Annotated in this window: 42 protein-coding genes and 1 pseudogene (1 of these 43 only partly in view); 16 read left to right on the top strand and 27 right to left on the bottom strand. The window is 66.7% G+C overall.

Going from position 1 to position 50,282, the window contains the following annotated elements; translation table 11 throughout:
- A partial coding sequence (locus tag Q0Q48_RS11540) for a M10 family metallopeptidase C-terminal domain-containing protein (RefSeq protein ID WP_295137601.1) occupies positions 1–1,382 on the bottom strand: 1,382 nt, incomplete at its 3' end.
- A 9-nt stretch (positions 1,383–1,391) separates the two neighbouring features.
- Positions 1,392–1,538 (bottom strand): hypothetical protein, encoded by a 147-nt coding sequence (locus Q0Q48_RS11535; protein ID WP_295137599.1) that lies wholly within the window; start codon positions 1,536–1,538, stop codon positions 1,392–1,394.
- A 246-nt stretch (positions 1,539–1,784) separates the two neighbouring features.
- Between Q0Q48_RS11535 and Q0Q48_RS11530 the strand changes: the two genes are divergently transcribed.
- Positions 1,785–2,744, top strand: coding sequence for an alpha/beta hydrolase (locus Q0Q48_RS11530; protein WP_295137597.1), 960 nt, complete (start codon positions 1,785–1,787; stop codon positions 2,742–2,744).
- A gap of 53 nt (positions 2,745–2,797) precedes the next feature.
- Here the strand turns inward: Q0Q48_RS11530 and Q0Q48_RS11525 are convergent, their stop codons facing one another.
- A complete protein-coding gene (locus tag Q0Q48_RS11525; protein WP_295137595.1) occupies positions 2,798–3,220 on the bottom strand; it encodes a hypothetical protein in 423 nt (140 codons plus the stop codon).
- A gap of 67 nt (positions 3,221–3,287) precedes the next feature.
- Between Q0Q48_RS11525 and Q0Q48_RS11520 the strand changes: the two genes are divergently transcribed.
- The 3 genes from Q0Q48_RS11520 to Q0Q48_RS11510 all read left to right on the top strand — a co-directional run bounded on the left by Q0Q48_RS11520 (position 3,288) and on the right by Q0Q48_RS11510 (position 5,500).
- A complete protein-coding gene (locus tag Q0Q48_RS11520) occupies positions 3,288–3,704 on the top strand; it encodes a MarR family transcriptional regulator (RefSeq protein WP_295137593.1) in 417 nt (138 codons plus the stop codon).
- An 87-nt stretch (positions 3,705–3,791) separates the two neighbouring features.
- Complete coding sequence (locus tag Q0Q48_RS11515; protein ID WP_295137591.1) at positions 3,792–5,081, top strand: cystathionine gamma-synthase family protein; 1,290 nt, start codon at positions 3,792–3,794, stop codon at positions 5,079–5,081.
- 68 nt (positions 5,082–5,149) lie between these two features.
- On the top strand, positions 5,150–5,500 hold the full coding sequence (locus Q0Q48_RS11510; RefSeq protein WP_295137589.1) for a hypothetical protein: 351 nt from the start codon (positions 5,150–5,152) through the stop codon (positions 5,498–5,500).
- A 112-nt stretch (positions 5,501–5,612) separates the two neighbouring features.
- Here Q0Q48_RS11510 and Q0Q48_RS11505 read toward each other — a convergent pair whose 3' ends face one another.
- Positions 5,613–6,596 carry a TerC family protein gene (locus tag Q0Q48_RS11505; RefSeq protein ID WP_295137587.1) on the bottom strand — a complete coding sequence of 328 codons (984 nt, stop codon included), beginning with the start codon at positions 6,594–6,596 and terminating at the stop codon, positions 5,613–5,615.
- Between the two features lie 132 nt (positions 6,597–6,728).
- Between Q0Q48_RS11505 and Q0Q48_RS11500 the strand changes: the two genes are divergently transcribed.
- Complete coding sequence (locus Q0Q48_RS11500; RefSeq protein WP_295137585.1) at positions 6,729–7,643, top strand: hydrogen peroxide-inducible genes activator; 915 nt, start codon at positions 6,729–6,731, stop codon at positions 7,641–7,643.
- Positions 7,644–7,768: 125 nt separating this feature from the next.
- Here the strand turns inward: Q0Q48_RS11500 and Q0Q48_RS11495 are convergent, their stop codons facing one another.
- Complete coding sequence (locus Q0Q48_RS11495; RefSeq protein WP_295137583.1) at positions 7,769–8,542, bottom strand: potassium channel family protein; 774 nt, start codon at positions 8,540–8,542, stop codon at positions 7,769–7,771.
- Positions 8,543–8,734: 192 nt separating this feature from the next.
- Here Q0Q48_RS11495 and Q0Q48_RS11490 point away from each other — a divergent pair, with 192 nt between their 5' ends.
- The gene (locus tag Q0Q48_RS11490; protein ID WP_295137581.1) at positions 8,735–9,877 is read left to right on the top strand and encodes an autotransporter outer membrane beta-barrel domain-containing protein; all 1,143 of its coding nucleotides are present in this window, start codon (positions 8,735–8,737) and stop codon (positions 9,875–9,877) included.
- A 54-nt stretch (positions 9,878–9,931) separates the two neighbouring features.
- Positions 9,932–11,428 carry a phospholipase D-like domain-containing protein gene (locus tag Q0Q48_RS11485; protein WP_295137579.1) on the top strand — a complete coding sequence of 499 codons (1,497 nt, stop codon included), beginning with the start codon at positions 9,932–9,934 and terminating at the stop codon, positions 11,426–11,428.
- Here Q0Q48_RS11485 and Q0Q48_RS11480 read toward each other — a convergent pair.
- The 3 genes from Q0Q48_RS11480 to Q0Q48_RS11470 all read right to left on the bottom strand — a co-directional run bounded on the left by Q0Q48_RS11480 (position 11,419) and on the right by Q0Q48_RS11470 (position 16,220).
- Positions 11,419–11,772, bottom strand: a complete 354-nt coding sequence (locus tag Q0Q48_RS11480; RefSeq protein ID WP_295137577.1) for a hypothetical protein — start codon at positions 11,770–11,772, stop codon at positions 11,419–11,421. The two genes, Q0Q48_RS11485 and Q0Q48_RS11480, sit on opposite strands and share 10 nt — an antisense overlap.
- A 127-nt stretch (positions 11,773–11,899) precedes the next feature.
- Entirely contained in the window at positions 11,900–15,058 is a 3,159-nt protein-coding gene (locus Q0Q48_RS11475; protein ID WP_295137575.1) for an efflux RND transporter permease subunit, read from the bottom strand.
- A 4-nt stretch (positions 15,059–15,062) separates the two neighbouring features.
- Positions 15,063–16,220: an efflux RND transporter periplasmic adaptor subunit gene (locus tag Q0Q48_RS11470; protein ID WP_295137573.1), complete on the bottom strand. Its 1,158-nt coding sequence runs from the start codon at positions 16,218–16,220 to the stop codon at positions 15,063–15,065.
- Positions 16,221–16,411: 191 nt separating this feature from the next.
- On the opposite strand from Q0Q48_RS11470, the gene Q0Q48_RS11465 reads away from it, so the two are divergent.
- Positions 16,412–17,293, top strand: coding sequence for a hypothetical protein (locus Q0Q48_RS11465; protein WP_295137571.1), 882 nt, complete (start codon positions 16,412–16,414; stop codon positions 17,291–17,293).
- Between the two features lie 16 nt (positions 17,294–17,309).
- Here the strand turns inward: Q0Q48_RS11465 and Q0Q48_RS11460 are convergent, their stop codons facing one another.
- Positions 17,310–18,746 (bottom strand): MFS transporter, encoded by a 1,437-nt coding sequence (locus tag Q0Q48_RS11460; protein ID WP_295137569.1) that lies wholly within the window; start codon positions 18,744–18,746, stop codon positions 17,310–17,312.
- Positions 18,747–18,940: 194 nt separating this feature from the next.
- Here Q0Q48_RS11460 and Q0Q48_RS11455 point away from each other — a divergent pair, with 194 nt between their 5' ends.
- Positions 18,941–20,218 carry an MFS transporter gene (locus Q0Q48_RS11455; protein ID WP_295137567.1) on the top strand — a complete coding sequence of 426 codons (1,278 nt, stop codon included), beginning with the start codon at positions 18,941–18,943 and terminating at the stop codon, positions 20,216–20,218.
- On the opposite strand, the gene Q0Q48_RS11450 is transcribed toward Q0Q48_RS11455, so the two are convergent.
- The 3 genes from Q0Q48_RS11450 to Q0Q48_RS28685 all read right to left on the bottom strand — a co-directional run bounded on the left by Q0Q48_RS11450 (position 20,215) and on the right by Q0Q48_RS28685 (position 22,591).
- Positions 20,215–21,018 carry an SDR family NAD(P)-dependent oxidoreductase gene (locus Q0Q48_RS11450; RefSeq protein ID WP_295137566.1) on the bottom strand — a complete coding sequence of 268 codons (804 nt, stop codon included), beginning with the start codon at positions 21,016–21,018 and terminating at the stop codon, positions 20,215–20,217. The two genes, Q0Q48_RS11455 and Q0Q48_RS11450, sit on opposite strands and share 4 nt — an antisense overlap.
- Positions 21,015–22,157 (bottom strand): SRPBCC family protein, encoded by a 1,143-nt coding sequence (locus tag Q0Q48_RS11445; protein WP_295137564.1) that lies wholly within the window; start codon positions 22,155–22,157, stop codon positions 21,015–21,017. Before Q0Q48_RS11445 ends, Q0Q48_RS11450 begins: the two co-directional genes overlap by 4 nt.
- A gap of 107 nt (positions 22,158–22,264) precedes the next feature.
- The gene (locus tag Q0Q48_RS28685) at positions 22,265–22,591 is read right to left on the bottom strand and encodes a GFA family protein (RefSeq protein WP_366915281.1); all 327 of its coding nucleotides are present in this window, start codon (positions 22,589–22,591) and stop codon (positions 22,265–22,267) included.
- A gap of 255 nt (positions 22,592–22,846) precedes the next feature.
- Between Q0Q48_RS28685 and Q0Q48_RS11440 the strand changes: the two genes are divergently transcribed.
- Positions 22,847–22,984 carry a hypothetical protein gene (locus tag Q0Q48_RS11440; RefSeq protein WP_295137562.1) on the top strand — a complete coding sequence of 46 codons (138 nt, stop codon included), beginning with the start codon at positions 22,847–22,849 and terminating at the stop codon, positions 22,982–22,984.
- 52 nt (positions 22,985–23,036) lie between these two features.
- Here Q0Q48_RS11440 and Q0Q48_RS11435 read toward each other — a convergent pair whose 3' ends face one another.
- Positions 23,037–23,891: a BON domain-containing protein gene (locus Q0Q48_RS11435; protein ID WP_295137560.1), complete on the bottom strand. Its 855-nt coding sequence runs from the start codon at positions 23,889–23,891 to the stop codon at positions 23,037–23,039.
- A gap of 312 nt (positions 23,892–24,203) precedes the next feature.
- Here Q0Q48_RS11435 and Q0Q48_RS11430 point away from each other — a divergent pair, with 312 nt between their 5' ends.
- Entirely contained in the window at positions 24,204–24,455 is a 252-nt protein-coding gene (locus Q0Q48_RS11430) for a DUF6496 domain-containing protein (RefSeq protein WP_295137559.1), read from the top strand.
- A 24-nt stretch (positions 24,456–24,479) separates the two neighbouring features.
- Here Q0Q48_RS11430 and Q0Q48_RS11425 read toward each other — a convergent pair.
- The 3 genes and pseudogenes from Q0Q48_RS11425 to Q0Q48_RS11415 all read right to left on the bottom strand — a co-directional run bounded on the left by Q0Q48_RS11425 (position 24,480) and on the right by Q0Q48_RS11415 (position 28,432).
- Positions 24,480–25,495, bottom strand: a pseudogene (locus Q0Q48_RS11425) (ATP-dependent DNA ligase).
- Between the two features lie 25 nt (positions 25,496–25,520).
- Positions 25,521–26,210, bottom strand: a complete 690-nt coding sequence (locus Q0Q48_RS11420; RefSeq protein WP_295137557.1) for an endonuclease/exonuclease/phosphatase family protein — start codon at positions 26,208–26,210, stop codon at positions 25,521–25,523.
- Positions 26,207–28,432 carry a VTT domain-containing protein gene (locus Q0Q48_RS11415; RefSeq protein WP_295137555.1) on the bottom strand — a complete coding sequence of 742 codons (2,226 nt, stop codon included), beginning with the start codon at positions 28,430–28,432 and terminating at the stop codon, positions 26,207–26,209. Before Q0Q48_RS11415 ends, Q0Q48_RS11420 begins: the two co-directional genes overlap by 4 nt.
- 228 nt (positions 28,433–28,660) lie before the next feature.
- On the opposite strand from Q0Q48_RS11415, the gene Q0Q48_RS11410 reads away from it, so the two are divergent.
- Complete coding sequence (locus Q0Q48_RS11410) at positions 28,661–29,449, top strand: YggS family pyridoxal phosphate-dependent enzyme (protein ID WP_295137552.1); 789 nt, start codon at positions 28,661–28,663, stop codon at positions 29,447–29,449.
- A gap of 48 nt (positions 29,450–29,497) precedes the next feature.
- Here Q0Q48_RS11410 and Q0Q48_RS11405 read toward each other — a convergent pair whose 3' ends face one another.
- The gene (locus Q0Q48_RS11405; protein WP_295137550.1) at positions 29,498–30,304 is read right to left on the bottom strand and encodes a glycoside hydrolase family 25 protein; all 807 of its coding nucleotides are present in this window, start codon (positions 30,302–30,304) and stop codon (positions 29,498–29,500) included.
- Between the two features lie 126 nt (positions 30,305–30,430).
- Between Q0Q48_RS11405 and Q0Q48_RS11400 the strand changes: the two genes are divergently transcribed.
- Entirely contained in the window at positions 30,431–31,423 is a 993-nt protein-coding gene (locus Q0Q48_RS11400; protein WP_295137548.1) for a Gfo/Idh/MocA family oxidoreductase, read from the top strand.
- On the opposite strand, the gene Q0Q48_RS11395 is transcribed toward Q0Q48_RS11400, so the two are convergent.
- Positions 31,411–31,761 (bottom strand): SET domain-containing protein, encoded by a 351-nt coding sequence (locus Q0Q48_RS11395; RefSeq protein WP_295137546.1) that lies wholly within the window; start codon positions 31,759–31,761, stop codon positions 31,411–31,413. The genes Q0Q48_RS11400 and Q0Q48_RS11395 overlap by 13 nt on opposite strands.
- A 286-nt stretch (positions 31,762–32,047) precedes the next feature.
- Between Q0Q48_RS11395 and Q0Q48_RS11390 the strand changes: the two genes are divergently transcribed.
- On the top strand, positions 32,048–33,961 hold the full coding sequence (locus Q0Q48_RS11390) for a diguanylate cyclase (RefSeq protein ID WP_295137544.1): 1,914 nt from the start codon (positions 32,048–32,050) through the stop codon (positions 33,959–33,961).
- A gap of 18 nt (positions 33,962–33,979) precedes the next feature.
- Positions 33,980–35,137: a GGDEF domain-containing protein gene (locus Q0Q48_RS11385; protein WP_295137542.1), complete on the top strand. Its 1,158-nt coding sequence runs from the start codon at positions 33,980–33,982 to the stop codon at positions 35,135–35,137.
- Between the two features lie 34 nt (positions 35,138–35,171).
- Here Q0Q48_RS11385 and Q0Q48_RS11380 read toward each other — a convergent pair whose 3' ends face one another.
- From Q0Q48_RS11380 to Q0Q48_RS11340, 9 genes are all read right to left on the bottom strand, one after another.
- Positions 35,172–36,161: an EAL domain-containing protein gene (locus tag Q0Q48_RS11380; protein ID WP_295137540.1), complete on the bottom strand. Its 990-nt coding sequence runs from the start codon at positions 36,159–36,161 to the stop codon at positions 35,172–35,174.
- A gap of 336 nt (positions 36,162–36,497) precedes the next feature.
- The gene (locus Q0Q48_RS11375) at positions 36,498–37,559 is read right to left on the bottom strand and encodes a glycosyl hydrolase family 8 (RefSeq protein WP_295137538.1); all 1,062 of its coding nucleotides are present in this window, start codon (positions 37,557–37,559) and stop codon (positions 36,498–36,500) included.
- 2 nt (positions 37,560–37,561) lie between these two features.
- On the bottom strand, positions 37,562–38,050 hold the full coding sequence (locus Q0Q48_RS11370) for a hypothetical protein (RefSeq protein WP_295137536.1): 489 nt from the start codon (positions 38,048–38,050) through the stop codon (positions 37,562–37,564).
- A 23-nt stretch (positions 38,051–38,073) separates the two neighbouring features.
- Positions 38,074–42,156 (bottom strand): cellulose biosynthesis protein BcsC, encoded by a 4,083-nt coding sequence (locus Q0Q48_RS11365; protein WP_295137534.1) that lies wholly within the window; start codon positions 42,154–42,156, stop codon positions 38,074–38,076.
- Positions 42,157–42,172: 16 nt separating this feature from the next.
- Positions 42,173–44,902: a cellulose biosynthesis cyclic di-GMP-binding regulatory protein BcsB gene (locus Q0Q48_RS11360; protein ID WP_295137532.1), complete on the bottom strand. Its 2,730-nt coding sequence runs from the start codon at positions 44,900–44,902 to the stop codon at positions 42,173–42,175.
- Positions 44,902–47,067 (bottom strand): UDP-forming cellulose synthase catalytic subunit, encoded by a 2,166-nt coding sequence (gene bcsA / locus Q0Q48_RS11355; RefSeq protein WP_295137530.1) that lies wholly within the window; start codon positions 47,065–47,067, stop codon positions 44,902–44,904. The genes Q0Q48_RS11360 and bcsA overlap by 1 nt, the downstream gene beginning before the upstream one ends.
- Complete coding sequence (locus tag Q0Q48_RS11350) at positions 47,064–47,840, bottom strand: cellulose synthase operon protein YhjQ/BcsQ (RefSeq protein ID WP_295137528.1); 777 nt, start codon at positions 47,838–47,840, stop codon at positions 47,064–47,066. The genes bcsA and Q0Q48_RS11350 overlap by 4 nt, the downstream gene beginning before the upstream one ends.
- Positions 47,840–48,280 carry a hypothetical protein gene (locus Q0Q48_RS11345; protein WP_295137526.1) on the bottom strand — a complete coding sequence of 147 codons (441 nt, stop codon included), beginning with the start codon at positions 48,278–48,280 and terminating at the stop codon, positions 47,840–47,842. The genes Q0Q48_RS11350 and Q0Q48_RS11345 overlap by 1 nt, the downstream gene beginning before the upstream one ends.
- A gap of 272 nt (positions 48,281–48,552) precedes the next feature.
- Positions 48,553–49,875, bottom strand: a complete 1,323-nt coding sequence (locus Q0Q48_RS11340; protein WP_295137524.1) for an aspartate aminotransferase family protein — start codon at positions 49,873–49,875, stop codon at positions 48,553–48,555.
- A 141-nt stretch (positions 49,876–50,016) separates the two neighbouring features.
- Between Q0Q48_RS11340 and Q0Q48_RS11335 the strand changes: the two genes are divergently transcribed.
- Positions 50,017–50,282, top strand: the 5' portion of a protein-coding gene (locus Q0Q48_RS11335) for a cupin domain-containing protein (RefSeq protein ID WP_295137522.1). It continues 283 nt past the right edge of the window; 266 of the gene's 549 nt are visible here — the first part of the coding sequence; its start codon is at positions 50,017–50,019; the stop codon falls past the right edge of the window.

Here is a 50,282-nt window from a genome sequence, read left to right as displayed (position 1 = left end):
TCGGCATCATCGCCGCCCGACAGCGCGTCGGCGCCGAGGCCCCCCACCAGCACGTCGCTGCCCGCGCCGCCCTCGAGCAGGTCGTCACCGACGCCTCCATAGAGGGTGTCGTTGCCCGCCAGGCCGAGAAGATCGTTCGCCAGGTCGTTGCCGGTCAGGACGTTGTCCAGCTCGTTGCCGGTGCCTTTGGTCGCGTCGACACCAGCAAGAATGAGATTCTCGACGTTGGCGCTCAGGGTGTAGTCGACCGACGCGTAAACTGTGTCGATACCCTCGCCCACCTGTTCGACGACCTGATCGTCCACATGGTCGACGTAATAGGTGTCGTCGCCGCCAAGGCCGGCCATGTAATCGTCGAGCTCCCGGCCATCGAGCACGTTGTTGGCCGAGTTGCCTTCGAGCGTATCCTGATTTGAGCCACCGATCGCATTCTCGATGACGACGTCTTTCGCGATCGAGTAGCCGCCGTGAACGGTGATGCCATTGCCCTGCACATAGGACCAGACGCCGGTTCCGTACGGCACCGTTGTCGACAGGTAAATCGATGCCATGAGCGACGATCCGGCATTCGAGATCGTGTCTATGCCTCCGGTGTCCCAGATACAGGACCAGTGCGTCCCCAATCCGTCGGTCGTCGGCAGGTAGTAGGTGTCGTTGCCGGACGCGTAGGTCGTGTTCGCTCCGTAGATCGTCTGAATGGCGGCGATGTCCAGCGCCATGGGACCGTACTGAAGGCCGTATTCCTCAGAGTAGAAGCCCGGGTCAAAATAGGGATACCCGTCATTGTAGGTCATCGTCGTGTAGAAGCCGACGTTCCACCCATATCCGTCGTCCCAGGGCCAGACGACTCCAGGGAACGCCGTCGCGTCCGGAGCAGATCCGCCATCGTGTGGATGGGCTAGTCCCAGCAAATGACCAATTTCGTGGACCAGGGTTACGGACGCATACGATCCCGGCGTGAACGCGTTGCCGTACCACCCCCAGTCCCAGGACGAATCCTGGGCGTTGAACAGGGTATTGAGAACCTCGGTATCGTTGTAGCCGGGGATTTGGCTCCATCCGAGGATGCCGCGTCCGCCGGCCTGCGACTGCGTTCCGGCCCAGAACAGGACATCCGCCTCGGACGCCGTCACCTTGACGAACTCGATGTTCGCCACACTCGCCCAAAGCGCCAGGGCGCTGTCGAGCCCCACGAGAGCTTCCGCCGACCAGCCGACCGTATCGGCGCCTTCATACTCTCCGTTGGCGGCGGCATAGGAAATCGTGACCTTGCCGCCATCGCCATCGATCCATCTGCCGCCCCAGACCAGGCTGTCGATATATTTGTCCGCGCCGTCGGTCGGCGTGCCGTCGATGAGAATGGTCGTGGCGGTGCCGGGCATGGGTATGTCCTACGCGACGAAAGCGAAACGGGAATGGGTGAGGTCGAGGGCCGGGGCGATGGCGAGGCGGCAGGTGGCGACCGTCGCGCGGCGGATCGGCCGGTTGCCCGGCCTGCCGCCGCAAGTCGCCCACTCAATGCACGCCGGAACCGCCACACTGCCTCCAAGACCGGACTGGCTCTTATTCAGCCTGTACTTCCGGCATTGCGTCGGCAGCGAACTGCTCCCCAACAGCGGGCCGACGTTCGACACATATCGCGCTGTAGATTTGCCTGCAATCTGTGAGTGTATCGTTGTGCCCGGTTTCGCACTTAACGAAAGCAGCGTCGTGATGTGCAGGGATGCACGTTGACAGGAATCCGCGCACGATCACGCTCGCATGGTGCATGCGGGGAGAGGCCAGTGACGACCACCGTCTATTTCGCCACCAACAGGATCGCCAACCATCCGGCGGACCGGCCGGAGAACTACACGTTCTTCATGACCGCGCCCGACAATCCGCTGCAGGTCACCTACGGCACGGCCTTCGTCGACAGCGCCGGCCTCACGGCCGACACGGTGGGCGCGATCCGCTCGCTGAACGACCTGCAGAAGGGCGGCTTCAGCCCGGCGGCATTCGACGACCTGGCCGAGGGCGGGCGCAACATCCTGGTCTTCATCCACGGCTTCGCAAACAGCTTCGAGGATGCGCTGACGCGCGCCGCCTTCAACCGCGAATGGCTGGCCGCCTCGGGCGTGAGCGATGCGGACACCGCAATCGTCACCTTCAGCTGGCCCTCGCGCGGCCAGTTGCTGACCATCCCCTTCCCGACCCTGCCCTATCGCTCGGACCAGCGGATGGCCGGCGGCTCGGGCCTGCCGCTGATGCGCTTCTTCGCCAACCTGCTGCCCATCCTCGAGAAGGCGCGGGCGAACGGACGCCGGACCTTCCTGCTGACCCACAGCATGGGCAACCTCGCACTGCAGGCGGCGGTGCAGGCCTGGTTCGACAATGGCAACGGCGATGCCGGGATGTTCGACCACATCTTCATGGCCGCGGCCGACATCGTCGACGATGCCTTCGACGCTTCCGTGACCAACAGCCTTGCACCGCTCTGCCGGCTGGGCCGCCGCATCACCTTCCTGCACAACCGCCACGACCAGGTGCTCGACAAATTGAGCGAGACGCTGAACTTCTGCCATCGCCTCGGCCAGGACGGGCCGCGCGGCGGCGGCGATGCCGTCCTGTTCCCGCCCGCCACCTACCGCCTGGTCGATTGCAGCGGCTTCACCGACTACGACACGGGCTTCGCCGGCTCGCACCAGTACTACCGCCGCTCGGCCGGCGTGCGCGCGGAGATCGCGGCGCTGATGGGGTCCTGATCAACCGCGCCGCATTTGTGGAAGATGCGGCAGACGATGGCCGCCCGCTCGATTCAGAGCCGCAGCAACTCGTCTGCCTTGCGACGAATGTGATCGAGCACCCGGCGGGCCGTCGCCTGTTCGTCTTCGCCGACGCCTTCGACGAGGCGGGATGTCGCCGCGGAGACGGCGGCACGGCCCGCAGCCAGTTCTCCCGTTCCCGAAGCCGTCAGCGAGCCATCGTCATGGACCAGACCCGCGGCGCGAAGTTGTGCGACCAGGCCATCGACTTCGCCGACCTCGACCTTGAGAGCGTCGGCGACGGCAGGCTTCCAGTTTCCGCCGGGCGGCGGCGCATCCGCTGCGCTCGCGGCATTGAGGACGACCCACGCCTGATAGGTCTTTATCCGGGTCGTCGACAGGATTCGGGCGAGCAGCGTGCGCAGGGCGTTTTCCGTTGGACCGATCACCGTTGGCAAAGGACGTGCGATCGACATGGCTCTCTCGTATAATATTGGTGTTACCAACATTATATTGGTATCACCAACAAAAAGGCAATAGGCGATGTCGCTGCCCCTGGCTTCACTCCCGACCTGGATCCTGAGTTCTGCCGCGACGCGATCGCATCAGATCCTGCACCGGCACCTGGCCGAGGCCGGAGTCGATGGATACGCGTATCGCTGCCTGGCGGCGCTGGCCAGCGCGGGCCAGTTGAGCCAATCCGAACTCGGCCATGCCGCCGCGCTCGATCCCCGCGACGTCACTCATACCGTCCGGGCCCTCGAGGACCGGGGACTCGTATCGCGCGAGAAGGATCCCGGGCACGGCCGGAGAGTCCTGGTCTCGTTGACGGATGAAGGGTCGAGAGCCGCGGACCGGCTTTCCCGCGTGATGGATGATGTTCAGGCCGAAGTATTCGGGCGCTTGAGCCGGGAGGAACGATCCACGCTTCTCAGGCTTCTGGAGCGCGTCGCCGTCTAGTATCGGAAGCGGCGTCGCCATGGCGTCTCACCCGGCGGTCCGTCATCATGCGGAGACGCCCCCCCCCCCCGAGACAGGAGACACGCCATGACCGCGCCGCGCCCGTCCCGCACCCATATCGGCAACCACAAGCTCCACCCCGAGACGCTGATGCTCTCCTACGGCTACGACCCGGCGCTGTCGGAGGGCGCGGTGAAGCCGCCGGTGTTCCTGACCTCGACCTTTGTCTTCGGCTCGGCCGAGGAGGGCCGCGACTTCTTCGACTACGTGGCCGGCCGCAAGACGCCACCCGCCGGCAGCGCCGCCGGCCTCGTCTATTCGCGCTTCAACCATCCCAACAGCGAGATCGTCGAGGACCGGCTCGCGGTCTACGAGGGCGCCGAGACCTGCGCCCTCTTCTCCTCCGGCATGTCGGCGATCTCGACGACGCTGCTCGCCTTCGCCCGGCCGGGCGACGTGGTGCTGCATTCGCAGCCGCTCTACGGCGGCACCGAAACGCTGCTCGCGAAGACCTTGTCGGGCTTCCGCATCGCCGCCATCGGCTTCGTCGACGGGGTGAGCGAGGCCGCGATCCGCACCGCCGTCGCTCAGGCGCGCTCGAAGGGGCGCATCTCCGTCATCATGGTCGAGACGCCGGCCAACCCGACCAACACGCTGGTCGACATCGCCCTGCTGCGCCGCCTCGCCGACGAGATCGGCGCGGCGCAGGGAACGCCCGCGCCGGTGCTGGTCTGCGACAACACCCTGCTGGGGCCGGTCTTCCAGCGCCCGCTCGACCACGGCGCCGACGTGTCGGTCTATTCGCTCACCAAATATGTCGGCGGCCATTCCGACCTGATCGCTGGTGCGGCGATGGGCCGGAAGGAGATCATGGCCCCGATCCGCGCCCTGCGCGGCAGCTTCGGCACCCAGCTCGACCCGCATTCCTGCTGGATGCTGGGCCGCTCGCTGGAAACGCTGGGGCTCCGGATGGAGCGCGCCAACACCAACGCCCGCCTGGTCGCCGAATGGCTCGCGGCGCATCCCAAGGTGGCGAAGCTGCACTATCTCGGCCTGCTCGCCGAGGGCTCGCCCGAGAAGGCGCTCTACGACCGCCAGTGCACCGGCGCCGGCTCGACCTTCTCCTTCGACATCAAGGGCGGTGAGAAGGACGCCTTCGCCTTCCTGAACGCGCTCAAGATCTTCAAGCTCGCGGTGAGCCTGGGCGGCACGGAATCCCTGGCCAGCCACCCCGCCGCCATGACGCATTCCGGCGTCCCGCTCGAAGTCCGCGACCGCATCGGCGTCCTCGACACGACGATCCGACTCTCGGTGGGGATCGAGCATCCGGATGATCTGATCGCGGACCTGACGCAGGCGTTGGCCGCGGCGGCCTGACGATGTGTAAACGGCGCCCCGCTCGCCCCGCCTTCGACGGGCTGCGCGCCGTTTCCGAAACCGGCCTGGTGACGTTCGACGGCGTCGACCAGGCGACCGTCGCCTGGTCCAGGGTGATGCGGGTCACAGCGCAGATGGGCCAGCAACAGTACGACATGACCCGCTGCCTCCTAATCGAGAGCGATCGGCAAAGATCGATCTTCCTGCCTGAAAGCAAAGAACTCTGGACGCCTTTTCTGACGGCGATGATGCAGCACCTGCCGGACGCCGTCCCGTTGGAAGCCTGGGGCTCGCGCCTGCTGGCCGAGCCGCAAGCGACGATCACCGTCTACGGACACCCGGACCTGCCGAAAAAATACAGCGACTACAAGGACGCCTTCGAATGGTTCCGGCAACGTCATCGCGACCGCCGGCGCTGATCACCGGGATGGCATCCATGCGGCCGCTCGCCCGCTAGTTTTCTGGTCCGGTGGCGAGTGACGGGAGCTCCGCCACGATGGAGACCAAGGGGACGAAAGCCAGCCCCCACCCTCACCGCTGCACCGCCCCCTCCCGCGTCTTCCACAGGGACCAGGCGATGCCGGCGGCGATCAGGCCGAAGGTGACGGCGAGGCTGGCGACCGGCGGGAACTTCGCGTCGCCCAGGAGGAAGTCCGAGACGAAGATCTTCGAGCCGATGAAGATCAGCACCCCGGCCAGCGCGTGCTTCAGGTAGTGGAAGCGGTCGATCATGGCCGAGAGCGCGAAGTAGAGCGCGCGCAGGCCCAGCACCGCCATGATGTTCGAGGTGTAGACCACGAACGTGTCGGTGGTGATGGCGAAGATCGCCGGCACCGAGTCGACCGCGAACACCAGGTCCGCGAGATTGATCACCACCAGGGCGAGGAACAGCGGCGTCGCGGCCAGCGCCCTGCGGCCGGTGCGCTCGTCGGCCCGGAAGACGAAGAACTTGTCGCCGTGCAGCTCCTTGGTCACCCGCATGCGTTTCGAGATCCAGCGGATGGCGGCGTTGTTGGCGAGATCCGGCTCGGAATCGGTCGTGAAGAACATTTTTATGCCCGTCACGATCAGGAAGGCGGCGAACAGGTAGAGCACCCAGTAGGCCTCGCTCACCAGCGCCGCGCCCGCCGCGATCATCAGGCCGCGCAGCACGATGACGCCGATGATGCCCCAGAGCAGCGCGCGGTACTGGTACTTCGCCGGGATGGCGAAGAAGGTGAAGATCAGGCTGATGACGAAGATGTTGTCGATCGACAGCGCCTTCTCGATGAAGAAGCCGGTGAAGTACTGCATGCCGAGCTCGTCGCCCTTCTCGACCCAGACCCAGACACCGAAGGCCAGCGCGATCGAGATGTAGAAGGCCGAGAGCTTCAGCGATTCGGCGATGCCCATCACCCGGTCCTCCTTGTGCAGGAGGCCGAGGTCGAAGGCGGTCAGTGCCGCCACCAGCGAGACGAACGCCAGCCAGAACCAGACCGGCGTGCCGAGGAAGGGCTGGACCAGAAGCTCGGTCATACCAGGGTCCAGTGGGTGGGGCGGCGCATGTTCGTTCGTCCTCTGCGGTGAGGCCGGCAAGATGCGCGACGGCGGGCGATTGCAGAAATAGATTTGACGCGCCTTAATTGATAGCCACAGACTATCATCAGCATGACCACGCTGCGCCAACTCTCCTACCTGGTGGCCCTGGCCGACTCCCGGAACTTCCGGCGGGCCGCGGATGCCGTGCATGTCGCCCAGCCCACCCTCAGCCAGCAGGTGCGGGCGCTGGAGGCGCGACTCGGCGTGACGCTTGTGGAGCGCAACGAGAGCCCGGTGCAGCTGACCCCGATCGGCCGGGACCTGGTGACGCGCGCGCGGCGCATCCTGCTCGACGTGAAGGATGCCGAGGAGATGGCGCGGCGCTCGCGCGCCGGCATTGCCGGCACCATCCGCTTCGGCGTCACGCCGACGCTCGGCCCCTACCTCATGCCGCGCATCGTGGCCTCGCTGCACCGGCGCTTTCCCGACCTGCGGCTCTACATCCGCGAGGGCATTCCCGACGAGCAGGCGCGCGAGCTGGCGCGCGGCGAGCTCGACATGGTGCTGTCGCCCCTGCCCGTCTCCGGCAGCGACCTGCACATCGAGCCGCTGTTCCGTGAGCCGCTGCACATCGTCTGCCCGCCCGAGCATCCGCTGGGCAAAGCGGCGAAGGTGCGCCGCGGCGACGTGGCGGGGATCGGGTTCCTGAGCCTCGACCGCCGCCACCATGCCCACCGCCAGGCCCGCGAGATCTGCGAGGACCTCAAGGCGACCCTGCTCGAGGACTATGAGGGCACGAGTCTCGACAGCCTGCGCCAGATGTGCGGCTCGGGCCTGGGCTTCGCGATCCTGCCGGAACTCTATCTGCGCTCGGAGGTCGGCGGCAGCGACATGGTCACCCGCCTCCCCATGACCGGCTGGAGCGCCAGCCGCTCCCTCGCTGCGGTGTGGCGCGATGGCTCGGCCTATGCCGAAAGCTACGCCACCATCGCCGAGACGATCGCGACGGAGGCTCGGAGCATTCTCGCCGGGCCGGCGCTGTAGCGTCCGTCGACCAAGGGTCCCTCACTGCGTTCGGGATGACAACGGGGCCCGGGTTGGCACGATGCGTCTATGCAGCCATCGCTGTCATCCCGAGCGCAGCGAGGGACCTTTCCTCTTCGCGGATTCTAAATGCCCTCGTTGGGGATCTGCAGGACGATGCCGCAGTGCTTGCAGTGGACCGCGTCGATGTCGTGCACGAGCAGCGCGCAGGACGGGCATTCGAAGCGGACCTTGTTGGGCCGGAAGATGGCCTGCAGCAGGCGCAGGAAGAGGCTGACGCCCACGACCATGATGATCACGGCGAGCAGCCGGCCGCCCGGCCCGGTCAGGGTGATGTCGCCGAAACCCGTCGTCGTGAGGGTGGTGATGGTGAAGTAGAGCGCGTCGATGTAGGTGGCGAGGTGAGGATTGATGTTGTGCTGGGTGACGTAGACCACCGACGTCACGATGAAGATGAAGACGCCGAGATTGACCGTGCGCTGGATGATGTCCTCGTTGCGGCGGAACCACTCCGAGTCCCGCCGCAGGTCGCGCAGCAGGTGGTAGGAGCGCAGCAGCCGCAGCGCCCGCGCGATGCGCAGGAAAGCCAGGTTCTCGACGAAGACCGGCAGCAGCAGCGACAGGATCACGATCAGGTCGGCCGCCGAGGAAATACTGATGAGATGGCGCAGCGGCCGGCGCTGCACCCAGAGCCGCACCCCGAACTCGACCGACAGCAGGATGCCGAGGGCGAGATCGAGGGCGATCATCCACGGCTGGTGCCCGCCGAACGGCGCGATGAAGAAAAGACCGATGGTGGCAAGGTCGAAGCCGACCAGCCCGTAGCGGAACCGTCGCGCTTCCGGACCGTCGCCGAAATAAAGGCCCTGGAACTTTTCCCGCATTCCCGTCGTTGCCATGCCTCCAGATACCACGGCCGCGGCTCCCCAGCATCGAGACAGCGATGGACGGACCACCGGTTCCGACCCGGACCAGACAGGGAGCGTATTTGCTTGGCGGCGGTGTCCGCCCGTGCGAGAGGACGAGCGTGAGTATGTCGATGCGGGCGACTGGCATCGACGAGCGTTCGGCTGTTCGAGAGGGCGTAACCCATGCGACGTATCGGCCTGCTGGCACTGGCCGGCGCATTCGTCCTGGGCACGAACTCCGCCCGGGCGGAAGACTTCCGACGGCCGGGCACCCTTTCACGGATCGATTCGACGTTGCAGAACGCGCTGGCCTCTCAGGGTCTGCCGCCGCGGGATGCGGCGATCGTCGCCGACGTCGTCATCGCGGCGACGATGATCACGGCCTCCATGGGCGCAGGTGGAACGACCGGCGCGGCCGGGGCGGCGGCGAGAACGGCCGCCGGCGCCGCGGTTTCGCCGACGCAGGGCTTCAGCTGCCCGGTGTTCGCGGGCGGTTCGCTCCTGCTGACCGAGGATGGCTGCCTGTGGGGCACCGTTTCCGGCCAATGGACCAGCCAGGGCGCAGGCGATGCCGCCGGCACGTCGCAGGCCGCCGTCTTTCGCATCGGTGGCCAGAAGCAGGTGGCCGAGGACTGGTTTCTGGGCGGCTTCCTGGGGATCGGTTTCTCGTCAGGTCAGGCAGGGGGCGGATACGTGTCGAGCACCGCCCAGACCTACGACGGCGCCCTCACGCTCAAGATGGTGCGCGGGCCGTGGCTTCTGGCGGCCGGGCTGGCCTTCGGCACGAGCGTCACCGGCCTGCAACGCGAGGCGGGCCAGATCACCGGCTCGACCACCTCCTATGGCGGGAGCGCGCGGCTGCGCGGCGCCTACGAGTTTCCCTTCGAGGGCTGGTACCTGCGTCCGCGCCTCGACCTCGAGCTGCGCTATTTCAACCGGCCGGCGTTCCAGGAGTCCGGCGGGTCCGGACTGGCGATGGGCTTCGGCGGCGAGAGCACGATACGCCCGGCGATCGAGCCAGCGCTGGAGGTCGGCGGCCGGATCGACTTTGCCGAAGGCACGATCCTGCGGCCCTATCTCGTGGCGGGCGCCACCGTGATTCCCGACAGCAGCTCCAGTTTCCAGACCTGGTTCGTCTCCGGTCCGCTGTCGACGCTGGGTTCGTTCCAGGCGTCGGTGAGCGGACCCAACGTGCTGGCCACACTCGAGGCCGGGCTGCAGGTCTATCGCGCCCATGGGTTCGAGGCCAAGGCGGCCTACGGACTCTCGACCGGGACATCGTACCTGAACCAGAGCGCAACGCTGCGCCTCGCCTGGCACTTCTGAACCCGCCTGCTCCTTCCTCCCTCACGCGGCTGCCCCATGCGCTACATTGACCGGATGGAAGCGCAAGAAGGCAACGACAGCGCTCTTTTCTGGCGGCGGGAGAAAGCGACGCGCGCCGGATTGATCGTCGACGCCAAGGCCTATTTCGAGGTCGGCCGCAAGGCGATGCTGAAGGCGCGCAAGCGCATCATGCTGATCGGCTGGGACTTCGACGCCCGCATCGAGCTTTCCGACGAGCGGCTGCCGGGCGAGCCGCGCACCCTGGGCGAGTTCGTGCTGTGGCTGGTGAAGCGCAATCCCGAGCTGGAAGTCTTCCTGCTGCGCTGGAACATGGGCGCGGTGCGGACCCTGTTCCGCGGCACCACGATCTTCACCCTGATGCGCTGGATGGCGCACCGCCGCATCCACACGCGCCTCGACAGTGCCGCCACGCTGGGCGCCTCGCATCATCACAAGATCGTCGTGATCGACGACTGCCTGGCCTTCTGCGGCGGCATCGACATGACCAGCAATCGCTGGGACACGCCGGAGCATCGCGACCACGACCCGCGCCGCGTCGGCCCCGACGGCAGTCCCTACGCGCCCTGGCACGACGCGACCACCATCCTCGAAGGCCCGGTCGCGGCGGCGTTGGGCGCGCTGGCGCGGCATCGCTGGCGGAAGGCCGGCGGCGCGGAACTCGCGCCGGTCGAGGACTGCGGCGATTGCTGGCCCGATGGGCTCGGCGTGCAGTTCCGTGACATCGCGGTGGCGATCTGCCGGTCGCGCCCGGCGGGCGATGGCGAAGAAGCCGTGCACGAGATCGAGGCGACGTATCTGGCGCTGATCGCCCGGGCGCGGCGCTACGTCTACGCCGAAAGCCAGTATTTCGCGTCGCGCCGTATCGCCGAGGCGATCGCGCACCGGCTGGAGGAACCCGACGGGCCGGAGATCGTCCTGATCAATCCCTTCAGCTCGCAGGGCTGGCTGGAGCCGGTCGCCATGGACACGGCGCGGGCCCGGCTCTGCGGGGCGCTGCGCCATCTCGACCGGCACCGGCGCCTGCGGATCTATCACCCGTTCACCGAACAGGGCGCGCCGATCTACGTGCACGCCAAGATGACGATCGTCGACGACGAGGTGCTGCATGTCGGCTCGTCCAACATGAACAACCGCTCGATGCGCCTCGACACGGAATGCGATGTCACGATCGATGCCGCCCATCCCGGCAACGCGGGCGCCGCGGACGAGATCCGCGCGCTGCGTGACAGCCTGCTCGCCGAACATCTGGGCGTTCCGGCAGACAAGGTCGCCGCTGCGATCGAGACGAAGGGCTCGCTGATCGGGGCCGTCGAGGCGCTGCGCGGCGACGGACGTTCGCTGCGTCCCTACGAGATCCCCGACCTCGAGGATGTCGAGAAGTGGCTGGCCGACAACCAGGTGCTCGACCCGGAGGGTCCCGATGACGTGTTCGAGGCGATGTCCAACGGCGGCCTGCTCCGCGGTCTGCGCCAGCGGCTGCGCAAGCGCGCCGGTCAGATCAGGGGCCGGCTGAGCCGGCATCAGAGCTGATAGTAGAGCCCGCCGCACAGGCCGATGACGACGAGCCCCAGGCCAAACAACCTGAAGAAGCGGGCCGACTGGTTCGCAAGCGACTGCTCGTGCTGCACGGAGAGACGCTGCTCCTTCGACAGGCCGCGCTTGGCCTCCATTTGCGCTGCAAGGAATCCCGGATTGAGGCCGTTACCCACCGGCGCATTCCCATCCAGTTCGAACTGCGTGGCGATCCAGCAAATGGCGAGGCCGATGACGGCGATACCGAAGAAAGTCGTGTAGGTGACGAAAAGAAAGACCACCGCCGACGCCAGCAGCCAGGCCGAAACTCCGATCGTGATGAGGACGGTTCTCGCGGACACGCGGCACCTCCCGGTGGAGCAGCAAGCACGGCAGCTTAACGACGGCGTCCTCGCGCGACAATCTGCTCCTGCCTTTCGGGCGAGGCCAACGTGACTCCCTGCAAGTCGCCGTGCGCGCGGTGACGTATCAGCCTTGGCGCTTCTCCGGACGCTTCAGACCGCGGAACAGCTTGCGCAGCAGTTCGGGCACGGCCCGACGCATCTTCTCGAAGGCGACGTAGAGGCCCGGGATCACGAAGATCCCGAGGCAGGAGGCGGCCAGCATGCCGCCGAACACGGCCGTGCCGACCGCGCGCTGGGTCGCCGCGCCCGCGCCCGAGGCGATCACCAGCGGCACGAGGCCCAGGATGAAGGCGAAGGAGGTCATCATCACGGCGCGGAAGCGCTGGCCGGCGGCCGAGGTGGCGGCCGTCACCGGGTCGCTGCCGCCCGCGCGCTCGTGCATGGCCACTTCGATCACCAGGATCGCGTTCTTGGCCGCCAGTGCGATCAGCACGACGATGCCGATCTGGGCGTAGATGTTGTTGGCGAGGCCGGTCAGCCACAGCGCCGCCAGCGCGCCGAACAGGCCGACGATCACTGACAGCAGCGCCGCCACCGGCAGCGCCAGGCTCTCGTAGAGGCCGACCAGGAACAGGTAGGCGAACAGCACCGCGAGAGCGAGCACGAAGCCGGTCTGGCTGCCTGCCTCCTTCTCCTGCTGTGCGGTGCCGGCCCATTGGAAGCCGTAGCCCGGCGGCAGGCTGGCGCGCGCCACCCGCTCCATCGCCGCGATCGCCTCGCCCGAGGAATAGCCGGCGGCCGGCGCGCCGTTCAGCGTGACCGAACGCAGGTTGTTGTAGCGGTTGATGGTGGCAGGCGCGGTCGTGAGTTCCAGCGTCGCCATCGCCTGCAGCGGCACCAGGGTGCCGTTGGACGAGCGCACGCGCACGCGGTTGACGTCCTCGATGGTTCGGCGGTCGGCGGCGTCGGCCTGCACGCGCACCGTCCAGGTGCGGCCGAACATGTTGAAGTTGTTGACGTTCTTGCTGCCCATCGCGGTCTGCAGGGCGGCGAAGATGTCCGGGATGGCGACGCCCAGCGTCTCGGCGCGGTCGCGGTCGAGCTCGAGCCGGATCTGCGGCGTCGAGGCGCTGTAGGTGGTGAAGACGCCGGCCAGCTCGGGCGCGCTCTGCGCCGCGTTGATGACGCCGCGCGCCACCGCCACGATCTCCTCCGGCGGGGCGCCGGTGAGGCTCTGCACCTCGAACTCGAAGCCCGACGAGTTGCCGAGCCCGGCGATCGGCGGCGGGTTGAACGCGTAGATGTTGGCTGCGGCCACCCGCTGGAACGCCTTGTTGAGCCGCTCCAGCACCGCGAAGGCCGACATCTCGTGACCGGGCCGCTCGGCATAGGGCTTCAGCGACACGATCATCATGGCGCGGTTGGGCAGGTTCAGCCCGTCGAGCAGACTGTTGCCGCTCACGGTGAAGAAGTTCTGCAGCCACGGCTGGCCCGTCAGCATGGCCTCGACCTCGGTCACCGCCTCCAGGGTGCGGCTGGTCGAGGCGGCGTCGGGCAGCTGGATCTCGGCCATGAAGGAAGACTGGTCCTCCTCGGGCAGGAAGCCGGTGGGCACGATGCGCAGCAGCCCGCCGGTCGCCAGCGCGAACAGGACGACCAGCCCGACCGCCAGCACGCTGCGTCTGATCAGCGGCGCCGCGAGCCTCAGGTAGCCATTGCGCGTGGCATCGATGCCGCGCTGGAGGCGGGCCATCAGGCCGCGCGGCGCGCCGCGACGGGTGAGCAGCAGCGCGCATAAAGCGGGCGACAGCGACAGCGCGTTGATCGCCGAGATCACCATGGCGACCGAGATGGTGAGTGCGAACTGCTGATAGAGCTTGCCGGCAATGCCCGGCATGAAGGCCGTCGGGATAAAGACCGAGAGCAGCACCAGGGTGATGGCGATGATCGGTCCCGTGACCTCGGCCATCGCCTTCTCGGTGGCCTCGGCCGGCGTGAGATGCGGCTCCTTCTCCAATGTGTGCTCGACCGCCTCGACCACGACGATGGCGTCGTCGACCACGATGCCGATGGCCAGCACCAGCGCCAGCAGCGACACAGTGTTGAGCGAGAAGCCCATCATCTGCATCACCGCGAAGGTGCCGATCAGCGCCACCGGCACGGCGATGATGGGGATCAGGGTCGCGCGGACGCTGCCGAGGAACAGGAAGACCACGACCGCGACCAGCACGAAGGCCTCGATCAGGGTCTTCACCACGCTCTTGATCGTCGCCTCGACGAACACGGTCGTGTCGTACATCACCTCGAAGGCGACATCCTCGGGCAGCCTGTCCTGCAGGTCCTTCAGCACCTGGCGCACGCCCTCGGCGGTCTCGAGCGCGTTGGCGCCGGCCAGCTGGTAGACGTTGATGCCGGCCGCCGGCTTGCCATTGTAGCGCGTGGTGACGTCGGCATTGGCCGAGCCCAGCTCGACCCGGCCGATGTCGCGGATGCGCAGCAGCGCGCCGTCGGGGTTCGCCCGCACGGTGATGTTGCCGAACTCCTCGGCCGAGGTCAGGCGGCCCTTGGCCGTGATGTTGAGCTGGAAGTCGACGCCGTCGAGCAGCGGCGCGGCGCCGACCCGGCCGACGGCGGCCTGCATGTTCTTGGCCTCGATCGCCTTCACCACGTCCTGCGAGGTGACACCGAGGCTCGACATGCGGTCGAGGTCGAGCCACACGCGCATGGCATAGTCGAGCCCGCCGAACAGGCCAGCCGAGCCGACGCCCGGCACCCTCTGCATGGCGTCGAGCACGTTGATGGTGGCGAAGTTCGACAGGAACAGCGCGTCGCGCGTGCCCTTCGGCGAATAGACGGCGACCACCTGCAGCAGCGCCGAGGACTGCTTCTTCACCAGCACGCCGTTGCGCTGTACCTCGTCGGGCAGCTGCGGCATGGCGCGGTTGATGCGGTTGTTGACGTTGACCGTGTGGTCCTGCGGATTCGAGCCGACCTTGAAATAGACGCTGAGGCTGTAGCTGCCGTCGCTGCCCGAGGTCGACTTCATCGAGATCGAGTTCTCGACGCCGTTGACGTTGCGCTCGATGATCTGCGCCACGCTCTCCTCGACCACCTGGGCCGAGGCGCCGGGATAGCTGGTCGTGACAGTGACTTCCGGCGGCACGATGTTGGGGAACTGCGCGATCGGCAGGCTGTTCAGCGCCAGCAGGCCCGCGATGACCATGATCGCGGAGACGACGAAGGCGAGCCGCGGGCGGCGGATGAAGACGGCGGCGATGCCCATGGGATCAGCGCTTCGGCTGGCCGGCGACGGCCGGCGCGGCCTGCGCCTCGACCGCCATGCCCGCACGCACCCGCTGCTGGCCCTGCACGATGACCCGGTCGCCCTCCTTGAGGCCGCCCGTCACCGCGATCATGCCGTCGCGCACGAAGTCGACGGTGATGCGGCGCTGCTCGACGACGCCCTTGCCATCGACGACATAGACGTAGCGCCCGGTCTGGTCGATCGCCATCGCCGCCTGCGGCACCACCATCACCTTTGCAGGCTCGTTGCCCTCGACGATCACCCGCACCGTCTGGCCGTCGGTCAGCAGCTCGTCGGCGTTCTCGAACACCGCGCGCGCCATCTGCCCGTCGGTGGTGGGATCGACCGCGACATCGATGAAGTCGACCTTGCCCTTCTCGGGGTAGAGCTTGCCGTCGGCCAGGCGCAGCCGCACGGCCAGCGCCTCGCCCGTGCGCAGGTCGCGGCGCACGTTCAGCAGGTCCGCCTGCGGGACCGAGAACAGGGCACGGATCTGGCGCTCGTTCACGATGGTGGCGAGCACGCCCGATTCCGGACCGACGATGTTGCCGGGCGCCACGCTGGCGCGACCGATCAGGCCGGCGATCGGCGCGGTGATCTGCGTGTAGGAGAGTTGCAGCTCGGCATCGTCGAGCTGCGCCTGGGCATCGTCGAGCGTCGCCTTGGCCTGCAGCTGCTCGGCCAGCCGCTGGTCGTAGGAGACCTGGGAGACGTTGTTGGTGCGCAGCAGCTCGGCCGCGCGCTTCAGCTGCGCGTCGGCGTTGATCAGCGCCGCCTGCGCGCCGTCGCGCAGCGCCCGCTTCTGGTTCACCGCGATGCGGTAGGGCGTGGGGTCGATGGTGAACAGGAGCTGGCCTTCCGCCACCTTGGCTCCATCGGCGAACTCCCGCTTGCCCAGCACGCCCTTCACGCGCGCCCGCAGCTCGACCTTGTCGAACACGGCGAGCCGGCCGACATATTCCGACTGCGGCGCCAGGGTCCGCACCTCGACCGGCCGCACCAGAACCACCGGCGGCGCGTTGTCTGTGGGTTTGGTCTGGGCCCCGGCCGGCAGAGCGGCGGCGAGCGCGAGAAGGAGACCCGGCACCACGCGCCGCAGGCCGAAGGAGAGGTGTGAAACACCGCGCGGCCCGTATCTCATCTCTCAACTCCAGATCTTATCGAAGCCACGTCAACCCGGCTTGGGAGGCTTCGCAATACTAGTGCCCAATGCGGACAAACTGCATGACGCCTTCAATAACCTTTGGCGATGATCCAGATCAAGCGGTGCGTCGCCACCGTTTCCGGCGTGGCTTTGCATCGGCCGGCACAAGTCGATAGGTGTCACGCGCCATGAAACCAACGGCGATCCCCACGTTCGAAGAACTGCCCGTTCCCCTGCTGCTGGGATCGACCTTTTTCAGTCCGGCTATCGAACAGGTGCGGAAGTTCGCCTATGCCGTCGAGGACGAAAGCGGCTGGCTGGTGGGCGATCCGGCGGACGCGCTCGTGCATCCGCTGTTCCTGTCGACATACATGTGGTTTCCATCCGGCTTCTACCTGCGCGCGCCCGGGGAGATCGGGCATTTCAGCCTGTTCCGGCAAAGCCACGGCCATCTGGTCGGCACGCCGTTCCTGCACGGCAAATCGGCGGCGCGCTTCCTGCGGCCGTTCCGCCTCGGCCGCCCGGTCCGGGCCGAGGTTGCGGTGACGGAGAAGTACCGGCGGCGCGGGCGTGATTTCATCGTGATGCGCGCGTCGTTCTTCGATGCCGACGGCGCAGCGCTCGCGGTCTACGACCATGGTTGCGCCATCCGCAGCGACGAGGTGCAGCGCGCGGCGGCTCCCTCTCCCGCACCCGATGCGGCATCCCCCAGCGAGCTTCCGCCCCGCCGCATCGAGATGTCGCTGGAGAAGTCGCGCCTGTTCAGTCTGCCGGCCGAGAATTACCACACCCATGACCGGCTGGCGCAGGCGATCGGCGCCCGCGTCGCGATCCCGGCGGCGATGATGTCCTTCGCCTACCTGTCCCGCTTCGCGCAGGACATTCTGGGCAACGATGCGTGGATCGCGCGCGGAAGTCTCGACGCTACCTTCCCCCGCATGCTCCAGCGCGACGACGTGCTGAGTGTCGAAGGCCACCGTCTGGACGGCGGCGCACTCGCCCTCGGCATCTACAATGCCCGCGGCGAACCCGTGGCTGTCGCTACGGCCCGCCTTCTCGACCGGCCTTGAGGAACCAAGGGCCGGGTCATAATGCCGAAGCCGTTGGCCTGGACATCAGCGATGCCACGATCGCCACGAGCGCGAAGGCCGCCAGGACGAACAGGCTGCCGGCCACCGCCTCGACGAAGGCTGGCCCCATCCGGTCGGCGCTGCCGGACAGGCCGAGACGCCACGACAGGGTCGAGGAAGCGGCCGACACGCCGATGCAGCTTCCCAGCACGCGGCCGAGATTGACCAGGCCGCCGGCCGACGCGGCATGGGCCTTCGGCGCCGCATCGATTGTGGCGTGGCTGTTGGGCGCCAGGAACAGGCCGAGCCCGGCCCCGAACAAGGCAAGTGCGACGAGGCGCACCACCAGCCTGTCGGGCCCGAAGGCGATGGCGACGAGCGCGAGGATCGCCACCAGGCACAGCGCCATCCCCGTGATGCCGATCCGCCGCGCGCCGAAGTGCGCGCCAAGCCGCGCGGCGAGCGGTGCGACAAGACCGAGCAGGATGGGAATGGTGGCGAGCTTCAGTCCGGCCACGTGGGCCCTGTTGTCGAGCCCCTTCACGAAGGCGAAGGACATCAGGAACAGCATGCCGTAGAGCAGCGCGTAGCCCATCACGACGCCCACGAAGCCCGTCGCGAAGTCGCGCGTGCGGAACAATTCGACGTCGACGACCGGCCAGCGCGTCTTCTTCTCGCGGCGCAGGAACAGCACGAGGAACAATAGCGACGCGGCCGCGCTGCCCAGCATCGCGGGTGAAGCCAGCGGCCAGACGGAGACCTGCGTAAGGGCAAGCACGCCCAATCCGACCGCCGGCACCAGCAGCACCGCGCCCGCGAGGTCGAAGGTCTCGTCCCGCTTGATGTCCTCCGCTCGAGACCGTGGCAGCACCAGCCAACCCAGCACGAAGGCCAGCAGACCGAAGGGCACCGCCGCCCAGAAGATCCAGCGCCAGCCCAACAGCTCGAGCAGGAAGCCGCCGACGATCGGTCCTGTGCTGACGCCCACGGCCTGCGCCGTGGTGAACCAGCCGATCGCGTGGGGGCGCCTTTCCTGCGGCACTGCGGTCACCAGGATGGTCATGCTGTTGGCCCCGAGCAGGCCGCCACCGACGCCCTGCAGCGCCCGCAGCACTACGAGCTGCTCCAGCGTCTCGGCCCAGCCGCAGAGCAGCGAGGCCAGGGTGAACAGGGCGAACCCCAGGAGATAGGGCAGCTTGCGGCCCATCATCTCCGAGACCCGGCCCGACACGGCGAGGCTCGCGGCGAAGGCCAACAGATAGGCGATTGCCACCCAGCGCACCGCGTCGACCCGAACGTCGAACCCGTCCGCCAGCCGCGGCAGCGCCAGCTGCACGATGCTGGCATCGAGCTGCCCGATGAACGCGCCGGCACAGGTGACCGCGACGATCAAGCCCGGGTGGATGGCCAGTCGTTCGAGGGAGCGCAGCGGCGCAGGTTCGAGGGAGCGCATGGTCGCATCGTGTGTAGCCGCCACGGACGCCCCCATGGAAGGAGTCGCATGGCCGCAACCGCATCCGGCGGGCGGAACGCCGATGTGCGCGGCGATTGCGACCTCCCTCCACTGTCGATAGCACTGGCAGGCAAGACCAACGCACCGCCGGCTGGGCCGGACGAGAAAGCGGGAATGGAAAGAGGAAACGCTTCATGATGTCGCCCGGCATCCGGCGGCAGGCCGTGATCATCGTGGCGACCCTGGCGACCGCCTATGTCGCCAGCCATTTCTTCCGTGCCGCCAATGTCACGATCGGGCTCGACCTGATGCGCGACCTCGGCATCGGGCCGGAGGCGCTTGGCGCCCTCACCGGCGCGTTCTTCTTCGGCTTTTCGGCCATGCAGATTCCCTGTGGCTTCCTGTTCGATCGCTACGGGCCGCGCCGCACGGTGACCGGCATGCTGGTGCTCGCGGTGATCGGCGCGACGCTATTCACCCTGGCCTCGGGCTGGCCGCAGCTGCTCGCGGGCCGGGCGCTGATGGGCGCGGGCTTCGGCGTCATGCTGATCGGCAGCATGGTGGTGATCTCGCGCTGGTTCCCGCCCGACCGTTTCGCGACCCTGGCAGGAATCGTGCTGTCGGTCGGCCTGCTGGGCAACCTGCTCGCCACCACGCCGCTCGCCTGGGGCACGGAGATGATCGGCTGGCGCGGCGTGTTCGGACTGATGGTCGCCTTCACCGCGCTCTCGGCGCTGGGCGTCTGGGTGATCGTGCGCGATGCGCCGCCCGGCCATCCCTTCCTCGACCGCAGGACCGAGACGGCGGCGGAGATGATGCAAGGATTGGGCGAGGTCCTGAAGAACCCGCAGCTCAAGTTCATCATCGCGCTCAATTTCTGCAACTACGCCTGCACCTTCACCGTACAGGGCCTGTGGGGCGGACCGTTCCTGCGCGAGGTCCACGGGCTGACGTCCGTCGAGTCCGGCAACGTGCTGCTGGCCGCGGTGGTCGCCTACCAGATCGGCATGCTGATCATCAGCCCGCTCGACCGCGTGTTCGACACGCGCAAGCGCATCGCCATGGCCGGCACCCTGTCGGTCGCCGTCATCCTCGCCGTGCTCGCCCTGTGGGCGCGGGCGCCACTATGGGCCGCCGTCGCGGCGATCGTCGGGATCGGCTTCCTCAGCCCCTGCAGCACCATGGTGATGACGCACGGCCGGGGCATCTTCCCCGACCGGCTGATCGGCCGCGGCATCGCCGCAATGAACACCAGCGTGATGCTGGGCGTCGCCTGCATGCAGACCCTGTCGGGCGTGATCGTCGGCGCCTTCGCGCCCCTGCCGGACGGCGCGCGCTCCGAGGAAGCCTATCGCACGCTGTTCGGCTTCATGGTCGCGGTGCTGCTGGTGGCGATGACCATCTACAGCCGGTCGAAGGACATCCGCCCCAGCGACGAGCTGCGCGCCCGCCAGGCGGCGCTGAAGGGTTAAGCCAGTCCCAGGCCCATGCCGCCGTCGACGCGCAGGATCTCGCCGGTGATGAACTGCGCTTCGTCGGAGGCGAGGAACAGCGCGGCATAGGCGGTATCATAGCCGGTGCCCATCTTGCCCCGTAGCGGCACCATGGCATTGCGCTCAGCCCTTACCTCCTCCGTCGATCGGCCGGTCGCCTGGGCGATGCCGGTAACGGCCATCGGCGTGTCCATGAAGCCCATCATGATGGCGTTGGCGCGGACGCCATAGCGCGCATTGGATTGGGCGACATGGGTCGTCAGTCGGTTCACCGCCGCCTTCGACACTTCATAGGCCATCTGCGTCGCACCGCTGGTCGCGGCGAGCGACGAGATGTTGACGATCGAACCGGACTTCTGCGTGCGCATCACCGGAATGGCCGCCTTGATCGTGTGCCACATGCCCTTGAGATTGACGTCCATGATGCGGTCGAACACGCGCTCCTCAATGCGGTGAGCCGGCGCATCGCCGCCGCCGCCGATGCCGACATTGTTGATCAGAATGTCGACGCGGCCGTAGCGCGACATCGCCAGCTTGATGATGCGATCGCAATCGTCGGCGACCGTGATATCGGCCTCCATCGACGAAACCACCGCCCCGGTGGACGAGATTTCCTTCGCCGTCTTCTCCGCGCGTTCACCGCTGCGGTCGACGCAAAGCACCGTCGCGCCCTCGCGCGCGAGCAGCTGGGCGATGGCCACGCCATTGCCGATCGTCTCGCCCGGGGTCTGGCCGGCGCCGACGACGACGGCGATCTTTCCTTCAACGCGCTTTGTCATGTCTTATTCCTTTGGGACAGCATCTCTACATGTTCGGCGAGGTGGCGATGAAAGTGCCCAATCGCCTGTTCGTAGTGGCCGAAGGTGAAATGGGTGTTGGCGCCCGATGCCAGGCCGGCCTGGATCTCGCGGGCGGCGTGGCGGTCTTCGAGGATGCCACTTTCCTGCACGAAGTTGGCGTCCTTGCGCGCCTGCTCGATGTCGAGTGGCTTGCCGTTCTTGATGCGCGGCGCCAGCTGGTAGACGACCCAATGCGTCTCCGATGGCGAGACCGGCTCCAGGATGATCAGGATCGCGTGGCTCGACAGCACGCTGACATGGGTGTTGGGGAAGAGCTGGTGGACGTCGGTGATGCGTCCCTGCGTGCTCCACTCCTCGCGCGGAACATTGCGCAGCTTCTCGATGCGGCGGAACGGGAAGACGATGCGCGAATTGCGGCCGTGCAGCTCGACCACGTTCAGATTGTCGTAGCCGTAGGGATAGAAGGACTGATTGTGCAGCGCCTTGATGTGGTAGCCCTCCATCGAGGTCTCGCCCAGCACCTTCCAGTTCGCCCTGTCGTCGAACTCGATCTTGTTGAACAGCACGTAATCGTCGGTCAGCACCTCGGGCAGGTCGCCGAGCGGACCGTCCGACAAGGGCTCGTCCTGTGTCACGAACACGATGCCGTTGCGCTCCTGCACTTCCGCCACCGGCACCAGCCCGTGCGCTGCCTTGTCGAGGCCGGGGAAGCCGTCCTCGCCCGGAATGTGCCGCAGCGCGCCGTCGAGCCCGTAGGTCCAGGCGTGATAGGGACAGGCGAAGGCGCGCTTGCAGCCCTCGCCCTCCTCCAGCTTCATGCCACGATGGCGGCAGGCGTTGCGGAAGCCGCGCACGACGCCGTCGGTGCCGCGCACCACCAGCAACGGCGTGCCGACCGTTGTACGCGCGATGTACGAGCCGGGCTCGGGCAGCGCCGCCGACGGGCAGAAGGCCATCGGCACGCGCCGCAGCACCTCGATCTCCGCCGCGAAGCGCTCGGCCGAATGATAGTTCTCGACCGGCTCGCGCCAGACCACCGTTCCCTTGTCGGTCGTCTTGCCGTCGATGTGCGCGAGGATACGATCGATGAGATCGGTCTCATTCAGCAACGCCGTCATTCTTCTTGTTTCCTCTGCAAGCGGGCGAGCGATACTAGCCCGCAAGTCATCGCGTGCAACAAACGCCCGAACCGCGCAGCGAGACGCGATCCTGCGCCTGCGCCCTCTTACCACCGCTCCCGCGTCGGCTTACCCGGAAGGCTCGAGGCGTCGGCCCAAGGAAGTTTTCCTTCCACACCATAATTGTGGACGGGCGTTACACGCGTGGGATCGTCGAGGCTGCCGGCACAGAGCGCGATATCGTCGCGGCCGTCATAATCCAGAGCGAGCGATGTGCCGCAGCGTCCGCAGTGGCTGCGCACGGCGATCGGCGAAGAGCGATGCAGAGTGGCCGCGTCGCCTTCCCAAACCACGTCGGTGCCCCGGAACCAGACAAGGGTTGCGAAAGCCGCGCCCGTCCATCGCCGGCACATTCCGCAATAACAGTGATGCACGTTCCGAGGCGGAGCGAGCGCACGCCATCGCACCGCACAGGCAACCACCGGCGCTCGAACTCGCGTGGGTCAGTCCCATGCGTCGGCGAACGGTCGCGGCGCTTCCACGTTGCGCTTCCCGGGCGTGCCCTAAGGAAGGACTGCAGGAAGCACACACTCCGTTCGACGGGGAACGCAACGCGCACCGCAGTCCACAGCGCCGAATGGCGTAGATCATGCTACCGACTCGTGACGAACTGCGGGGGCAGAACGAACATGAAGAAGGACAAAGGCAGAATCGCGCACCGTCTCGACTTCCTCGAGACCGAACTGTCGGCTATCTACGACTTGGCGCGCGACGTCTGGCAGGTGATCCAGGAACTCCGCCGCGACCGTCGGGCCACGCCGGGCTGACGGTAGAAGGGCCCGGTCAGTCAGCGAACCGCGCCCTTTTTCCGACGCGACTTCACGCGGACGCGCGTTTTTCCGACGACCTGCCCGCGTCGCGTTCCTTGACGCGGATGTTGTTCTGCACGTCCTTCACGCCGCTCACCCGCTCGATCATGTCCTCGGCGTGGCGCTTGGCGAGGCGGTCGGACACCGTGCCGGACAAGGTCACCTCGCCGTTCTTGACCTGGACCTCGATCTCGCCGGCATCGAGCATCGGATCGTCCGTGAGGCAGTCGCAGACGTCCTCACGTATCCTGTCATCGGATCGCGTATAGCCCTTGGGACCCTTGCCACGATGGTGTTCCTGCCCGGAAGCCCCGATCCCATAGCCGCCGGCCATGCCAGCGTGTTCGCTGCCGTACCGGCCGGCGCCACCCGGGCGACCGCTAAACCATCCGCTGCGGCGCTGATTCTGGTCGTAGCGACCCATGCCCTGCGAGTGGCTGCCGCCCATCTCGTCGCTCACGCCACCGAGCGAGCCGCCCCGGCCGGCATACCGATCGCCGCCATGGCCGGGGCCTTGAGCGTAGCCGTAGCCGCGCGCCCCGCCGGCGACACCGCCCGAGGACATGTCGTCCTGTTCGTAGTTACCGCGACCATAGGACGAGCCGCCGCCATAGCCATAATCGCTTCCGCGCCGGCCACCGGGTGCATAGTGGTAGATATCGCCGCGCTCGCCCTCATAGCCGCCGTAGCGGCTCTCTTCATCGCGCGCGCTGCCGCCGTAAAGCCGGCCACGATTCTCGTCCTCGTCATAGTCATCGTAGGAGCGCCGGCCGGCGCGGCCGGTCGATATCGAGTCGCGATGGGAGCCCCGATCGTCGCGGGAGGCATTGCTGCGGAAGCGATAGTCGTCGTCGTGGCGTGCCATTTGAGTTCCTCCGTGGGGTGAGGCCGGCCTCTCTCTTCCTCGCCGGCACCGGAGGAATGCACCGACGCTAAACCAGTTGCCGGCGACCGCAACCGATCGGCCGTACGTGCATTGGTCGAAGGCAGGGGAGCCACACGTTTCGTTGGCGATGGTCGAACGCTTCGTCCCTGGCGTCTCCGGCGGAAAGCCCGCACCCTTCGTTCATCCGGAAATGTGCAAAGGGGGGTCGCGGGCTTTCTTCTGTGCTTCTCCCGGGAATATGCAGCCAATGCGCGACGGTTGCGTTAGGCGCTGAACCGTCGAGGAGGATTCATGGCAAAATATTCCCGAAGCGCCAGCAAGGATGTCGAAAGCGCGATGGAGCGTCGCAAGAAAGGCACGCTGAAAAGCGGCCCGGGCGGCAAGGGCGGCACGGTGAAGAGTCGCAAGCAGGCCATCGCCATCGGCTTGTCCGAGGCGCGCGCTAAGGGCAAGAAAGTGCCGGCGAAGAAGAAGACCGCAGCCAAGAAGAAGAAGACGAGCACGAAACGGAAGACCACGGCGAGGCGCAAGAAGAAGGGCTGAGCGAGCGGCGCACGTAGCACGCTCCTACGCTAGCCCGAGCAGGCGCATCATCCGCGACGGCCGGGCTTCCCGCGCGAGCTGATCGAACGAACAGTCGCGCGGCGCCTTGTCCGGGCGCCAGCGCAGGAAGCCGGTGGCGTGGCGGAACCGGCGCCCGGTGACGTGGTCGTACTGGACTTCGACGACGAGCTTCGGTTTCAACGGCGCCCACTCGGCTGTCCGTTCCGTCGACCAGCGGCTGGGACCGCCCGGCGCGTCGCCGGAGAACCCGTTCCCCTTCAGCCTTTCGAGCTTTGCCGTCAGCGCATCGCGGTCGAGACTGCCGAGAGCGGAGGTGAAGCCCACGTGGTCGAGCAGGCCTGCTTCGTTGTACAGGCCGAGCAGCAACGAGCCGACTTCCTTCCGGCCCGCCTTGCGCGCCGTTGCATAACGGAAGCCGCCGACCACGCAGTCCGCGCTGCGCAGGTTCTTGATCTTGAGCATCGCGCGCTCGCCCGGCCTGTAGGGCTCATCGAGGCGCTTGGCGATGACACCGTCGAGGGCCCCGCCGCCGGCGCGGCTCAGCCACCGGCGCGCATCGCCGATGTGCGTCGTCTTTGGGGAGAGACGCAGCGCTTCGCTCGGGCCGAGTGTCGCGAAGAAGCGTTCGAGCGCCGCGCGGCGAGTGGACAGGGGCTCCGCTCGCAGGTCCCGCCCCTTCTCGTCCTCCAGGAGATCGAAGGCGATCATCAGCGACGGTGTCTCTTCGGCGAGGCGCCGGATGCGACTGGCCGCTGGATGCAGGCGCATCTGCAGTGCCTCGAAGGACAGGTTCTTGCCCACCGGGATGACCAGTTCGCCATCGAGAAAGAAGCGCTCGTGTTTCAGTCGCGCGAGAGCCGCGATCATCTCGGGAAGTAGCGCGACAGGTTCTTGCCGGAGCGGCCCAGCAGCTCGACCTCCTCGCCGTCCCGCCGGGCGAGGCAGCGGAACCCGTCCCACTTGGGCTCGTATTGCCAACCCTTGCCGTCGGGCAGGCCATCGATCTGCCTGGCTTCCATCGCCACGGTGCCCGTGCGCACCACGCTAGATCGCGATGTCGGCGATCACCGGCAGGTGATCCGAAAGCTCGCTCGCGCGGTGGTCGACGCAGCTGCCGATCAGGGCCGAGGCCGGGAAAAGATAAATGCGGTCGAGTTCGAAGAGCGGCAGCCGTGCGGGAAAGGTGCGATGGCGGCTGAAGCCCGGCAGGGCACGCCCGAGGCTGCGGCGCACCGAGCCTGCCCAGAGCCAGTCGTTGAAATCGCCCAGCGCGACGGTCGGACGATCGAGCCGGCCCAGCATGCTCGCCAGCGCGATGGCCTGGCTGCGCCGCTCGCGCAGGGTGAGGCCGAGATGCGTGGCGATCACGCGCAGCGGGCCGAAAGGAGTAGCAACATCGGTACAGATGGCGCGGCGTGGTTCGCGCTCGGGATAGGACAGATCGTGGATCTGCGTGCTCTCGAGCGGCCACCGGCTGATCAGCGCCTGGCCGTACTCGCCATCGGCTGTCACCACGGTCTTGGCGCCGATCCCGTGCGAGCCCAGCGCCGCCTGAAGCACGTCGAAGGGATTGCCAGCCTGGGCCTCGCGGACGCGCCGCGAATCGATCTCCTGCAGGGCCACGATGTCGGGTGCGTGGCTCTTGACCAGCGCGATCACGCGATCGAGGTCGAAACGCGGATTGCGACCGAAGGCACCGTGAATGTTCCAGGTCATCAGACGGACGGAGTTCAAGAGGCCCGTTCCCCGAACCGTGACACGATGGCCTGCGCCCCGAAGGAGAGCCCGATCCAGCCAGCGACGCACAGCGCCAGCACGCCGAGCTGGCTGGCGCTGGGGTCGGCCAGCACCTTGGCGATGCGGTCGCCCATCAGCGCGATCGCGACCAGCCCCGGGCCCATGCCGATCAGCGTGCCGAGCCCGAAGTCGACGAAGCGGATGGAGCCGGCACCCGCCGCGAGATTGATCAGCGAGAACGGCGCAACCGGTATGACGCGCAGCGCGACCACGGCGAGCAGGCCGCGCCGCTGCAGGCGGTCGCGCAGTCTGTCCCAGCGCTGGCCAAGAAGGCGCCTGAGCACCTCCTGCCCGAAGCGGGCGCCCGCCGCGAACATGATCCCGGCGCTCGCCGCGACCCCGGCGCTGGCATAGAGCATGCCCCACCACGGGCCGAACACGGCGGCCGTCGCCAGGATCAGGATGGTGACGGGGAAGGCCACCGCGCCCCCGACCACAAACAGCGCGACCACGACTCCAAGGGCCCACGGTTCGCCCTCGGCGCCCTCGAGCAGCTCGCGAATATGGTCGGGCTGGGCCAGCTCCTTCAGTCCTGTGAACTGCCAGGCGAGGGTCAGCACCGCGATCAGTGCAAGAGCTCCGCCTACAACGAGGCCGGTGCGCCCCAGCAGGCCCTGCTCGCTTTCGCCGCCTTTTGCCGGCTTTGGCGGAGATCCGACGTGCGCCTGTCCGGCGGCTCGCCGATCCGCGCGCTTTGCCAGCCGCCGGCCGACGGTCCGGCTGCCATGGAACAGCAGGCGCGGCAGGAGTCGGCCGGCCAGGCGGCCCAGCCGCAGGGGCCGCGCCGGATCGGCGATCCGTTCGGCCAGTCGGGCGAAAATCGTGCGATCGGGCTGGCCGTCATCGATCGGACTCAGGCAGTGGCCATTGCCGCAGAGTTGGTCCGCCACGCGTACGAGCGAGCCCAGCCGCGCAATCGCGGCTGCGACTTCTTCTCCGGACGCGCCGCAATGCTCGCCGAGAAGGCGATTGCGCAGGGTTGTGATGGCGACGCGCTCCCGATCCGTCGAGGCCTCGATCGCGAGGTCGCACTCGGTGTCGGCGCCCATGGACCGGTTGTTGAGGTTGGCCGATCCCACCCGCAGCAACCAGTCGTCCACCACCATGATCTTGGAATGGACCATGGTGTAGGTGGACCGACCGTTCTTCTCTATCGACGGAAACAGTAGGCGCACGCGATCGCCGCCCGCCGCCTTCACGGTGCGCCAGAAGCGGATGCGGCCGTTGCGCATGGTGCGCCGCTCGACGAAGGAGTCATGGCTGCGCGGGGCTACCATCACGATCTCAAGACCCGCCCGCTCGCGCAGTCGGCGGGCGAGCGCGGCGGCGACCAGGCCCGAGGTCATGAACTGGTTCTCGATATAGATCGTGCGCTCGGCGCGGGCGATGCTGTCGACGAACAGCGCCTCGGCCTCGCGCACTTCCTCCTCTCGATGATAGCGCGGCTGGGTGCGGGCGATCGCGATGTCGACGTTGGTGAAATCGGGTTTGACGCTTTCCGGCCACGGCTGCCCTTCGGGCCGGGCCTCCGGTTCGCCGCCGTTGGCATGGCACCAACGCGCCCGCGCGAGCAGAGCGAGCGAGCGCGCCGCCTCGCTGTCGACCATCATCTGCACGTCGTGGAACGGCCGGTAGGGCTCGCCCGAATGATCGACGCGCCGCTTGTTGTCAGGCTCGTGACGGTTGGTGTCCCAGCGCCGGATGGTAAGGTCGAGGCCACCCGAGAAGGCCAACGCGTCGTCCACCACCACCAGCTTCTGGTGCTGGGAGGAGCCGAACGGCACGGTCGAATCGAGGCAGAACGTGACCTGCGGCGGCATTTGCCAGTTCAGAGAGAGGCGTGGCAGCGGCTCGCGCTCGTGCGCATAGACGAGTGAATAGTCCCAAAGCAGCAGGTGGATCTGCAACTCGGGCCGGCGGCGGGTGAGTTCGGTGAGGAAGGCCGCCAGGTTGGTCGGGAATCCGTCGGTGGGAGGGTGGTCACCCACCAGTTCGGTGCGGCTGTCGATGTCCCAGCCCACGATGAAGATGGTGCGCCGCGCCTGCAGAAAGGCTTCGCGCACGGCCGCAAAAAAGGCGGCACCATCGATCAGCACGGCCGCTCTGGCGGCGTGCTCGACCCTCCATACGGTGCGTCCGGGCTGAAAAAGCAGCGACATGGAGCCTATAACGCCGATGCTCCCGCTGCGATCCGCCGTGCTCGCACGAAAGGGGGAACAAGGCGACGCCGCGCTCGTTCAGAGCTCATGTTGGATTTTCTGGGCGGCCTCCTCTGGCCGGTCGTCATCGCGATATCGACCGTGTCGATCGCCGTCGGCGTCGGCGTGTTCATAGCGACCCGCAAGCTCGATTAGGGTATCTCTGCCGGACCAACCCTCCGGTCACGAATGAACGCGCCCATCGATACGCCAAGTCTGACGCCCGACGACATCAAGCGCTTCGGTCCCGATCCGCTCGCCATGTTCAGCCGCAACCTCGCCTCCGTGGAGGAGCGGATCGTGCGGGCCTGCGCTCGCGCCGGACGGGCGCGCGAGACCGTGCGCCTGCTGCCGATCACCAAAACGGTGCCGGCGCACATCCTGCGCTTCGCCTACGCGGCCGGCATCCGCGACTTCGGCGAGAACAAGATCCAGGAGGCCGTGGCCAAGCGGGCCGAACTGGCGAACCTGGCCATCGACTGGTGCATCGTCGGGCACCTGCAGACCAACAAGGTCAAATACCTCACCCGCTTCGCGCGCGAGTTCCACGCGCTCGACAGCGTGCGCCTTGCGGAAGCGCTCAACGCGCGTCTCGACCGTGAGGATCGATCCCTCGACGTCTACGTGCAGGTGAATACGTCGGCCGAGGAAAGCAAGTACGGGCTGCAGCCCGAGGAGCTCCTCCCGTTCCTCGACGGGCTCGGCCGCTTTCCGCGACTGAAGCCGCGCGGGCTGATGACGCTCGCGGTGTTCAGCACCGACCTCGACAAGGTGCGCCCCTGCCTCGAACGCCTGCGCGAACTGCGCGACGTGGCCGTCAAGGACCATCCCGCGATCCGGGAACTGTCGATGGGCATGTCGAACGATTTTGAGGAAGCGATCGTGCAGGGCGCCGACGTCGTGCGCGTCGGCGAGGCGATCTTCGGCAAGCGCTCGACACCGGACGGACATTACTGGCCGGTTGCGGCAAAGCCGTAGGCGGTCCTCTACGTAGAGTTCCAGAATCGCGCTCGCATCGAGACGCGATCACGCGCCCCAGAACCTCTGCAGCTCACTGGCATCGCCGTTGAACAGGTTGCGGTCGCAGTGGCTGACGCCCTGCACGATGTTGGTCTGGCCGTAGGCCGGCTTGGCCACGCTTTCGTCGCCGGCATATTGCCAGAGGCGCCAGCCGGTCGTTTCCCAGCCGATCGGCACTTCAGGCGAGTCGTGATAGTCGGCGATCCACAGACCGCAGCGGGCGACGAGCGAGTCCGGCGTGATGCGCGCGCCGAGACTCAAGCCGGAGTTCGGCAGCGGATCACCGTTGGCCCAGGTCGGATGCACGTAGACGATCGGCAGCCGGCCTGTTGACGCGGCCACGGCCTGCACGAACTCCTCAGCCTGGTCGAGCCGCATCGAGTTGTTGGGATTGTTCTCGTTGGCTTCGAGATCGAGCGCGAGCAGGGTACGCGGGCCGGGCCGCGCGACGGAAAGGAAGTAGGCGGCCTGCCGAGCGCCCGAGGTCTGGCCGGTGCCGAAATGATAGGCGCCCCACAGCAGCCCAGCCGCCTCGGCCTGCGGTCGCCGGCCGGCATAGGCCGTGTCGAGATAGTCGCCGCCTTCAGTCGCCTTGTGGATGACGCCGATCATGCCGCTGCGGCGGACCGCACGGAAATCCGCGACCGTGACGCTGCGGCTGAGGTCGATCACCGCATCCAGACCCATCGTCGCCCGGTCCGGCGGCGGCGGGGCGATCGGATAGGGCATGGCGGTCGATACGGGCCGTTGGGGCGTGCATCCGGCCGCCGTCGTCGCCGCGAGGCCGGAGAGGATGGTTCGGCGAGATATCATGGCGCGACAGTACGACGTTCCGGGCTCCCGGCAAGCCGGCCGCCCGCCAGATTATCGATATCCCCCTGCCCTCGTCCCGGGATTCGTGCAACGTCTGTCGGGACATCGACAGAGCGAGTGAACGGTATGAAGAACGGTAGCGTGGCGATCGGCATCATCGGCGCCGGCATCATGGGTGAGCGGTTGCTGGGCGCGATCCTTCGGCAGGATCCTGCCCTGGTCGGCGTGTGCGGCATCTGGGACCCCTCGCCCGATGCGATGCGGCGCATGGAGCGGAACTTTCCCGAGGTGCCGCGCCTGGCCGACGCCGCGGCGGTGATTGCGGCCAGCGACTGCGTCTACGTCGCCTCGCCACCGGCCTCGCATCTCGGTCACGCGCGCGCCGCGCTCGCCGCCGGCAAGACCTTCTTCGGCGAGAAGCCGCTTGCGGTCGACGTCGCCGACGCGCGCGCCTTCGTGGCCGAGGCCGGCAGCCGGGGCGCCGTGAATTTTCCCTTCGCCTCTTCTCTTGCCGTGGCAGCCCTCCGCGACTGGATCGACAAGGGCGAGATCGGCACGCCGCAGCGGATCCACGTCGAGGTAGGCTTCAAGAGCTGGCCACGCCCCTGGCAGGCCGACGCCGTGGCCTGGCTGGACGGTCCCGCGCAGGGAGGCTTCACGCGCGAGGTCGTCTCGCACTTCCTGTTCCTGTCGCGCCGCGTCGTCGGTCCCCTGCACGGCTTGAACGGTGGCGCATCGTTTCAGCAGGCGGGCAAGTCCGAGCGGCGCATCTCGGCGTCCCTGCGCGCCGGCGAACTGCCGGTGACGCTGAGCGGCGGCGTCGGCGAGACAGCGAAGGACGATCACAATGTCTGGGTCCTGGAGGGCGATCGCGGCGCCGTTCGCCTGTGCGACTGGTCGATCGCGGAACGTCGCCTGCCCGACGGCAGCTGGCAGCCCGCGCCGGACGCCATGCCCAACGAGCGCGCCCGCCCGCTGGCCCTGAAGCGCCAGCTCGAGGGCGTGGCCCGGCTGGCGCGTGGCGAGGCCCATCACCTCGCGACGATCGAGGAAGCGTTCAACGTACAGGAAATCGTCGAGGCGATCCTCGCCGGGTCGCTCCCCTCTCAACGCGGATAGAAAGTCGAACCGTAGTCGAAGGTGATCTCCTCTCCCTTCGCGATGCCTTCGATACCGGCCACGAGCCAGATCCGGCCCTTGTCGCGAAGAATGAAGGCATTGGGATTCCGGCGGCGGTGATTGGCGTAGCGCGCCTCGTTGCCCCGGGAGGAGCCGTCGATATTGGCGTTCGCTCCGAGTTCGAAGATGCTGTCTGCCCCCTCCGCGATCCGCGCCAGGGCTATGTCATCGGGGATCCGCTCGCCCTTGTACTCGATGATCTTCGTGCCCCATGGGATCTCCTCGGCGGCAAAAAGCCCGTCGCCGTGAATTCCCGATTTTCTGACGACCACTTTCACCGCGCGTCTCTCTCCGATCAAGCAAGACCGCCTTAGCATTCCGGGCGATACGGAAGAATACTGCCGTTGGGTCTCGCGTCATGGTGAAAGAAAAGAACTCGAAATATGCCCTGTCGCCCCGGCTATTCGGTTTGTTTGCCGTCGACGATGGCCTATGCTTGCCATGTCCGAGGCTAGTCTAAATTCGTCATACGATTGGGAAAATTGGGATGGATTCGACCGCACTCCCTGGTGCGACGCCATCTAGAACCGCTTTCCGGGGCATGCGTTCTTGCGGGTTCGTGAAATGAGCGCGAGTCTCCGCAACGCCAGCCTTCGCCAGCTGGCCTTCCTGGCCGCCGGCTTCGTCACCCTCGTCTGCGTGGCGCTCCTTACCCTCAGTTCCCTGCGCGAATGGGGATTGCGACACGAGGCGCTGAAATCCGCTGAAGTCGATCTCGCAAACGTTGCCCAGTCGCTGGTCCAGCATGCCGACGATTCGTTCGAACTGGCCGACAGCCTGCTCATTGGCCTGGTGCACCGTCTGGAGACGGACGGCATCGGGCCTGGCGCCGTCCAAAGGTTGAAAGACGACATCGACCTCCGGAAGGGTACGATGGGGCGCGTCCGGGCTTTGTTCGTCTATGACGCAGCCGGCCGCTGGCTGGCGACAACGGAGCCCGTCAATCCGGCATTGTTCAACAACAGCGACCGCGAATATTTCCAGCAGCATCGCGCATCGCCGGACAAGGGTTTGCTGATCGGTAGCCCCATCAGGAGCCGCTCCGGCGGACAGTGGGTCATCACGGCGTCGCGCCGCTTCGATCATCCGGACGGGTCCTTCGCCGGTGTCGTGCTGGCCACGATCGATGCCAGCTACTTCTCGAGCTTCTACAGGCGCTTCGACCTCGGCTCCACGGGTACGGTCACCCTGCTCGACAAGAGCGGCATCATCCTGGCACGAAGCGTCGACAATGAATCCTCAGTCGGCCGCGATGTCTCGAGCACGCCGCTCATCCAGGACATGGACGCCCGCCGACCGGCGGGTCTCTACTATTTCAGGTCGCCCTTCGACCAGACATTGCGCCTGAGTTATTATAGGCTGAGTCATCGGTTTCCGCTGCTTATCCTGGCGACGGAGGCAAAGGACGAAGTCCTCGCGCCCTGGCGCCAGGAGGCAATGGTCCGCATGGCTCTCGTGCTGGGCCTGGTGACGTTGATCGCCGGCACAGGAATCTATCTCGTGCGCCAGTTGCTGAAGGGGCAACGCATTGCCGCGGTGCTGGCCGCCAACGAGGCCGACTTCCGGCTGCTGGCCGAGGAGTCGAGCGACATGGTCATGCGCATCGGCCTCGATGAGAGAATCATCTACGTGTCGCCCTCGTGCATTCGCCTCTTGGGGTGGAGCGCGGCTCAGCTTCGCGGGACGCACGCGCTGGCGGGCGTCAACGCCGAGGATCTACCGCATGTGCGCCAAACCGTACGGGCCCTGAAACAGGGCGAGGTCGAGGAGACCAGGCTCGTTTACCGGACCCGGCAGCGGGAGGGTGGCGAGATCTGGCTCGAGACTGCCCTGCGCGCGACCCGCGATCCGGAGACCGGCAAGGTCAACGGAGTCGTCGCGATTTCGCGGGACATGACCGCGCAGAAGGACCTTGAACAAAAGCTGGCAACCCTGGCGATCAAGGATGGATTGACGGGAGTTGCCAACCGGCGTCACTTCGACGACACGCTGCAGCAGGAGTGGCGCCGGGCCGGGCGCGACGGCACCCCCGTCTCGCTGCTGATGATGGACGTCGACAATTTCAAGAAGTTCAACGACCAGTACGGGCATCAGGCTGGCGATTCGTGCCTCAGGACCGTCGCCAAGGCGATTGCGGCGGAAGCGCGCCGCCCGGGCGATCTTGCCGCCCGCTACGGCGGCGAGGAATTCGTGCTGCTGCTTCCCAACACCGACGAGGTGGGCTGTGCGCTGGTCGCCGAGCGGATTCGTCAGTCGCTGGAGACCCTCAACCTGGCGCACGCCCTGAACCCGCCGACGAAGCGGGTGACGCTGAGCATCGGTGGCGCGACGAGCTGGCCAAATGCCGAAACCCACGGCAACCATCCCTCGCTGATCGCAGCCGCGGACCGGGCACTGTACGTCGCCAAGCATGAGGGTCGTGACCGCTTCGTCATGTCAGGCCAGGTCGTCGCCTGGCGGGGCGCCGAAAGCGCCTGACCGGAGTACGCCGCAAACATGTCGATGTCGGTCGACGTCCTGACGCTCTATCTGCTGAATTTCGTGGTCGCGTTCGTGATGGCCGGGATCTACTTCTTTTCCTGGTCCCATCATCGCGACGTGCCCGGCGTGCGCGGCTGGGCCATCGCCCTTGCGCTGGGCGCACTGGGCTCCCTGGAGCTGAGCCTGCGGACCAGCAGCTCGCCCCTTCCACTGGTCATCATGGCCAATTCGCTGGTCGTCGCAGCATACGCAACCGTGTGGATGAGCGTGCGGCGGTTCAATACCGGCGAGCGCGTCCTCAACTATGCCGTTATTCCCACAGTCCTGTTCTGCGTCATCTTCACGATCGCCCTGGTGAACGGCACCGACGTCAATGTACGCGTCGCGCTCTGCTCGCTCGCGATCGCTATCCTGTCGCTGCTCGCCGGATGGGAAGTCCTCAGGGCCAGGATCAGCGAACCGCTGATCAGCCGGATTCCGACCGCGCTTGCGCTTTTCATCATGTGCGTTGCCATGATGGTGCGCATCGTCTTCTCCCTGCTCGAAGAGCCGCCGCAGGAGCCGACGACGCCTTTCTACGATCCGACCCAGGGCATAACGCTGCTCATCAATACGATCTGCGTCGTGGCCATGACGCTCGGTTTCCTGATGATGACGCACGAACGCCTGAGGCATCATTTCGAGAGCCTGGCGAAAACCGATGAGCTGACGGCCCTGCCGAATCGCCGCTTCCTCCTCGACGAAGGGAAGCGGCTGAGGGACCCGGCCTGCGTGCTGATGATCGATCTGGACCATTTTTCCGAGGTCAACAGGACGTTCGGCCATGCCGGCGGCGACCGGGCGCTCGTGGCCTTCGCGAACCTGGCCCGCCGCGAGCTGCGCCCCAGCGACCTGGTCGCCCGCTACGGCGGCGAAGAATTCTGCGCGCTGCTGCGCGACGTCGACGAGCCGGAAGCGCGACGCATCGCGGAACGGCTGCGCGCGCGCATTGCCGAACTGTCGATCGACGTCGACGGCCACCCCCTTCGCATCACCGCCAGCATCGGGCTGGCGAAGTTCGATGGAGACGTAGAGTCGACGATACGCAAGGCCGACGCGGCCCTCTATCGTGCCAAGGCCCTCGGCCGCAACCAGGTGCAAAGCGCGAAAGACCTGTCCAGCACCGGCGCCTGATCAGGAAAGCCGATCGGCACGATCTCGTGGACGATCAGGGCGCCGCCCGTGGCGGCCAGAATCGTCCGGCCTTGGCCATACTCGCGATCCAGACCGGCACCTCGTGGGCCGGCATCGGCCGGGCGATCAGGAAGCCCTGGGCGAAGTCGCAGCCGATCGCCTCCAGCGCATCCCATTGTTCCTGCGTTTCGATGCCTTCTCCGGTCAGGCTCACATCCTCGCGGGCCGCAATGGATGCCAGCATCGACGCAATGTCTCTTCCCTCCTGGTCGTTGGGCAGTCGCGCCACCAGGCCACGGTCCATCTTCAGGTCGCTGAACGGGTAATATTGCAAGCGCCCGAGATCGGAATAGCCCACGCCGTAGTCGTCCATCGATATTCCGACGCCCGCCTCGCGCAAGCGCGTCAGCAGGCTCCGGGCGACGGCGGGATAGGGAGCCCTCTCCGTTTCCGTGATCTCCAGGATCAGAGAGCGCGGATCCATTCCCCGGGCGTCGAGCAGGGCGCGAATGTCCTCGGCGGTCTGCAGCGAGGTGAGCACGAGTGCCGAGATGTTCACGGAGACCGCAAGGGGCAGCCCTTCCTTCCTCCAGGCCACCTGCTGCTCGACCGCGCGCGTCAGCACTTCCCATGTCAGGGGGACGATGGCCCCGGATTGCTCGGCGAGGCCGATGAACTGGTCTGGACCGATCAGGCCATGCTCGGGATGTCGCCAGCGCACCAGCGCTTCCATTCGGCTGACCACCCGATCGGGAATCGAAACGATAGGCTGGTACTGCACCTCGATCTCGTCGCCTGGGATCGCATCGAATTCCCGCCCGGCCAGGTCGTTGTTCGGAACCTGCTTTTCCCGAGCGCCGAGGGCGGACAATGTCAGGGTCACGGTCGAAAAGAAGGACGGCTTTGCGAGAATGCGAACGACGTCGAGGCCGGCACGAATGGCACTCCGTCGAATGATGTCGCGGTCCGCGGCGTTGATGGCCCCGACCAGGACGGTGCGCGGACGCCAGCCGGCGCCGAGCATCTCGATGATGCTCAGGCACTGGTCGCGGCCAAGATCGACGTCGAGGAACAGCCAGTCGAAATGCCGTCCCTGCAGAAAATCCGGAAGCTCGTCCGCCGAGCGTATGGCTCGGACGGAAAAGTTCAGGTTGATCGCCTCTTTGACCAACTCTGCCTGGAACTTGGCATCATCGCTGGCCACGAGGGACCGGAACTTGCGCGGCATCAATCGAGCTCGATCAGGATTGGCCACAAGGCAGTCACCGGACCACGATCCCCAAAGTATCGGACTGGAACGTCCATGTCATGGCAGATCGCATCCCGACAGCGCATACAACCTGCGAGAGAAGTCAGCCGTTCAGGAGCGTTTAGCACGGGGTGCTTCTTGACCAGCCAGATTCGAGAGCAGCTTCAGGCTGGCCGAATAGTAGTCGTCTTCGTCGCCGATCGCGGCAACCGGCGCCGGCTTCTTGAAGCCGTCGGACACGAACTGCGTGACCGCCGCGACCGCCGCGTAGCCGCCGCTGGACGGAAACGGCGCCACGGCCCCGTTGTCGAGGTTGATCCAGGCGGGAGGGCGCCCCCCGAACCTGGGCGTTCGCCAGGCCGTCACGAAGCGGTCGAGGCGGGACGCTTGATTGTACCAGGCAAGGTAGAGCGGAATGCGTATGGCATCGAAACCGAAATACGGCTTCCAGTCGTCGGCCACCCGGAACGCCTGCTGTCCGAACAACAGCCAGTCCGGCGGCAACTTGTAGTCGCCGAAGGCCGCATTGTCGCAAAGCCACAGCCCATCGGCTTCGAGCCGTCGCCATTTTTCCCGGTCGCCCGCCCCCTCGGAAAAATCATGGATCGCGGGCCACACATAATATGAAAGATTGACCACGTAGCGACTGCCGCGGGCAAAGCCCTGATGGCCCGGCAGGAGGATCAGCCGCCCCTGGAATTCGATCGCAAGCCGCTCGAGGACAGCCGACTGGATGCGCCGGGATGGCTGCAGCCAACGGGGCTCATTCCATTTCGCGGCGGCACGCATGAGCGCCCAGGCAATCAGGATGTCACCGTCGGCCGCGTTGTTCTTGTCGGGAACGGGATCGGCCGTGTTGGGCGACCAGCGCCAGGAGAAGAGCCCGTCGCCCCGCTGCAGGGATCTGGAAGTCCACTCCCAGATCCTTTCGAAGGTCTGCCTGTCGTCGAAACTCTGGGCGAAGAGGAGCCCCCAACCCTGGCTCTCCGAGTGGCTGACGTTGTTGTTGCCGCTGTCGATCACACGCCGGTCCTCGACGACGAAGCGGCGCTTGAAGGTCTGCCAGTTCTGATCCGCCCGTGCGGCCGAGGGAAAGAGCGAAAGCGCCGCCAGGCCGACGCCCGCTTTCAGGAGGCCCCGGCGCGAGCCATCGTTCACCCGACGCGGGCCCATCGCTAGAGACCGGACCGTTCGTAGCGGAAAACCAGCGGCGGATAGGATCCGCTGCCGCGTTCGGTAAGGCGCATCGCCAGGCCCTGACGGGCCGCCTGCTGGGTCAGCCAGCCTTCGAGAAGCGCTTCGAGGATGGCGGCGAAGGCCGTCTGCGCCTCGACTCCTTCGAAGTATGGATAGCCGACGATGACGAACTCGAGCGCCTTCTCGGCTTCGTAGATGTCGACTTCCCCCCAGTCGAGGGTCTGCAACCCGGCGTTCATCGCCGCCTTGAGTTCGGGGAGGGAGTTGGACGCCGGGATGGCGTGTTCCCGGGCGATGGCCGAACCGGCAGCGGCCAGGATGCGCAGCGCCTGCTCGTCTCCGGCGACCTCGGCCAGCGCAGTCGCGAGCCCTTCCATGAGAACCCGCAGCGGCTCCGGACAGGAGCGGCGGGCGGCTACCGCAAGGGTCGACGAGTCGAATGAATTGTTTGCCGGGCGGACAGCCATCGAAAGTCCGTTCTGGAACAAGGCTAGTTAAACGCGCTTTTCAGGAATAGCAGAATTGTGCCCTGGTCGTACTGATAGGCGTTGTCGAAATTGGCCTTGGCACCGATCGAAGTGCGCTCGGTGGCTGCATATTCGAACCCCAGGCGCAGGCCAAAAGCAATGCCCGTGTTGCTCTGCGCCGGGAAGACCGGCGCGAAAGCCGCCGCTCCGGACGCGGCCAGGATGTTCGCCGCATTCTGGAAATAGTAGTTGGTGGGGAAGAACAGCGACGAACTCTGCTGGATGCTCTGGACGCCGAGAGTGGCGCCCGCGCTGTACGTGAACTTGCCCGACGTCTCTGTCCAGTCGATGGGGAACGTCAGGCTGTAGAAGCTCTGCGGGCTGAAGTAACCGCCCTGACCATAGGTGAAGTAGCTGAGATTCTGGTTGAAGCTCAGATAGGTCGCGGAGATACCGACCTTGAGTTCCTGGTTCTCGTCCTTGATGGGCCGGAAGTAGGCGCCCGCCGTGAATTCGTAGGACTGGTTGCTCGCGACGTTCGTGCCCATGTAGTAGCCATAGGCGAACTTCCCGTAGATACCCAGCGTCTGATCGTCGTAGCTGATGATCGCTTCGCCACCATTGCGGGTGACGCCGCCCCAGGTCAGGCCGGTAATCGGGTCCGTCACGCCCGCGTAGGACAGTACGGAGTCGGTGACCGACCGGCGCGAGGCCTCGAGCTTGATGTTCATCTTGTCGCCGAGAGGCTGATTCCAGACGAGGCCGCCCACGATGGTCGTGAGCGGGAAGCCGAGCGGCGTGCTGCCGACGTCCAGCGTGAGACGCCCCCATTCGAGCCCCATGCCGAAGGCGATGCCCGTCGCCTGTGCATTGTTGGGCTGCAGCGTGCCGGCCAACCCCGCGAGGGCGTTCGCGCCATACCGCGACAGGGTCGACGGGTCTCCCCCGATGGTACCGGCGTTGATCGTGACGGGCATGATGGTCGGAACCAGAGCGGCATTGCCGATGGGAATGCGTGCCTTGATCGGCACGGTGATCTCGTTGATGCGGCCGAGGCCCGATTCGCCGGACCGGCCGCGGAAGCCGATGCCGCCGTCCACGATGATCGCCGTGGACTTCTTTAGCGAGGTGAGTTCGCGTTCGATCTCCCGGCTGAGCGGATCGGTGTCGCTCATCGAACCCGACGGCGCGCCCGGCGTGCCCGGCAACGGCGGTGGCGTCATGGCCGTCACCGAGGTGCTGGCGCTGCTCTCGCCGCCCGGCCGACGCAGGGGGACCAGGGGATTCTGCGCCACCTGGACGGGCGGCGCGGCACGCACCGGCCCCGCCTGGGCGGTCAGGATGGCGGGCGTCGCCAGGGACGGCCGATCCAGGGACATCACGTCGGCCGGGCCCGGCGCGCCATCCTTGCTGGTGACCGAAGCCTTCTTCGCGGCGACCCGCCGCTCGAATTCGGCCATGAACTCCGCGTCTGCGCTCCCACTGGGTGGCCGCAGCGACGACCGCTCTGGCGCCTCGGCGCCGGTGCTGCCGGGCGACACGACCGCCGCTCGCTGAACGGGAGCAACGCCAATCGATGAAGGGGCCGGTGCGGGAACCAGCTCGGTCTGCCCCAGACCGCGGTTGAGCTGCTGGGCGGTCTCGAGGGCGCGCTTGGCGCCCGTCGTATCCCCCTGTGCGCGCAACAGGCGTGCCTGGACCATGTAGAGGCGCGGGTTCTGCGGCTGCAGACGCAGCGCCTCGGCGAGCCACACGTCGGCCCGCTCGTACCGCCGGAGATCGATGGCGATGTTCACCGCCTGCTGGAGCGTATCGGCATCGGCCGGGGCCGACACCATGATGCCGTCGAGAACCTGGATCGCCTGCTCGCTGAAGTTCGAATCCTTGTAGACCCGCGCCAGTGCCAGGCGGGCGCCGACGCTGGGCGACGGGCCCGAGACATAGGGCAACAGTACGTCATAGGCGGCCGTCAGGTTCTTCTGCGTGCGCAGCCGGTCGGACTGCTGGATCGCCAGCGACTCCTGGAGGCTGGCCACGTCGCGGCCTCCGGTGTTCTTGGAGATGCGCGCCAGCAGCGTGCTGGCCTCGGCGTCCTGGCCTGCCTCTGACGCTGCATAGAACATCGTACGCAGCGTATCGGCGCTGAGGTCCTTGCGGGCCGCGAGTCGGCGGACGACGGCCATCGCCTGCGCCCGGTCGCCGACCTTGGCCAGCGCCAGGGCCGCATTGGCCTGCTGCGAAGGCGTCGCATTCGGCGCATTGGCGCGCGCCGCCAGGGTTGCCCGCGCGCCGGCATCGCCCGCCTTGGCCGCGGCGATGAGCTGATCGGTATCGCCGGCGTTGCGCAGGTCGTTGCGCAGAGTGTTCATGCGCGCCGAGCGCTGGTTGACGGGGATCCGGTCGAGCAGGGCGACGGCCTCACCGGTACGCGATTGTTCGGAATAGTAGACGGCCGCCGCGTAGATGCTCTCCGGCCGGCCGCTGGCGACCAGCTCGTCGATCAGCGGCTGGGCTTCGGCGACCTTGCCCTGCCTGGCCAGGAACTTTGCGAGGTCGTAGCGGGTCCACGGGCTGGACGGATCCATACGAATGGCCTCGCGGTAGAGCTGTTCGGCCCGCTCGGGCTGCGAACGCTCGAGGCCGGCTGCCTGGGTCCGCAGCCGCTGCGCGGCCTGCTGGGCGCCGTCCGACTGGACGCGGGTTCGGACGGAAGGATCGAGATTGGCGAGCAGCGGCTCGCTGCGCGTGTCGCGTCCCTGGGCGGTCAGCACCTGGTAGAGGCCGGCCTGCGCTTCCTTGTTGCCTGGATCGCGGCTCAGGGCGTCGCGATAGTATCCCTCCGCCTCGCGCTGCTTGCCCTGGCGGCGCAGCAGGTCGCCCATCAGGGCCTGGGCCGTGCCACGCTCCTTGGGCGTACCGGTATGGTCGGCCAGCGGCCGGACGATCTTCTCCGCCTGGGTGAGGTCGCCACGATCCCGCAAGGCGACGGCTTCCCGGTAGGACAGCCAGAAGTTTGCCGCCTCGAGCGCCGGTGCCCAGTCGGCCGCCCGGCTCGGGGCCATCTTGATGGCCTTGTCCAGCTGGTCGCGCGCGTCCGCGAACCGCTCCTGCCGCAGGCGCGCGATACCGATCCCCGCGACCGCGTCTGCATTGGAGGGATCTGCCTGCAGGACCCCTTCGAAGCGCGAAACCGCCTGATCGTTCAGGCCCTGGTCGGACAACCGATAGGCTTCGGCGAGGGCAGCGCCCAACGGGTCCTGCCGCACGGGCCGTTGCGCGTCGATGAGCTTGTCGCGGACGACCGTGTCGCCGGGGAAGCGCTGGAGATAGGACTCGAAGAACGGCTTGTCCTGCGGCCCGACCGTGAGCCACAGCATGCCCTGCCGCATGGCCTCGAACGAGGCCTGCGCGACGGCGGGATCGCTGGCCAATTCTGCCAGCAGGACAATACCTTCGCGGCGCGTCTGCTCGTTGTAGGTGAGGATGCGGGCATAGGCGAACTTGGTTCGGGACGTGGCATAGCTGCGCTCGGCCAGGGCCTTGAGCCGGATCCGCGCCTCGTCCCAGCCCGCGCCCGTTCCCGCCAGCGTCTCGTAATATTCCACGGCCAGGTCGAACGGCGGCGGGCCACCGCGAAAGGCGCGTTGATACATCGCGATCGCACGATCGTAGGCACCCGCGGCGGCAAGCCGGCGGGCTTCGGCGAGCGCCACCTCATCGGTCTGGCCCAATGCCATCGCGCGCTCGAGTTCCGCCGCGCGTGCATCATTGGGATCGATCTGGCGCAGCCGCGCGATCGTCGCGCGAACCTGATCGAAGCGCTGGTTCTGCAACTCGATCGAGCCGAGCTGGAACAGCGCCTCCGTATTGTCCGGCTGGCTCTCCAGGATCTTCCGCAATGATTGCGCCGCGAGGTCGGGACGATTGCGCTCCCGCCACATGGTCGCCTGCTCGAACAGGAGGCCGTAGATCGACGATGACGAGGAATCCGCGGCCGTCGTCGGCGGCGCCGCAAATCCGGGGTTCGGAACGAACAGCGCAACGGCCGCGCTGGCGAGAACGCTCGTGATGGTCCCGCTACGCTCCGAACGCTCCGTCCTTCCCATTAGACCCCAAACCCAGTCAGCTTCCGTCCGACGACGTCCGGGAAAGAAGCCGGTTAGCCCTGTTTGCCGAAAACCTTTCGATCGTCGCCGCGAAGATTAATATAACACAAATCACGCAAATGAATGCAGCAAGTTCAAAAGATCCGGCAAGCCATTGAATTCGCCACCAGATTGGCAATCCGCCCACGAATTTCCTGATCCCGGACGTGTAGAACTCGCCCTTACTGCCTGTCAGATAATAAAAATCGCCCTGCACATTGGTCGACACTTCAGGATCGCCGAGATGGCCGCTCATCTCCACGAGGGCCGCCGGCTGGGTGCTGCCGACCATGACGACCAGCCGGTTCTCATTGAGCGGCGACCAGAAGCTTGAAAGGTAGGCGTAGGGCTTGCCGAGATTGGCCTTTGCGAGCTCCGGCGCCGCCCCCCGATAGTAGGGCGCGCGCGGATCGGTCGGTTGAAACTGACGTTGCAGGAAGCTGAGGCCGGGCGCGGCCGTGACGCTGGTGGGCGTGATGTGGACCGAGTTGTGGGACTCCCATTGCTTGAGCAATGGCTGGTTCGAGGTAAGCCCGATAACGATCAGGTCCCGGTCAGCCACCTGGTCGACCTTTGCGGCGTCGACGATCTCATAGCGGGTCGGCGGCACGCCCGTGGCGTCCGCCATCATTCCCAGCAGGTTCAGGAGCGCCTGCACCTCTTCCGGCGACGGCGTTTCCGGCATCACGAACGCCGTGGTCGAGAGATCAGCATAGCGGGTGAACGGAAATCCGGCATTCGCGAACATCGCCAGGTTCGGGAACGCGGCAAAATGGGCGACACGACTGAGGTCGATCGTCGAGTCGGGGTCTATGCCGGTACGATCGCTCCAGTCGAGCATCTCGCAATCGGCGTCCGCCTTGGCGCGCAGCTCGAACCGGAAATCGAGGTGGTTCTGGCTGGCGAGCTGGAACCCCGGAAGCAGCACCTGGCTGACGCGATCCTCGGCGTTTCCCGGGAACAGCCACTCCTTCAGGCGCGACAGCACCTTCAGCTTGGGTTCGAGCGGGATCTCGCCGACCGTGCGCTGGTTGAGGTCGACGAAGACGCGTGAATTGCCGGCATCGACCCAGCTGTCGTCGGCGCGGCGGACGTGCACGTACATCTTGCCGCCGGACAGGGCACCGAAGAACAGGTCGGGCGCCGTACGGAACGTGACCCGGGGCGTATCCAGGAGACGGCGACCGCTGATGCCCCCGCCGTCTGGAACTTCTCCGAGACGCACCGGCCGATTGCTCGGAATCCATTTCGGCGCATCGTAGGCTTGGCGCGGTGCCGGGAGCGGCTCGCTGGCGGCCGACCAGCCGCCGGTGAGGCGCGATGGCGAGGTCGCGAGCGTCCCCGCGGCCGCCTGAAGCTGCTCGGCGGTATCGCCGATGACCAGCAGGAGCTTGCTGTCGACCTGGGAAGGATTGGCCACCACCGCGACGCGCGGTCCGTCACCGGGAATGGCCGCGACACCGGGCGGATAGTTGCCGCCCGCGACCAGAACGACGGCGCTGCTGGCGGGCAGGCCGGTATACTGGACCGGGAACGTCGCGCCCTTGTTGCCGGCAACCAGGCCGAAGTAACCGGCCACCATGCCGGCCGCCTGCAGCACCCCGGGCTCGGGATCGGGCGGCAGCACGAACGGCAGGTTGAGCGGCAGGGGGTCCTTGGGATCGGCAAAGGGTCGCGGCAGCGAAGCCAGGTCGTCGGCAACCGGCAGCCGCGTCGTGCTGAGATAGATGAAGGTCGCGGGCTCGATGTTCACCCAGATCACCCTGTCGCGATCGAGCGTGCAGGCCTTCGCGCCCTGGCCCTTGAGGGTGAAGCGGAACTGCAGGCGGTTGTCGGTCGAGAGCAGGGCCGGCGTGAAGGTGAACTCGGCGCGTGCCTTCGGTCCGCTTGCCTTGCCCAGCGTGACCGAGCCGATCGGCTCGTTGTTGAGGAACACCTGGAGGACGCCGTCGTCTCGGGCGACGGCGTTCGAATAGCTGAAGAGGAGGCTGATGCGCGCGGCGACGAAGGCGTCGTCCTGGCGGGTCGTGAAGGCAATACCGGTCTCGGCCGCGGCGCCCTCGAGATGGAGCGCCTTGGTCCGCAGGTCCCGCAGGCGGATCAGCTGGCTGCGACCGTCGGCCGTTCCGGTGAACATCGGATAGTTCGCCATCGGGAGCGGCGAAGGGGTCGGCAATATGTCGGGCCGGTTCGAACCGGGCGATGGGACCGGCGTCGTCGTCACGGCGGGAGCCGAGGGCGGAAGGCTCGCCGGCGGCGCGACAGGAGCCGACACGGACGGCGTTGGAGCCGGCGCGGGCACAACGGGTGGAAGGGCCTGGGGTGCCGGCGGTCGCTGGGCGCCGGCCGGCACGGGCGGGCTGGAACTCGGCGGGATCGTAGGCGGGACGATGGGCGTCGCGACATTGGCCGGCGGCATCGGCGTGGTCGTCGGCAATGGCGCCTGCAGCCGCGGACTTTGCGACTCCGGAGGCGGAATGACGGCGACGCCCGACGGGATGGACGGCAGGCTGGACGGCAATTCGAACTTCGGCGTGAGCTGCGTCGGCTGCGTGAGCTGGACCGCGGGGCTGTTTGCCTGCGGCGGAAAGAACGTCATCGGCTGCGACCCCGCCCCTGACCGCGGGCCGAGATCCTGTTGCGCCGCGGCAGGCGCGACGATCGTGAGAGCCAGAACCATCGCGGCACGACGGACCGCCGCCGACATCACGTCGGCCTCGGCGCCGCCGGTAGCGGTTGCTGGACGGGCTGCCGGGACCGGCGGACATTGCGCGCCGCCATGCCGACCAGGCCTCGAATGGCGCCCGAGAGATCGATCAGCGACTTGCCGACAGTGTCCGGCGGGCGGTCGTCCCAATTGAGCCAGGCATCGGCGCGCCCGAACACGGCACTGACGATCGTCCGCTCTTCCTCGAGATTTGTCGGCATGAACTCGAGACGCACTTCGCGACCCTTGACGGCAACGACCCGTGCCGGAACGGCAGAGATGTCCTCGATCTGCTCGAAGTTGATCACGACCTCTTCGTTCACCGTTACGTCGGTCGCGAGGTCGTCCATCCGCAGCAGGCCGCCGCCCAGCGACAGATCCTCGGTCCTTCCCATCAGCGAGCGCCTGCCGTCGAAATAGAGTGCGATCGGCTGTCGGACGCGGACGCGCGGCTGGGCCCTCACCTGCCGCCTCTCGCGACCGACCGCGAGGGCCGCGACAACGGTGAAGGCGCTGTAGAAACACCAGAACAGGTTCATCCAGAGCACCGGCGCATCGCCCGGGAACAGCTCGGTGAAGAGAAGACGATAGAAGCCGACGCCGATCGCCGCCGTCAGCACCACGGCCAGGATCATCAGCGGTCGCATGATGGGTGTATCGTAAAGTTCCTTCTCCAGCACGCCGCCCTTGCTGGTGACGTTGAAGCTGCCCGCCTTGGGATTGATCAGCGCCAGCAGCGTCGGTCCCATGATGTGGAACAGCAGCACGTTGTCGTAGATCTCGCCCCAGAACGAATAGCGGTACCGCCCGTCGAGTCGCGATTGCGTCGCCAGCGTGTGGAACAGGTGCGGCCCGGCATAGGCCATCACCATCAGGGCGCTCGCCACGATGATGTTCTGCGACGTCACCAGATACGCCACCGGTGCCGTGAGGAACACGAAGCGAGGCACCGGGAACAGGAAGTACATCATCGCATTGAGGTAGCAGATGCGCTGGCCGAAGCTCAGGCCGCGCCCCAGCAGCGGATTGTCGGTGCGGAAGATCTGGATCATGCCGCGCGCCCAGCGCATGCGCTGGCCGATATGGATCGAGAGCCGTTCGGTCGCCAGGCCAGCGGCCAGCGGCCAGCGGAGATAGGCCGTGTTCCAGCCCTTGCGGTGCATGCGCAGAGAGGTATGCGCGTCCTCGGTCACCGTCTCGACGGCGATGCCACCCACCTCGTCGAGCGCCTCGCGGCTCAGCACCGCACAGGAGCCGCAGAAGAAGGTCGCGTTCCAGAAGTCGTTGCCGGGCTGGATCAGGCCGTAGAAGAGCTGGCCTTCGTTGGGCACCCGGCCGAAGGTGCCGAGATTGCGCTCGAACGGATCGGGCGAATAGAAGTGATGCGGCGTCTGCAGCATGCCGAGCTTGCGGTCGCGCAGGAACCAGCCGACTGTCATCTGCAGGAAGGCGCGCGTGGGGATGTGGTCGCAGTCGAAGATGGCGATCAGCTTGCCCTTGGTGATCGTCAGCGCATGGTTGATGTTGCCGGCCTTGGCGTGCTCGTTGCTCGGCCGGATCAGGTAGCCGCAACCCGCCTCCTCCGCGAAACGCTTGAACTCCGGCCGACGCCCGTCGTCGAGGATGTAGACCTTGAACTTGTCAGCCGGATAATCCATCACCATCGCCGCCAGCACGGTCGGCTTAACGACGTCGAGGCTTTCGTTGTACGTCGGGACGTAGACGTCGACCGTCGGCCATTCCTGGACATCGGCGGGCAATGGCGCCGGCTGGCGCTCGAGCGGCCACAGGACCTGGAAATAGCCGATCATCAGCACGATCCAGGCATAGACCTCGGCCGCAAAGAGGCCGTAGCCGAACATCATGTCGAACGGATCGACGAAGCCCAGCGTCTCGGTCGTCCGCCACCACAGGTAACGGGTCGACACGAGCGCCGACAGCACGACGATGATCAGGGTCGCCATGCGGCTCTTGAAGCGGTTCACGATCAGGAAGATGAAGGCCGTGAAGACCGCGAAGATGGCCTGCGTCTGAAGATCGAAAGGCGTGATGATGACGAAGGCGGCCGGCCCGAGCGCCACGATCGCGACGAACAGGTAGAAGAGCCTCGTGGCGAGCGGGACGCGCCGGTTCGGGGTCGGCTCGACGGTGCTGAGCGAGGTCATGGCCGTCCCGGCTCCGTACCGTCGAGGAGCAGCCCCTGCACGGAAGCCGCAAGGCCCCGCACATCGGCCGCCGCCTTGCTCGTCGGCGCGCGATCGATCACGAGCTGCTGGTGGGCCACGGCTTCACCGAAGCTGTCGTCATAGTTCACGATGCCGAGCATCGCCTGCCCCAGCCGGCGCCGCAGCAGGGCGATCACGTCGCGGGTCAGCTTGCGACGCATGTCGACGAGATTGAAGACGTACCGCACCTCGCGCCGCACGCCCTCAGGCGCACGCCCGAGGAAATTCTGCGATTCGACTGTCGACAGCAGCGACACGGAGGTGGCATCGGCCTGCAGGACGACGATGTCGAGGGTCGAGATCGGACGCGTCTGATCGAGGAAGACCGAGGGCCCCGGCGGCGTATCGACGACCACGACGAAACCGCGCTCGATGAAGGGGGCAAGCGTGTTCGCGAGCCAGTTCTCGTTGCGCGCCAGATGGTCCGACACGGCATGGAGCTGCGCCCCGGTCACCTGCCCGAACGGCAGGACGAGGAGATTGGCGCCGCCCGGCAGGACGCCTTCACGAATCGAACGCCCGTAGACCAGGCAGTGCGCCCAGCCGCGATCGTCGGCAAGCTGGATGCCGGCATGCAGGCGCATTGAATTCTGGACGTCGAGGTCGACCACGAGCACGCGCAGGCCGGAGCGGGCCAGCACGCCCGCGACATTGATGCTGAGTGAGGTCTTGCCTACCCCGCCCTTGGGCGAACAAAAGCAGACGACCGACATTAACGTGCCAGTCGGTCGAAGAGTCCATTCAGGCCGCCGGTCGAGGGCGCCGCCGCCGCCTGGCCGACCGGCTGGCTGATGATGCGACGGATGTCGGCCAATGTCCGGTGGGGTCCGCGCGCGGCCGGCAGCGACGACCGCCCCGCTCCGGCGGCATGCTGGAACGCTTCGTCCCGCCACGCTCCGCGGTCGGCGGGCCTCGGCTCGCCGATACCGGGCGAACGGTCGAAGACATCGGCCAGCAAATCGTTTCCCGAGGCGGCACCGACTGCGAGCGGCATTTCCTCGCGCCCGGGCGAAGGCGGATCCTTGCCAAAGATGGCATCTATCAGGGGTGCCGACATTTGATCCGTCGTGCTGTCGAATTCGCGATAGGGCGTGCCGGTACGGCCCGTTGCACTCAGGAGATGGGCGACATCGTCGTTGTTCTTGATGGCCATGTCCGTACTCCACCCACCCAGTCTGATACACTAACGATCGCGGCCCGTCATCTCTACATGCACCATATAGGCGATCAAGCCGGCGAGCCTGACGCCCGCTTTCATCTGCCGGAATCGGCACCTGCCGGGAGATTGCGGAAGCGTCGGGTGCCTGACGCTCTGAAGGGCCGGTCGCGGCCCTGCAGGCCGCGTCGGCACTGTCCCAAGGACATGAAAAAGCCGGCGACCAGGAACGGCCGCCGGCCTCTTTCAGGATCGGTTCAGCAGAACCTCTAGGCGACGGCCTTGATGGTCTTGGCGGTGATCTCGACGATCTCGTCGATCTGCGCCTTCTCGATGACCAGCGGCGGCGACATGGCGATGGCGTCGCCGGACTGGCGCACCATGAGGCCGAGATCGAACGCCTTCACGAAGGCCTTGTAGCCGCGCGTGCCGACCGTGCCTTCCGGCGCCAGATCGATGCCGCAGGCCATGCCGAGATTGCGGATGTCGGTGACGTTGGGCAGGCCCTTCAGCGAGTGGATGCCCTCCTCCCAGTACGGCGACAGCTCGGCAGCCCGCGCGAACAGCTCCTCGTCGCGATAGATGTCGAGCACCGCGGACGCCGCCGCGCAGGCCAGCGGGTGCGCCGAGTAGGTGTAGCCATGGAACAGGTCGATCGCGTTTTCCGGCCCGTTCATCAGACCGTCGAACACGTGCTTGCGCACGAACACGCCGCCCATCGGCACAGTGGCGTTGGAGATGCCCTTGGCCACCGTCATCAGGTCCGGGATCACGCCGAACTTCTCGGCGGCGAAAGAGGTGCCGAGGCGGCCGAAGCCGGTGATGACCTCGTCAAAGATCAGCAGGATGCCGTGCTTGTCGCAGATCTCGCGCAGCCGCTTCAGGTAGCCCTTCGGCGGCGGCAGGAAGCCCGTGGAACCGGCACAGGGCTCGACGATGACGGCGGCGATGTTGGACGCGTCATGCAGGCCCACGATGCCTTCCAGCGCATCGGCGAGGTGCGCGCCGTGCTCCGGCTCACCCTTCGAGAAGGCGTTCTCCGGCAGGTGCGTGTGGGGCAGGTGATCGACGCCCGGCAGCATCGCGCCGAACCACTTGCGATTGTTCACCATGCCGCCGACCGAGATGCCGCCGAAGCCGACGCCGTGATAGCCGCGCTCGCGGCCGATGAAGCGGGTGCGCGTGCCCTGGCCGTTGGCGCGGTGATAGGCCAGCGCGATCTTGAGCGCGCTGTCGACCGCCTCGGAGCCCGAGTTGCAGTAGAAGGCATGGTTGAGGTCGCCCGGCAGCAGGGCGGCGTGCCGCGCCGCCAACTCGAACGCCTTGGGATGGCCCATCTGGAACGACGGCGCATAATCCATTTCGTCCAGCTGCTTGGCGATCGCCGCCTTGATCTCCTCGCGACCGTGGCCGGCATTGACGCACCACAAGCCGGCAGTGCCGTCGATGACCTTGCGGCCTTCCGGAGTCCAGTAGTGAACCCCCTTCGCCCGGGCCAGCATGCGCGGGTTCTTCTTGAACTGCCGGTTCGCGGTGAACGGCATGAAGAACGCTTCAAGGTTGTTCGCGGCTGGCGCGCTGTTCGACGACATCCCCATACTCCTCTGAAATCTGGAGCCCTATACTGGACCGCTTTCTATCCAGAACAAGATGATATCTGCCGGAAGCGCAATTTGCGGTAATTTGCGCACAAGCGACCCTAACTGCTCACTATACTGAACACAGTAAGCACCATGGACATCACCACCGGGGAAAGACTGAAGATCGCCCGCCAGCGGGCCGGGCTCTCCCAGCGCGCGCTGGCCAAGAAGGCCGGCGTGGGCAACGCCACCGTGTCCCTGATCGAGAGCGACCGGATCAACCCGTCGGTCAGCGCGCTCAAGCGGATCCTGGACGCGATCGCCATGCCGCTCTCCGACTTCTTCGCGATCGACGAGAAGGCGAGCGAGGAGAAGGTCTTCAAGGCGAGCAGCCTCACGGAGATCGGCCGGGGCGGCAT

It is taken from the genome of uncultured Reyranella sp. (genome assembly GCF_945957355.1).
GTDB lineage: Bacteria > Pseudomonadota > Alphaproteobacteria > Reyranellales > Reyranellaceae > Reyranella.
Note: the sequence above shows the minus strand (reverse complement) of the source record. Positions and strands in the feature narration are given on the sequence as shown.

Excerpts from the sequence above, each read along its gene's own strand:
- Q0Q48_RS11525 (WP_295137595.1), bottom strand. The coding sequence starts at position 3,220 with ATGTCGATCGCACGTCCTTTGCCAACGGTGATCGGTCCAACGGAAAAC.
- Q0Q48_RS11520 (WP_295137593.1), top strand. The coding sequence starts at position 3,288 with ATGTCGCTGCCCCTGGCTTCACTCCCGACCTGGATCCTGAGTTCTGCC.
- Q0Q48_RS11515 (WP_295137591.1), top strand. The coding sequence starts at position 3,792 with ATGACCGCGCCGCGCCCGTCCCGCACCCATATCGGCAACCACAAGCTC.
- Q0Q48_RS11505 (WP_295137587.1), bottom strand. The coding sequence starts at position 6,596 with ATGACCGAGCTTCTGGTCCAGCCCTTCCTCGGCACGCCGGTCTGGTTC.
- Q0Q48_RS11500 (WP_295137585.1), top strand. The coding sequence starts at position 6,729 with ATGACCACGCTGCGCCAACTCTCCTACCTGGTGGCCCTGGCCGACTCC.
- Q0Q48_RS11495 (WP_295137583.1), bottom strand. The coding sequence starts at position 8,542 with ATGGCAACGACGGGAATGCGGGAAAAGTTCCAGGGCCTTTATTTCGGC.
- Q0Q48_RS11490 (WP_295137581.1), top strand. The coding sequence starts at position 8,735 with ATGCGACGTATCGGCCTGCTGGCACTGGCCGGCGCATTCGTCCTGGGC.
- Q0Q48_RS11485 (WP_295137579.1), top strand. The coding sequence starts at position 9,932 with ATGGAAGCGCAAGAAGGCAACGACAGCGCTCTTTTCTGGCGGCGGGAG.
- Q0Q48_RS11475 (WP_295137575.1), bottom strand. The coding sequence starts at position 15,058 with ATGGGCATCGCCGCCGTCTTCATCCGCCGCCCGCGGCTCGCCTTCGTC.
- Q0Q48_RS11470 (WP_295137573.1), bottom strand. The coding sequence starts at position 16,220 with ATGAGATACGGGCCGCGCGGTGTTTCACACCTCTCCTTCGGCCTGCGG.
- Q0Q48_RS11465 (WP_295137571.1), top strand. The coding sequence starts at position 16,412 with ATGAAACCAACGGCGATCCCCACGTTCGAAGAACTGCCCGTTCCCCTG.
- Q0Q48_RS11460 (WP_295137569.1), bottom strand. The coding sequence starts at position 18,746 with ATGCGCTCCCTCGAACCTGCGCCGCTGCGCTCCCTCGAACGACTGGCC.
- Q0Q48_RS11455 (WP_295137567.1), top strand. The coding sequence starts at position 18,941 with ATGATGTCGCCCGGCATCCGGCGGCAGGCCGTGATCATCGTGGCGACC.
- Q0Q48_RS11450 (WP_295137566.1), bottom strand. The coding sequence starts at position 21,018 with ATGACAAAGCGCGTTGAAGGAAAGATCGCCGTCGTCGTCGGCGCCGGC.
- Q0Q48_RS11445 (WP_295137564.1), bottom strand. The coding sequence starts at position 22,157 with ATGACGGCGTTGCTGAATGAGACCGATCTCATCGATCGTATCCTCGCG.
- Q0Q48_RS11440 (WP_295137562.1), top strand. The coding sequence starts at position 22,847 with ATGAAGAAGGACAAAGGCAGAATCGCGCACCGTCTCGACTTCCTCGAG.
- Q0Q48_RS11435 (WP_295137560.1), bottom strand. The coding sequence starts at position 23,891 with ATGGCACGCCACGACGACGACTATCGCTTCCGCAGCAATGCCTCCCGC.
- Q0Q48_RS11430 (WP_295137559.1), top strand. The coding sequence starts at position 24,204 with ATGGCAAAATATTCCCGAAGCGCCAGCAAGGATGTCGAAAGCGCGATG.
- Q0Q48_RS11415 (WP_295137555.1), bottom strand. The coding sequence starts at position 28,432 with ATGTCGCTGCTTTTTCAGCCCGGACGCACCGTATGGAGGGTCGAGCAC.
- Q0Q48_RS11410 (WP_295137552.1), top strand. The coding sequence starts at position 28,661 with ATGAACGCGCCCATCGATACGCCAAGTCTGACGCCCGACGACATCAAG.
- Q0Q48_RS11405 (WP_295137550.1), bottom strand. The coding sequence starts at position 30,304 with ATGATATCTCGCCGAACCATCCTCTCCGGCCTCGCGGCGACGACGGCG.
- Q0Q48_RS11400 (WP_295137548.1), top strand. The coding sequence starts at position 30,431 with ATGAAGAACGGTAGCGTGGCGATCGGCATCATCGGCGCCGGCATCATG.
- Q0Q48_RS11390 (WP_295137544.1), top strand. The coding sequence starts at position 32,048 with ATGAGCGCGAGTCTCCGCAACGCCAGCCTTCGCCAGCTGGCCTTCCTG.
- Q0Q48_RS11385 (WP_295137542.1), top strand. The coding sequence starts at position 33,980 with ATGTCGATGTCGGTCGACGTCCTGACGCTCTATCTGCTGAATTTCGTG.
- Q0Q48_RS11380 (WP_295137540.1), bottom strand. The coding sequence starts at position 36,161 with ATGCTCGGCGCCGGCTGGCGTCCGCGCACCGTCCTGGTCGGGGCCATC.
- Q0Q48_RS11375 (WP_295137538.1), bottom strand. The coding sequence starts at position 37,559 with ATGGGCCCGCGTCGGGTGAACGATGGCTCGCGCCGGGGCCTCCTGAAA.
- Q0Q48_RS11370 (WP_295137536.1), bottom strand. The coding sequence starts at position 38,050 with ATGGCTGTCCGCCCGGCAAACAATTCATTCGACTCGTCGACCCTTGCG.
- Q0Q48_RS11365 (WP_295137534.1), bottom strand. The coding sequence starts at position 42,156 with ATGGGAAGGACGGAGCGTTCGGAGCGTAGCGGGACCATCACGAGCGTT.
- Q0Q48_RS11360 (WP_295137532.1), bottom strand. The coding sequence starts at position 44,902 with ATGTCGGCGGCGGTCCGTCGTGCCGCGATGGTTCTGGCTCTCACGATC.
- bcsA (WP_295137530.1), bottom strand. The coding sequence starts at position 47,067 with ATGACCTCGCTCAGCACCGTCGAGCCGACCCCGAACCGGCGCGTCCCG.
- Q0Q48_RS11350 (WP_295137528.1), bottom strand. The coding sequence starts at position 47,840 with ATGTCGGTCGTCTGCTTTTGTTCGCCCAAGGGCGGGGTAGGCAAGACC.
- Q0Q48_RS11345 (WP_295137526.1), bottom strand. The coding sequence starts at position 48,280 with ATGGCCATCAAGAACAACGACGATGTCGCCCATCTCCTGAGTGCAACG.
- Q0Q48_RS11340 (WP_295137524.1), bottom strand. The coding sequence starts at position 49,875 with ATGTCGTCGAACAGCGCGCCAGCCGCGAACAACCTTGAAGCGTTCTTC.